Annotated in this window: 43 protein-coding genes and 1 pseudogene (1 of these 44 running past the window's edge); 33 read left to right on the forward strand and 11 right to left on the reverse strand. The window is 30.5% G+C overall.

Going from position 1 to position 57671, the window contains the following annotated elements:
• Window positions 1-172 precede the first annotated feature (172 nt).
• From glpK to AQ1689_RS05580, 14 genes are all read left to right on the forward strand, one after another.
• Window positions 173-1654 (forward strand): glycerol kinase GlpK, encoded by a 1482-nt coding sequence (gene glpK / locus AQ1689_RS05515; protein WP_101955445.1) that lies wholly within the window; start codon window positions 173-175, stop codon window positions 1652-1654.
• 532 nt (window positions 1655-2186) lie between these two features.
• Window positions 2187-4553: a TonB-dependent receptor gene (locus tag AQ1689_RS05520; RefSeq protein ID WP_101914406.1), complete on the forward strand. Its 2367-nt coding sequence runs from the start codon at window positions 2187-2189 to the stop codon at window positions 4551-4553.
• A 30-nt stretch (window positions 4554-4583) separates the two neighbouring features.
• A complete protein-coding gene (locus AQ1689_RS05525; protein WP_101955446.1) occupies window positions 4584-5792 on the forward strand; it encodes a DUF4374 domain-containing protein in 1209 nt (402 codons plus the stop codon).
• A gap of 234 nt (window positions 5793-6026) precedes the next feature.
• Window positions 6027-7187 (forward strand): homogentisate 1,2-dioxygenase, encoded by a 1161-nt coding sequence (locus AQ1689_RS05530; protein ID WP_101955447.1) that lies wholly within the window; start codon window positions 6027-6029, stop codon window positions 7185-7187.
• Between the two features lie 233 nt (window positions 7188-7420).
• Window positions 7421-8584, forward strand: coding sequence for a 4-hydroxyphenylpyruvate dioxygenase (gene hppD, locus AQ1689_RS05535; RefSeq protein ID WP_101914408.1), 1164 nt, complete (start codon window positions 7421-7423; stop codon window positions 8582-8584).
• A 103-nt stretch (window positions 8585-8687) separates the two neighbouring features.
• Window positions 8688-9608, forward strand: coding sequence for a tryptophan 2,3-dioxygenase family protein (locus AQ1689_RS05540; protein ID WP_101955448.1), 921 nt, complete (start codon window positions 8688-8690; stop codon window positions 9606-9608).
• Window positions 9609-9728: 120 nt separating this feature from the next.
• Window positions 9729-10511 (forward strand): DUF3108 domain-containing protein, encoded by a 783-nt coding sequence (locus AQ1689_RS05545; protein ID WP_101955449.1) that lies wholly within the window; start codon window positions 9729-9731, stop codon window positions 10509-10511.
• A gap of 87 nt (window positions 10512-10598) precedes the next feature.
• Window positions 10599-11870: a peptidoglycan DD-metalloendopeptidase family protein gene (locus AQ1689_RS05550; RefSeq protein WP_101955450.1), complete on the forward strand. Its 1272-nt coding sequence runs from the start codon at window positions 10599-10601 to the stop codon at window positions 11868-11870.
• Between the two features lie 9 nt (window positions 11871-11879).
• Window positions 11880-13448: a glucose-6-phosphate isomerase gene (gene pgi, locus AQ1689_RS05555; RefSeq protein WP_101955451.1), complete on the forward strand. Its 1569-nt coding sequence runs from the start codon at window positions 11880-11882 to the stop codon at window positions 13446-13448.
• A gap of 136 nt (window positions 13449-13584) precedes the next feature.
• Complete coding sequence (locus AQ1689_RS05560) at window positions 13585-16086, forward strand: TonB-dependent receptor (protein ID WP_101955452.1); 2502 nt, start codon at window positions 13585-13587, stop codon at window positions 16084-16086.
• 11 nt (window positions 16087-16097) lie between these two features.
• Entirely contained in the window at window positions 16098-17195 is a 1098-nt protein-coding gene (locus tag AQ1689_RS05565; protein WP_101955453.1) for a hypothetical protein, read from the forward strand.
• 113 nt (window positions 17196-17308) lie between these two features.
• A complete protein-coding gene (locus AQ1689_RS05570) occupies window positions 17309-17731 on the forward strand; it encodes a hypothetical protein (RefSeq protein ID WP_101955481.1) in 423 nt (140 codons plus the stop codon).
• Window positions 17732-17816: 85 nt separating this feature from the next.
• Entirely contained in the window at window positions 17817-18548 is a 732-nt protein-coding gene (locus AQ1689_RS05575; RefSeq protein ID WP_101955454.1) for a lysophospholipid acyltransferase family protein, read from the forward strand.
• Window positions 18549-18584: 36 nt separating this feature from the next.
• Window positions 18585-19565 (forward strand): acyl-ACP desaturase, encoded by a 981-nt coding sequence (locus AQ1689_RS05580; protein ID WP_101955455.1) that lies wholly within the window; start codon window positions 18585-18587, stop codon window positions 19563-19565.
• 66 nt (window positions 19566-19631) lie between these two features.
• Here AQ1689_RS05580 and AQ1689_RS05585 read toward each other — a convergent pair whose 3' ends face one another.
• On the reverse strand, window positions 19632-20438 hold the full coding sequence (locus tag AQ1689_RS05585) for a nitrilase family protein (protein ID WP_101955456.1): 807 nt from the start codon (window positions 20436-20438) through the stop codon (window positions 19632-19634).
• Window positions 20439-20514: 76 nt separating this feature from the next.
• Between AQ1689_RS05585 and AQ1689_RS05590 the strand changes: the two genes are divergently transcribed.
• Complete coding sequence (locus AQ1689_RS05590; RefSeq protein ID WP_101955457.1) at window positions 20515-23280, forward strand: PD-(D/E)XK nuclease family protein; 2766 nt, start codon at window positions 20515-20517, stop codon at window positions 23278-23280.
• Between the two features lie 12 nt (window positions 23281-23292).
• On the opposite strand, the gene AQ1689_RS05595 is transcribed toward AQ1689_RS05590, so the two are convergent.
• Entirely contained in the window at window positions 23293-23715 is a 423-nt protein-coding gene (locus tag AQ1689_RS05595) for a molybdenum cofactor biosynthesis protein MoaE (protein WP_101955458.1), read from the reverse strand.
• Window positions 23716-23831: 116 nt separating this feature from the next.
• Here AQ1689_RS05595 and AQ1689_RS05600 point away from each other — a divergent pair, with 116 nt between their 5' ends.
• From AQ1689_RS05600 to AQ1689_RS05610, 3 genes are read left to right on the forward strand one after another with little or no spacing between them, the layout of a single operon-like run.
• A complete protein-coding gene (locus AQ1689_RS05600; protein WP_101955459.1) occupies window positions 23832-25019 on the forward strand; it encodes a phosphoglycerate kinase in 1188 nt (395 codons plus the stop codon).
• 10 nt (window positions 25020-25029) lie between these two features.
• Window positions 25030-25455 carry a hypothetical protein gene (locus tag AQ1689_RS05605; protein ID WP_101955460.1) on the forward strand — a complete coding sequence of 142 codons (426 nt, stop codon included), beginning with the start codon at window positions 25030-25032 and terminating at the stop codon, window positions 25453-25455.
• A 12-nt stretch (window positions 25456-25467) separates the two neighbouring features.
• Window positions 25468-26508, forward strand: a complete 1041-nt coding sequence (locus AQ1689_RS05610) for an NADP(H)-dependent aldo-keto reductase (protein ID WP_101955461.1) — start codon at window positions 25468-25470, stop codon at window positions 26506-26508.
• A gap of 68 nt (window positions 26509-26576) precedes the next feature.
• Here AQ1689_RS05610 and AQ1689_RS05615 read toward each other — a convergent pair whose 3' ends face one another.
• Complete coding sequence (locus AQ1689_RS05615; protein WP_101955462.1) at window positions 26577-26819, reverse strand: hypothetical protein; 243 nt, start codon at window positions 26817-26819, stop codon at window positions 26577-26579.
• A 116-nt stretch (window positions 26820-26935) separates the two neighbouring features.
• On the opposite strand from AQ1689_RS05615, the gene AQ1689_RS05620 reads away from it, so the two are divergent.
• Window positions 26936-29143 (forward strand): DUF5723 family protein, encoded by a 2208-nt coding sequence (locus tag AQ1689_RS05620; protein WP_101955463.1) that lies wholly within the window; start codon window positions 26936-26938, stop codon window positions 29141-29143.
• A gap of 75 nt (window positions 29144-29218) precedes the next feature.
• Here the strand turns inward: AQ1689_RS05620 and AQ1689_RS05625 are convergent, their stop codons facing one another.
• The gene (locus tag AQ1689_RS05625) at window positions 29219-29524 is read right to left on the reverse strand and encodes a DUF6370 family protein (RefSeq protein WP_101955464.1); all 306 of its coding nucleotides are present in this window, start codon (window positions 29522-29524) and stop codon (window positions 29219-29221) included.
• Between the two features lie 23 nt (window positions 29525-29547).
• The gene (gene trpS / locus AQ1689_RS05630; RefSeq protein WP_101955465.1) at window positions 29548-30516 is read right to left on the reverse strand and encodes a tryptophan--tRNA ligase; all 969 of its coding nucleotides are present in this window, start codon (window positions 30514-30516) and stop codon (window positions 29548-29550) included.
• A gap of 115 nt (window positions 30517-30631) precedes the next feature.
• On the opposite strand from trpS, the gene AQ1689_RS05635 reads away from it, so the two are divergent.
• Together AQ1689_RS05635 and trhA are read left to right on the forward strand one after the other, a co-directional pair.
• Entirely contained in the window at window positions 30632-31417 is a 786-nt protein-coding gene (locus AQ1689_RS05635) for a lysophospholipid acyltransferase family protein (protein ID WP_101955482.1), read from the forward strand.
• Window positions 31395-32036 carry a PAQR family membrane homeostasis protein TrhA gene (trhA, locus tag AQ1689_RS05640; protein ID WP_101955466.1) on the forward strand — a complete coding sequence of 214 codons (642 nt, stop codon included), beginning with the start codon at window positions 31395-31397 and terminating at the stop codon, window positions 32034-32036. Before AQ1689_RS05635 ends, trhA begins: the two co-directional genes overlap by 23 nt.
• A 2-nt stretch (window positions 32037-32038) precedes the next feature.
• Here trhA and AQ1689_RS05645 read toward each other — a convergent pair whose 3' ends face one another.
• Window positions 32039-32509 carry a CYTH domain-containing protein gene (locus AQ1689_RS05645; protein WP_101955467.1) on the reverse strand — a complete coding sequence of 157 codons (471 nt, stop codon included), beginning with the start codon at window positions 32507-32509 and terminating at the stop codon, window positions 32039-32041.
• A 618-nt stretch (window positions 32510-33127) separates the two neighbouring features.
• Here AQ1689_RS05645 and AQ1689_RS05650 point away from each other — a divergent pair.
• From AQ1689_RS05650 to AQ1689_RS05685, 8 genes and pseudogenes are all read left to right on the forward strand, one after another.
• Window positions 33128-33301: a hypothetical protein gene (locus tag AQ1689_RS05650; RefSeq protein WP_159459637.1), complete on the forward strand. Its 174-nt coding sequence runs from the start codon at window positions 33128-33130 to the stop codon at window positions 33299-33301.
• 9 nt (window positions 33302-33310) lie between these two features.
• Window positions 33311-33502 (forward strand): hypothetical protein, encoded by a 192-nt coding sequence (locus AQ1689_RS05655; RefSeq protein WP_101914428.1) that lies wholly within the window; start codon window positions 33311-33313, stop codon window positions 33500-33502.
• A gap of 54 nt (window positions 33503-33556) precedes the next feature.
• On the forward strand, window positions 33557-34300 hold the full coding sequence (locus AQ1689_RS05660; protein WP_101914429.1) for a GLPGLI family protein: 744 nt from the start codon (window positions 33557-33559) through the stop codon (window positions 34298-34300).
• Between the two features lie 36 nt (window positions 34301-34336).
• Window positions 34337-35074 carry a GLPGLI family protein gene (locus tag AQ1689_RS05665; RefSeq protein WP_180947541.1) on the forward strand — a complete coding sequence of 246 codons (738 nt, stop codon included), beginning with the start codon at window positions 34337-34339 and terminating at the stop codon, window positions 35072-35074.
• A gap of 341 nt (window positions 35075-35415) precedes the next feature.
• Window positions 35416-36006 (forward strand): annotated as a pseudogene (locus tag AQ1689_RS05670) (GLPGLI family protein); the annotation flags it as partial.
• A gap of 397 nt (window positions 36007-36403) precedes the next feature.
• Window positions 36404-36601, forward strand: a complete 198-nt coding sequence (locus AQ1689_RS05675) for a hypothetical protein (protein WP_101955470.1) — start codon at window positions 36404-36406, stop codon at window positions 36599-36601.
• An 81-nt stretch (window positions 36602-36682) separates the two neighbouring features.
• Window positions 36683-37420: a GLPGLI family protein gene (locus AQ1689_RS05680; RefSeq protein WP_101955471.1), complete on the forward strand. Its 738-nt coding sequence runs from the start codon at window positions 36683-36685 to the stop codon at window positions 37418-37420.
• Between the two features lie 63 nt (window positions 37421-37483).
• Window positions 37484-40150 (forward strand): carboxypeptidase-like regulatory domain-containing protein, encoded by a 2667-nt coding sequence (locus tag AQ1689_RS05685; RefSeq protein ID WP_101955472.1) that lies wholly within the window; start codon window positions 37484-37486, stop codon window positions 40148-40150.
• Window positions 40151-40162: 12 nt separating this feature from the next.
• On the opposite strand, the gene AQ1689_RS05690 is transcribed toward AQ1689_RS05685, so the two are convergent.
• The 5 genes from AQ1689_RS05690 to AQ1689_RS05710 form a co-directional block, all read right to left on the reverse strand.
• Window positions 40163-40405 (reverse strand): MoaD/ThiS family protein, encoded by a 243-nt coding sequence (locus AQ1689_RS05690; protein WP_101955473.1) that lies wholly within the window; start codon window positions 40403-40405, stop codon window positions 40163-40165.
• 56 nt (window positions 40406-40461) lie between these two features.
• Window positions 40462-42927, reverse strand: a complete 2466-nt coding sequence (locus tag AQ1689_RS05695) for a DUF5686 family protein (RefSeq protein ID WP_101955483.1) — start codon at window positions 42925-42927, stop codon at window positions 40462-40464.
• A 99-nt stretch (window positions 42928-43026) separates the two neighbouring features.
• A complete protein-coding gene (locus tag AQ1689_RS05700) occupies window positions 43027-45711 on the reverse strand; it encodes an AsmA-like C-terminal region-containing protein (RefSeq protein WP_101955474.1) in 2685 nt (894 codons plus the stop codon).
• A 168-nt stretch (window positions 45712-45879) separates the two neighbouring features.
• Entirely contained in the window at window positions 45880-46491 is a 612-nt protein-coding gene (locus tag AQ1689_RS05705; protein WP_101955475.1) for a PAS domain-containing protein, read from the reverse strand.
• A gap of 157 nt (window positions 46492-46648) precedes the next feature.
• Window positions 46649-47287, reverse strand: a complete 639-nt coding sequence (locus AQ1689_RS05710; RefSeq protein ID WP_101914438.1) for a PAS domain-containing protein — start codon at window positions 47285-47287, stop codon at window positions 46649-46651.
• Window positions 47288-47427: 140 nt separating this feature from the next.
• On the opposite strand from AQ1689_RS05710, the gene AQ1689_RS05715 reads away from it, so the two are divergent.
• The 4 genes in view from AQ1689_RS05715 to gcvH are tightly spaced (at most 53 nt apart) and all read left to right on the forward strand, a layout consistent with a single transcriptional unit that may run on beyond the window.
• Window positions 47428-49710, forward strand: coding sequence for an NADP-dependent malic enzyme (locus tag AQ1689_RS05715; protein WP_101914439.1), 2283 nt, complete (start codon window positions 47428-47430; stop codon window positions 49708-49710).
• 53 nt (window positions 49711-49763) lie between these two features.
• Window positions 49764-50345 carry a Holliday junction branch migration protein RuvA gene (gene ruvA / locus AQ1689_RS05720; RefSeq protein ID WP_101914440.1) on the forward strand — a complete coding sequence of 194 codons (582 nt, stop codon included), beginning with the start codon at window positions 49764-49766 and terminating at the stop codon, window positions 50343-50345.
• Window positions 50346-50351: 6 nt separating this feature from the next.
• Entirely contained in the window at window positions 50352-57494 is a 7143-nt protein-coding gene (gene sov, locus AQ1689_RS05725; protein ID WP_232122596.1) for a T9SS outer membrane translocon Sov/SprA, read from the forward strand.
• Window positions 57495-57518: 24 nt separating this feature from the next.
• A protein-coding gene (gene gcvH / locus AQ1689_RS05730; RefSeq protein WP_101914442.1) for a glycine cleavage system protein GcvH crosses the window boundary here: on the forward strand, window positions 57519-57671 show its beginning. Its footprint extends 228 nt past the window's final position; the window shows 153 of its 381 coding nt (coding positions 1-153); it begins with the start codon at window positions 57519-57521; its stop codon lies beyond the right edge, outside the window.

Consider the following 57671-nt stretch of genomic DNA (forward strand, 5'->3'; position numbering starts at 1 on the left):
CTGTCGAAACTATGAATTATTAATGGAATCTTCCGAAAATATAACCAAATTATCCGCCATAAAACTTTTATTGAATAAAATTTAAACAGGCTCTTATTAAAATTTATCTTTTTTTTTAATAGCCAAACTTTAAATTGTAGATTGCTATTTCATTTTATTATACAAATTTTAAATGGCTAAATATATTGTTGCCTTAGATCAAGGAACTACCAGTTCTCGTTCGGTAATTATTAACGAAAACGGGGCTATTGTAGCAATGGATCAGCAAGATTTTGAGCAAATTTTTCCACAATCGGGCAGGGTAGAGCACGATGCTCAACAAATTTTAAAAACACAACTTTCTACCTTAAAAAAAGCGATTAAAAAAGCAGGAATTCATCCATCAGAAATAATGGGTATTGGTATTGCAAACCAACGAGAAACTACCGTAGTTTGGAATAAAAATACAGGGAAACCTATTTACAATGCTATTATTTGGCAAGACAAACGAACAGCGGATATTTGTGAAAAATTAAAAGAAAAAGGACTAGAAAACCATGTACGTAAAACGACAGGTTTGGTTATTGATAGTTATTTTTCGGCAACAAAAATACATTGGATTTTAAACAATGTTCAAGGAGCAAAGCTAGCTGCCGAAAAAGGTGATTTATTATTTGGAACTATTGACACTTGGTTACTTTTTAATTTAACCAAGGGGAAGGTGCACGCCACCGATTACAGCAATGCATCTCGCACGATGTTGTTTGATATTAAAAATTTATGTTGGGATAAAAAACTATTAGCAGCCCTTGATATTCCGATGTCAATGTTACCAGAGGTAAAACCGTCTTCTCATCATTTTGGCGATTATGAATTAGATGGCTATAAAATTCCGATAGCAGGAATTGCAGGCGATCAGCAAGCAGCACTTTTTGGGCAGGCTTGTTTTACAAAAGGCGCTGCAAAAAACACCTACGGAACGGGTTGTTTTATGCTAATCAATACAGGCGAAAACCTTGAATATTCTAAAAATGGACTACTAACTACAATTGCTTGGGGAATTGACAATAAAATATATTACGCCCTTGAAGGAAGTGTTTTTGTGGCAGGATCGGCAATTCAATGGTTGCGAGACGGTTTAAAAATAATTGAAACCGCTGCCGAAAGTGAAATTTATGCAAAAAGTATTACTGATGAAAATCCTGTTTATGTAGTTCCTGCTTTTGCTGGTTTGGGCGCTCCTTATTGGGATATGTATGCCCGTTGCGCTGTGTTTGGTTTAACGCATAGTACAGGTAAAAACCATTTGATAAAAGCAACCTTAGATTCCCTTGCCTACCAAACAAAAGATATTTTAGCGGTAATGCAAAAAGATAGTCAGGTTACATTAACATCATTAAAAGTAGATGGTGGCGCAAGTGCAAATAATTATTTAATGCAGTTTCAAGCGGATATTTTAAACGTAAAAGTTGAACGCCCCGAAATTATTGAAACCACTATTATGGGCGCTGCATATTTAGCAGGTATTTGTGTTGGTTTATGGAAACAGGAAGATATTTTAAGAAGACGAAAAACTTCTGAAACTTTTCAGCCTACTTTTAGTTTAGAAAAGCGTAGCAAATTATATTCAAAATGGCAAAAAGCAGTAGCACGCACCAAAGATTGGATTGATTGAAAACGCCCTATCAATATTAGCAAACTCTATTTCCTGTTTTCCCGAGATTAAACTTTTTTAGATAAAATTTAAACAGGTTTTTATAAATAAAAAATTGACAAGAATTTTAATATAGTTAGAGCCTGTTTAAAAATTAAATAAATTGTCAGTTCGAATGATTTTTTTTCTTCAAATTCCTTTTAGTCATTAAAATCACTCGAATTGACAAGAATCATCAAAAAAAAAGAGACTAAATATGGCTAATCAGGATGCGAACCTAAATTAAATTCAGGTTGACGGATGCGATTTCTTATTTTTCTTTTATATTTTTTTTCAGATGAAACTTAAATAGGCTCTTAAATATTTATTTTTTTTAGATAAAAAGGAGTATTACGATGGTCTAATCAGTTTTTTATTATGAATTTATAACTTAAAATGGCATTTTTATATCGGAATCACTTTTATTAAAAAACGAAGAAACAATAGTTACTAAGAAGAATATTAATTTACTTTTATATTTATATTTATTAAATCTAAATAAAGTAAATTTAACATGAAGTATGTAATAATAATTCTAATCTATTTTTTACAAATAATAACATTAAATGCACAAAACAATAAAATATCAGGTTGTGTATATAATGAATTTAATGAGCAATTAATAAATGCGCATGTAACGCTTTTAGATCAAAATAAAACCATTATTACAAATACCAAAGGGTGTTTTGAATTTTCTGAACCTACTTCAAAAAATTACACCTTAAAAATACAATATATAGGGTATAAAACTTTTTATAAAAAAATTACGAGTTCTTCTAAAAAAACAATGCTATCTTTTTATTTAAAAGAAGATAACAATACTTTAAGTGAAATAATAATTCAAGGAAAATCAAAAGCAGAAAAAATAAGAGATAAAGCTTATTCGGTAAATGTTATAGAAACTCTAGCTTTTAAAAATACTGCAACAAATATTAGTCAGGTTTTAAATAAAGTACCTGGTATTGTTATTAGAGAAGAAGGTGGTTTAGGTTCAGATTTTAACCTGTCTTTAAACGGGCTTTCAGGAAAACAGATAAAAACATTTATTGACGGTATCCCGATGAGTTATTTCGGGAAATCATTAACTTTAAATAATTTTCCGTCTAACACTATAGAATCTATCGAAATATATAAAGGAGTTGTTCCTATTTATTTATCTTCGGATGCTTTGGGAGGCGCTATTAATATTATTACAAAAAAAGGCGTAAATAATTATGTAGATGCTTCTTATTCTTTAGGCTCATTTAACACACATAAAGCAGCTTTTAATACTCAGTATTACGATAAAAATAGCGGGTTTACAGCGCGATTAAAATCATTTTATAATTATTCAGATAACGATTATACAATAGATATAATTGTACCAGGTAAAGGAGGTAAAATAACGGATGAAACGACTAATGTAAAAAGGTTTCATAATGCCTATACTTCAAAAATGGTGCAATTAGAAGCAGGGATTACCAATAAAAAATATGCCGATGAATTATTAGTTGGTATTTTATTTTCTGATAATTATAAAGAAATACAACACGCAAGGTTTCCTCTGAAAATAATCAATCCTTTTGGAGAAGTTTTTGAAAAAAATAAGAGTCGAATCAGTACTTTAAAATATGCCAAAAAAGGTGTTTTCAAAAATCTAGATATTCGTTCTTTTTTAGCTCTTGTAGATAACGAACGCAGATATGAAGATAAAAGTAATCACAGGTATTTTTGGAATAGTGAAATTGAATACGATGACCATTTATCCACAGGAGAGCAAAGCAGTAGAAAAACCGAATTAACCTTATCGCAAGAAAATATATTATTAAATTTTAATTTACAATATCAGCTTCCAAAAGCGCAAATTATTGCGGTAAATTTTTCTTCGGATAATTTTAAAATGGAAGGAAAAGATCCTTTACATCCTAGAAACAATACCCAATTTGGTGAACCAAGTACGGTTGATAAAAAAGTAGTAGGATTGTCTTATTCATTTAATCTTCTTGATAAAAAATTAAAAGGAATTGCCTTCGGAAAAAAATATAATTACAGTATCAATTCTTTAACGACTAATTATTCAGGAACCACAAAAGAAAAGAAAAATATTTTATCTAATTACACAGGGTATGGAGGCGCATTAACTTATTTATTTACAAAAAATACACAAATAAAAACTTCTTTTGAAACTGCCATTCGTTTTCCTGAAAACTCAGAAATTTTAGGAAATGGAATGGCAATTTTAACCAATATTGATTTAAAACCAGAAACTAGTACAAATATTAATCTTGGCTTTAGAACAAATCAATATTTAAGTGATAGACATAAAATTCATTTTGAAACCAATACTTTTTTAAGAAGCTCTAAAAACTTTATTTATTTGCGTCCAGAGTTGGTTTTTCAAGTAAACGATAATTTAGAAAAAGTACTAACAAAAGGTATAGAAGGATCGCTTGAATATACCTTTAATGATGCCTATAGTATTGGGGTAAACACTACTTTTTTAGATATTAGAGATAAAAGTAAATATGTAAAAAATAGCACACAACCTAATCCATATTTAAATGCTAGAATACCCAACGTACCTTATTTATTTGGAAATATAAAACTAAACTATAACACCAAAAAATTATTTAGAAAGGATGATCTATTTTCTATAAGCTCTTTTCAAAATTATGTACATGGCTATTCGTTATATTTTGCTAAAATCGGAAACAGAGATAGAAAATTAATTAAAAACCAATTTACACAAAATATTGAAGCCATTTATTCTATTCAAAATGGAACATATAATATTTCATTTGCAGCTAATAATATTTTTAACGCAAAAGTAACTGACAATTACAATCTTCAAAAACCAGGGCGAAATTTCAGTTTAAAACTAAGATACTACTTATCAAAATAAATATATAAATCAAACTAAACTAAATAAATCATGAAACAATCAATTTTATCAATAGGATTATTATTTGCAATGAGTTTTTTTATCTCTTGTAATGATGATTCGCCAATACAACCAAATAGTACTTCAAACTTAGCAGTTGCTGTTGAAACGACGGGAGAATCTCCTACGGATGTAGTTTTAGGTGTCGATAATTTTATAAATTCTGAAATATCACCAATAGGAAAAGGTATTCAACAAGATGGAAAAAGAAGTTACTATTTTTTAAATGAAACACTTATCAGTTCAGGATATAAAGCTACAAACTGTATCGGTTATAATATTCAAAATGGAGAACTTACTAAAAAAGGAGAATTTGCTTTCCCGGTATCTTTTGATTTATTAGGAAAAGGAGATGATAAAACCATGATTGCGGTAGAAAGCCCGAGAGCTGGTTTTGAAAATAAAACAATTTTTTTAGTAGATACCGATAACATGGTTATCACTAAAAAAACACCTACAAAAATAGATGAAAGAAAAGGTGAAGGTTTAATGTCTTGGCCTACAGGTACTGCTGTAAAAGGAGGTAAGTTATTTTTATCATATTATTTAACTAGTTCTGATGGAAAATGGAAAACCCCAAATTCTAATGAAGCAAGAATTGCGATATATAGTTATCCTGAGTTAAAATTTGAAAAATTGATAAAAGACACTAGAGGTTCTGATATTGGTTTTTATGGAAATTATAACGGATTGGTAAAAGATGAAAATAATAATATTTATACAGCATCTACTTCTTCTTTAGCTTGTGGATTTGACCCTGCTCCAACAAATAAATCAGCAATTTTAAGAATTAAAAGTGGCGCTACCGATTTTGATAAAGAGTATTATTTTGATTTTGAAAAAGCATCAGGAGGTAAAAAAATTAACTTTTTACATTATGTAGGAAACAACAAAGCTGTTGTAAGAATGATTACGGACGATTCTACAAAATGGAGTGCATTTGCTCCTACATCAAAAAAACCTAATTGTAAAATTGCCGTGGTAGATTTAGCAGCTAAAACAGTAACAGAAGTTACAGATATTCCATTACACGGAGGGCAGTGGGCTACTCCTGCATTAAATAGCAATGGAAAAGTATATATGAATATAAGTGATAATAATGGTGCTTATATTTATGAAATTGATGTAAATACAGCAACGGCTAAAAAAAGCCAAAAAGTTGAGGCTGCTGTTGTAAAAGGAATTTTTGACTTAAACTAATTCATCTTTTATATAATTTTTTAATCCGTCTTAAAACGCCCTATTTTAAGACGGATTTTTGTGTTTACATAGTTTTTATAAATACTGTATATTTGTAAAAAGCATCTTAAAAACACAAAAAATGTATGTAGACCTGCTATCCTATTTAAAATATCTGATAAAGCGTAATCCTGAATAAAATTAATAGCGCACTGTAATTATTACAATAATCTATTCATTTAAAACATTAAAATTATGCCATTTTATCATAAACTAGGGAACATACCGCCCAAGCGCCACACCCAATTTCGCAAAGAAGACGGAAGCTTATATTACGAACAATTATTTGGAACAATAGGATTTGATGGAATGTCAACAAATTCTTACCACGAATTTAGACCAACTATGGTCAAAGAAATTCGCAGGCAATATTCGGTAAAGCCAAAAATCGCCAAAGCAAATAATATTCAATCGTATCGTTTTAGAGGGTTTCAGGTAGCCCCCGAAAATGATTATCTAGAAAGTAGAAAAATCGTTTTAACAAATTCAGATTGTAATATTATTTTAGCAGCACCAAAGCAATCAACAACAGACTATTTCTATAAAAATTCTGATGCCGATGAGGTAATTTTCATCCATAAAGGAACAGGAAAGTTACGTACCATGCTAGGGAATATCAACTTTAAATATGGCGATTATTTAGTAATTCCAAGAGGTATTATCTACAAGCTAGATTTTGATGATCAAAATAACAGACTTTTTATTGTCGAATCTTATTCGCCAGTTTATACACCGAAAAGATACCGAAATCATTTTGGGCAATTATTAGAACACGCCCCTTTTTGCGAGCGAGACATCCGCCGACCACAAGAATTAGAAACCCATAATGAACTTGGCGATTTTTTAATCAACGTAAAAAAACAAGGCGAAATTATTGAAATGATTTACGCCTCACATCCTTTTGATGTGGTTGGTTATGACGGTTATAATTTTCCGTATGCTTTTTCAATTCACGACTTTGAGCCTATCACTGGTCGAATTCATCAACCGCCACCAGTGCATCAAACCTTTGAAACCAATGCCTTTGTAATTTGCAGTTTCGTGCCTCGTTTGTACGATTATCATCCAAATGCAATTCCTGCCCCATATAATCATAGTAATATCGATTCTGATGAGGTTTTATACTACGTTGATGGCGATTTTATGAGCAGAAACGACATCGACCAAGGGCATATTTCATTACATCCCGCAGGAATTCCTCACGGACCACATCCAGGAGCCGCTGAAAGAAGTATTGGGCATACAAAAACCGAAGAATTAGCCGTTATGGTAGACACTTTTAAGCCCTTACAAGTAACTGAAGAAGCCATGAAAATTGCCGATGAAAATTATTATAAATCGTGGTTAGAACACTAAAATCAGATTTATAAAAATAATTATTAGAAGCTAATCCTGCTTTCACTACTCGCTTTTTTTTGAAAAAAAATCAAAAAAAGAGCTCAAACAAACCGTTCAATCAGGGCTAAACTCATCTACGAAGTTTAGTATTATTTTAATAATTTATCATTTATATAAAAAGATAATAATCTATTAAAAATAAAAGATTTCCTAGGTTTTTAAAACCTGTGAAGTCTATAAAAACATAAAGAATGAGTAAAAAAGAAGTAACATCAGTAAATTACGGTTTAGAAAAAATATTCGAAGGAGCACAAGATTTTTTACCACTTTTAGGAACCGATTATGTAGAATTTTATGTTGGAAATGCAAAACAAGCGGCACATTTTTATAAAACAGCTTTTGGTTTTCAGTCACATGCTTATAAAGGTTTAGAAACAGGCTCGAAAGACACAGTTAGTTATGTGTTAAAACAAGATAAAATTCGTTTGGTATTAACAAGCCCATTAAACAGTAAATCAGCAATTAACGACCATATTGTAAAACATGGCGATGGCGTAAAAATAGTCGCTTTATGGGTAGAAGATGCTCGAAAATCCTACGAAGAAACCATTAAAAGAGGTGCCAAATCATACCTAGAGCCAACCGTTGAAACAGATGAACATGGCGAGGTAATTCGTGCAGGTATTTACACTTATGGCGAAACAGTTCATATCTTTGTAGAGCGTAAGAATTATAAAGGTGTATTTTTGCCAGGGTTTACAGCGTGGAAATCCGATTATAATCCGCCAAGTGCAGGTTTAAAATATATCGACCATATGGTAGGAAACGTAGGTTGGAATCAAATGGACGTTTGGGTAAAATGGTACGAAGACGTTATGGGATTTGTTAATTTTTTATCTTTTGATGACAAGCAAATTCACACTGAATATTCGGCTTTAATGAGTAAAGTAATGAGTAACGGAAACGGTCGAATTAAATTCCCTATTAACGAGCCTGCAAAAGCGGCAAAACGTTCACAAATTGAAGAATATTTAGATTTTTACGAAGGTGAAGGCGTACAACATATTGCAGTTGCTACCGATGATATTATTAAAACAGTATCGCAATTAAAGGCAAATGGAATAGAATTTTTACCGCCACCACCACAGGCATATTACGACGGTATTCCTGAGCGTTTAGGCGAACACATGAGCATGATGAAAGAAGATATTTCTAAATTACAAGAATTATCAATTATGATTGATGCCGATGAAGAAGGTTATTTATTACAAATTTTTACAAAACCAGTAGAAGACCGTCCAACGTTATTTTTTGAAATCATCCAACGAATGGGTGCTAAAGGTTTTGGAGCAGGTAATTTTAAAGCCTTATTCGAATCCATAGAAAGAGAACAATCAAAAAGAGGAACCTTATAATTAGAATCTAATTATAATATAGATAAATCAAGAGCCATTATAATAAGTTAAACAGCTTATTTTAATGGTTCTTTTAATACTAATTTTTATATAAAATATAAAAATGAATAAAGAAGAAATTTTAAAAGCAATAGAAGAAAAGTCTAAAAAAATAGGTGTTCCGTTAGAAACCATGCTAGAAGGCTTGCTTCATAGCATTCCAATTACCTATTGGGACTATATTCAAACCGATGCTTTGTTAGGTTTACAAATTCCTAGAACAACCGAAAAAGATGAAATGGTTTTTATCATGTATCATCAAGTAAACGAGTTGTTGTTTAAAATGATTTTGTGGGAAATTGATCAAATTTCATTAGCTAAAGAAGTTGTTACTGCTCAGAAATTTTCAAAACACTTAATGCGTATTAGTCGCTATTTTGACATGCTATGCAATTCTTTTAGCGTAATGCAAGACGGAATGGATGTAGATCAGTATTTGAAATTTAGAAATACTTTAGCACCAGCAAGTGGGTATCAAAGTGCACAATATCGTAAAATTGAATTTGCATCTACAGAGCTAATTAATTTAATCGATGCACGTTTTAGAGATACGATTGATAGAGAATCGTCTTTAAAAAATGCCTTTGATCATTTATATTGGCAAGCGGCAGGGAAAGATTATAAAACAGGTAAAAAATCAACATTATTACGCTTGTTTGAAAAAAAATATATGGGTGATTTTATAGACTTTATGGAAGATTATAAAGAATGTAATTTATCTAAAAAATTTCAAGAATTACCTAAAGAAGCTCAAAATGACCCTGAATTAATAGCGGCGATGCGTCATTATGACCATACGGTAAATATAAAATGGGTGATGGCACATTATAATGCTGCAGGAAAATATTTAGGTGGTGGCGATAAAGATTTAGAAGCTACAGGCGGAAGTAATTGGCGTAAATACATGCACCCAAAATACCAACGAAGAATATTTTTCCCTTATTTATGGAGCGAAGAAGAATTAAAAAATTGGGGTATTTTTTAAAGATTTAATACTTTAAAAAATCATAAAATAAATAAAAAAAAGACTGTTCGGATTTTAAATTCAAACAGTCTTTTTTTTTGGAACAGTATTTGTCTAACTTTAGACATAAGTTTGAACATTATGAAAAACCATTTTTTAGTTATTTCCGTATTATTTTTTAGCCTATTTGCTTTTGGTCAACAAAAAAATGCACCGTTTAATGATGGTGAATTTCTTGCGTTTAAAATGAGTTATAGTGGTTTTTTTAAAGCAGGAACTGCTACTTTATCTTTAAAAGAAGAAGCGTTAAACGGGCAAAAAATATTTCACGCAACTGGCAAGGGTTGGACTACCGGTATGATTAAATGGTTTTTTGAGGTGAATGATGATTATCAATCTTATTTTGATAAAAAATCAGGAAAACCCTATGTTTTTAAAAGGAAAATAAACGAAGGAGGACATAAAAAACACAAACAAATAATCTTTAATCAGCAAGAAAACACGGCTAGTATTCATGATTTTCGAAACAAAAAAGATACACTAATTAGGGCTGTAAACGTGCAAGATATGATTTCTTCTTTTTATTTTTTAAGAAGTTACGACACTAAAAACATGAAAAAAGGAGAAGAGATAAAAATTGATATGTTTTTTGACAATCATACCTATCCTTTTAAATTGCGTTTTTTAGGAAATGAAACACTAACAACAAAGTTTGGAAAAGTAAAAACCCAAAAATTTAGACCCATCGTAAAAGCGGGGCGTGTATTTAAAGCGCAAGAAAGTGTTACCGTTTGGATAACCGCCGATAAAAATAAAATTCCTGTAAAAATAAAAGCCTCTTTAGCAGTGGGGTCACTTCGTGCCGAGCTTTCTGCTTATAAAGGATTAGCAAATCCATTCAAAACAGTTTTTGGTTCAAAATAATAAGTTGTTTACTTATTGTTAAAGTACAATAAGCAATAGTTTTTATTTGTATTTTTGCAGGTACACATAAATTTAAATTACTTTTTTTTGAAAAAATATATTCATTTACTACTTGCCTGCTGTTTGTTTTTCTCTTGTAAAACAGCTACTGAAAAAAAGGTAAAACTTCCTGTTGAAATAGTAAAACCAAAAGCTGTTTACGCTTATGGTTTTAATTTAGATAATTTTAAAATAGTTAACGACACCATAAAAAAAGGAGAGAGTTTTGGTGTTATTTTAGATCGTCATCATGTATTGTATCCTAAAATTAATAAAATAGCAACGACTATTAAAGATACTTTTGATGTTCGACGCATTCGTTCAGGTAAAAAATATACGGTTCTTACCTCAAAAGATTCTTTGCAAAAAGCCCGTGTTTTTATTTATAAACACAATAAAGTCGATGCTACAATCATCAATTTTAACGATTCAATAATATCAGCTTATCAGGTACATAAAAAAATTACAACCATAGAAAAACAGGTTTCAGGTAAAATTTCATCAAATTTATCGGTAACCATGGATAGTTTAGGCTTAAAAGCGAGTTTAACCAATACGGTTGCTGATATTTATGCTTGGACCCTTGATTTTTATAGCTTACAAAAAGGCGATAGTTTTAAATTAATTTATGATGAAAAATTTATTAATGATACTACTTTTGTTGGCTATGGAGCAGTAAAAGCAGCTGTTTTTAATCATAAAGGAGAAAACTTATATGCCTATAAATTTGTAGGTGATTCTATTTCTAAAACACCTGAATTTTATAACGAAAATGGAAATATGCTTCGTAGGGCATTTTTAAAATCGCCTATTAAATTTCAATATCGAATTTCATCACGCTATAATTTAAGAAGAAAAATTGCACTTTATGGAAGGGTACGCCCACATAAAGGAACTGATTTTGCTGCAAAATATGGTACCCCAATAATGACTACTGCAAGCGGAACTGTTATCGCATCTGCAAGGCGAGGTGGTAATGGAAATTATGTAAAAGTTCAGCATAATACTACCTACACAACACAGTATTTGCATATGAAAAAAAGAAATGTTAAGGTTGGCGATTATGTAAAACAAGGTGCTATTATTGGCTGGGTAGGGATGACAGGAAACACTAGTGGTCCTCATGTTTGTTATCGTTTTTGGAAAAATGGTAAACAAGTAGATCCTTTTCGTCAAAAACTTCCAACAGCCGAACCTTTAGATGCTAAAATTAAACCAAGATATTTTGAGTTTATAAAGCCCTTGAAAATAAAATTAGATGCTATAAGTTTAATTCAAAAAGATACCATTTATACTTCTTCTAACGAAAGAAAAAATTAGCGATATGTTATGCCTTTACAAAACATCAACCCAGTGCAAACTGATGCTTGGAAAAAATTAACAGCTCATTTTACCCAAGCAAAGCAGTATGAGTTAAAAGCTCTTTTTAAAAAAGATAAAAACAGAAAAGAACAGTTTTCTATTTCTTTAGATGACTTTAAGGTTGATTACTCAAAAAATCACATTACCCAAGAAACCATTGATTTATTAGTTTTATTAGCTGAACAAACAAAACTTAAAGACGCAATTTCTAAGTATTTTTCTGGTGATAAAATTAACGCAACAGAAGATAGAGCCGTATTACATACAGCTTTGAGAAGCAATTCAAGCACGCCTATTTTAGTCGATTCAGAAGATATAAAGCCTAAAATACAAGCCACATTAAGTAAAATGAAGGCTTTTAGTGATGCTGTAATTTCTGGAAAATGGAAGGGTTTTACTGGTAAACCAATTACCGATGTTGTTAATATAGGCGTAGGAGGTTCTGATTTAGGACCAAGCATGGTGGTAGAAGCGTTGCAATTTTACAGCAATACATTGAACTCACATTTTGTATCAAATGTAGACGGAGATCATGTATTTGAAGTATTAAAGAAGCTTGATCCTGAAACAACATTATTTGTAATAGTTTCTAAATCATTTATGACTGATGAAACCATTACAAATGCAAATACAATTAGAGATTGGTTTTTAAAATCGGCAGCAATTACCGATGTTTCTAGGCATTTTGTGGCAGTGTCGTCTAATGTTGAGCAAGCAATCGATTTTGGAATTAATCAAGAGAATATTTTTCCGATGTGGAACTGGGTTGGCGGTAGGTTTTCTTTATGGTCAGCTGTTGGTTTATCAATTAGTTTGTCTATCGGATATGATAATTTTAAAGAATTATTAAATGGTGCCGAACAGGTTGACGAACATTTTAAAACAACCGATTTTGATAAAAATATTCCTGTAATATTAGCCCTGATAAGTGTTTGGTATAATAATTTTTTTAAATCAGAAACCGAAGTTATTTTACCATATAGCCAGTACTTATGTAAATTACCTGCTTATTTACAGCAGGCAATTATGGAAAGTAACGGTAAAAGTGTTGACAGAAATGGTCAAGAAATTAACTATCAAACAAGTGGTGTTATTTGGGGAGGTACTGGTACTGATATTCAACATGCCTTTATGCAGTTATTACATCAAGGAACAAAATTAATACCTGCCGATTTTATTGGTTTTGAAGAACCTTTACACGGTTTAACAGCGCAACATAAAAAATTAATGGCTAATTACTATGCTCAAATGGATGCCTTGGCGTACGGTAAAACAAAACAAGAAATACATTTAGAATTAAAATTAGCAAATAAATTAGCGAAAATAAATCAATTATTACCTTACAAAACCTTTGAAGGTAACCGACCGAGTACTTCATTTCTCTTTAAAAAGTTAACACCAAAATCATTAGGAATGCTTATTGCAACCTACGAACATAAGATTTTTACACAAGGAGTGTTGTGGAATATATTTTCATATGATCAGTTTGGGGTTGAACTGGGTAAGGAATTGGCAAAAAAAATGCTAATTAATTAGTAAAAGTGTTATTTATAGACTTTTTATTTATTTTATTATTAGTTAACTCTTGTTAGAAAGCTTAACATTAAGTTAATATTGACAAAATGTAAAAGCAAGACCTTTGCAGCGCATTTAATAATAATTTAGATTAGAAATGAAGAAAATTAAAAATGTTTTACTAGTAGCGCTGTTCTTTGTAGCGGCAACAGTTTTAGGACAAATTCAACTTACCGGTAAGGTAGTTGACGAAATGGGAGAACCTCTTCCTGGAGCTGGTCTTATCGTTAAAGGAACTGCCAACGGAACAGCAACAGATTTTGATGGAAATTTTAAGCTAAGCGCTAAATCGAAGTCAGGAGTTGTAGTGGTATCTTTTATTGGATACGTTAATCAAAAAATAGCTTACACAGCTTCAAAAGGTAATTTAGGAACTATTAAATTAGCGCCTTCAAATGTTTTAAATGAAATTGTAATTACAGCAACATCTTTTGCTGTTGGTAGAAAAACACCAGTAGCGGTATCAACACTTAAAGCTGCTGATATTCAAGCAAAATTAGGAACACAAGAATTTCCTGAAGTTTTAAAATCTACTCCTGGAGTATATGTTACCAAAACCGGTGGAGGTTACGGAGATTCTCGAATTAATTTACGTGGTTTTGCTTCAGCAAATGTTGCGGTTATGATTAATGGAGTTCCTATTAATGATATGGAAAGCGGTAAAGTGCACTGGTCTAACTGGGCTGGTTTATCGGATGTAACTGCAGCAATGCAAGTTCAAAGAGGGTTAGGTGCTTCTAAAGTAGCTGTGCCTTCTATTGGTGGTACGATTAATATCATTACAAAATCTACTGATGTTAAAAAAGGAGGAAGTATTAATAGCTCAGTAGCGAATGATGGGTATCTTAAATACGGAATGACGCTTTCTACAGGTTTAACTGATAATGGTTTAGCAGTTACTGCTTCTTTAAACAAAATGTCAGGAGACGGATACGTAGACGGTACGCAATTTAAAGGATTTAATTATTTTTTAAATATCTCAAAACGTATAAACGCTAAACATAAAATATCTTTTACAGGTTTTGGTGCAAAACAAGAGCACGGGCAACGTTATAATAGAAAATCTATTAAATTTAATAGAAACACTGAACAAGGTGGAAGAAGATTTAATCCAGATTGGGGATATAGAAATGGAAAGATTGAGAATTCATCTTATAACTTTTATCACAAACCTCAGTTATCATTAAACCATGATTGGACTATTTCTGAGAAGGCATTTGTAACGACTGCTTTATATGCTTCTGTAGCTTCAGGAGGAGGTAGAAGAACTCAAGGAGATGCTCTTAGAACTAATCTTGATGATTACAGATTAGGTGGTGTTGATCAGCCTATCGGTTATGATAAAATTGTTCAAGAAAATATTGCAAATGGTGTAAATGGATCTTCTAATATTTTTACATCTTCAATGAACGATCATAAATGGTATGGAGTATTATCTACCTTAAAATATGATATTGATGAAGAATTTACTTTCTCGGGAGGTTTAGACGCAAGATATTATGTAGGTTCTCATTATTATGAAGTAAACGATTTATTAGGAGGTGACTATTGGTTAAACAATAACAAAGCCTTAAAAGTTGGTGATCGTTTTAGTAAAGATTACGATGGTTATGTAAAACGTAACGGAGTATTTACACAATTAGAATACTCTAATGGAGATTTATCAGCATTTTTCTCTTCTTCTGTATCAAATACAAACTACAGTAAAGAAGAAAATATGAATGCTTTAGGAATGTCTGATAATTATAATTTTATTGGTTTTGGTAATAAAGGTGGTGTTAATTATAATATAGATGAAAAGCATAACGTATTCGGAAACATCGGGTATTTATCAAATGCACCATTTATGAATGCCGTATTTACAAATCAAAGAAATAATGACTTCAACAAAGAAGCTGCTAACGAAAAAGTATTTAGTGCCGAATTAGGGTACGGTTTTAAATCGGAAATTTTTTCAGCGAATTTAAATGTTTATAGAACTTCTTGGTTAGACAAGTCGGTTACCAGCTCTATTGTAGACCGTATTACAGATGAACGTTTGTATGGTAACTTTACAGGTTTAGATGCTTTACACCAAGGTGTAGAATTTGACTTTGTTTATAAAGTAACAGATAAGTTAAAGTTAACAGGTATGGCATCTCTTGGAGATTGGACATGGCAAAGTGATGTAAAAGGAATCATTGAAAATGAATTAGGAACTCAGCGATATGAAAAAGAAATTAACGCAAAAGGGTTAAAAGTAAATGATGCAGCACAAACTACATATGCCGCAGGATTATCGTATGAGCCAATTAAAAAGACAAAGTTTTTTGTTGATTATAATTATGCAGGTGATATCTATTCTAAATTGAATATAAGCGAAAGTACAGACAGACAAGATTCTTGGAAAATGCCAAATTATCATTTATTTGATTTAGGTTTTAGACATGGATTTAAAATAGGAGACTTTAACGCTACTTTAAATGGTAAATTAAATAATATTTTGGATACAGAATATATTTCAGATGCTTTTGATGGATCAAATCATACAGCACAAGATGCTACGGTATATTACGGAGCAGGAAGAACATTTAGTTTAGGATTAAAAGTTAAATTTTAAAAAATAGAATCATGAAAAAAATATTTTTATTAGTAGCTGTTTTTGCAATGGTTTTTACTTCATGTGAACCATTAGAAGACATCAACGCAGAAATTGACGCACAAGAAAACGCTATTGTAGCAGATGTAGTATATACGCTTGAAGATGACGATTATACAAACAAAGTTACAAAAGGAGGGTTAGGTTTTAAATACGCTAATTTTAATTCAGAAGCAGATGCAAAAGCAGAATTACCTGCATTTTTAGCAAGTAAATACCCTGTATTTGGAAAAAAATCATCAGCAGCAGTAACCTTTAAAGTTTATAGCAAAAAAAATACTGAAAAAAGTTTAGAAAGCTATGAAGTAACAAAAGCAGATTATACTGAAGCAGGACAGAAATATGGTAACTTTAGTAAGTTTTCTCATATTACTGATTTTTTAAACGGTAAATATACAAACCCTGCAAACAGATTGTTAGTTTCTTTAACCTACAAATATTATTCAGGATCTGTTTCAACTCTTAACAACGGTTTCTTATTTAGCAATGGTGCTTGGGAATTAGTAACAGGTTTTTCAAAAGAAGAATACAAGCAAATGGGGGAGTCTCATCCTAATTTTTCTAGTAAAGATGAAGCGTATGCTAAAATTCCAGTATTTTTATTAGATAAATATAAATACGAGCCAAAAGAAGCAGGAACTGTTCAAGGATTTATGTACAACATGTATGTTGGTGGTGGTGTAACAGATAGTTTTGTTATTTATTTCATCTATGATGGAAACAACTGGGCTAAATATACCAATACTGTTGAACAAACAGTTAAGTTTGGGCATGACGGAACTAATTGGGTTCCTGATAATACTATCAAATATACTTTAACAGGAGCTGATTACGCTTTAATTGGTAATGACAAGTATAACAATTTTGATGTAAGAGCAGGTAAAGATGACGAAACAGAAGCTGTTCGTTTAGATAAAATTAATACAATTTTATTAAACAATTTCCCTACAGATCTTGAAGGTCAAAAATATATTGTTTCTTATTCAGTATATGACGGAGTTAATAAAGTTTTTACAATGAAACTTGTAAAACAAGGCGCTGTTTATGTTATTCAAAAAGAAGAAGCATAAAATAGTTTCATAAAATACAATTTAAAAACCACCTCAATCGAGGTGGTTTTTTTATGAGTAAAATTCACTAAATTTGCCAGCAACAAAACAAAAATTAACACAAACACATCATGATGAAAACATTACATTCTTATTGGGCATATATAGTGCTAGCGATATTAATTTATACCGTAGTAAATGCCATTATAGGATTCGTTAAGAAAAAAGAATTTACACACAACGAATTTCGTTTAGGCTTATTTACTTTAATTACCACGCATATTCAGTTATTAATAGGTTTGATATACTATTTTATGTCGCCATGGTTTAAGGCCTTAATATCAGATACAAAAGCAGTAATGGGAGATTCATCAGCTCGTTTGTTAGCGCTAGAGCATCCATTAATGATGATTATCGCTATTGTATTAATTACTGTAGGATGGTCAAAACATAAAAAACAAGTAAAAAGTGAAGACAAATTTAAAACCTTTGCCATCTTTTATGGGCTAGCATTAGTAGTAATACTATCAAGAATCCCTTGGAATAATTGGATGTAATAGTACTTAATTCGTTTTAATTGAAATATATAGTCCCACTTTCGTGGGATTTTTTATTTTTGTATTCTACTAAATTATAATACTAATGAAATTTATAAGTTATATTATCTCTTCAATATTTGCAGTAGTCTTCTTTTCGTTGCTACTAATTTTTCATCCAATACAATGGTTGGGCTTAAAGTTATTTGGGCAAAAAGGACATCAAAAGGTGGTGAATATTATGAATTGGTTTTTAATTAAATCATTATTAGTTTTAGGAATTCGTGTACTTGTCGAAAATGAGCAAGAACTGCCAGAAAATACCAGCTTAATATTTGTATCAAACCATCAAAGTACCTTTGACATATCGCCGATTATTTGGCATTTTAGAAAGAACAATCCAAAGTTTGTTTCTAAAAAAGAATTAGGAAAAGGCATCCCTAGTATTTCTTTTAATTTAAGACACGGAGGTGCAGCTTTAATCGATAGAAAAGACCCAAGACAAGCCCTAACCGAGCTGGCAAATTTTTCAAAAACTATTGGTAAAAATAACTGGTCTGCTGCTATTTTTCCTGAAGGAACACGAAGCGTAACAGGTGTGCCAAAATCATTTTCACCAAACGGTTTAAAAATGATTGCAAAATACAATCCCGAAGCTTACGTTGTTCCGTTAACAATCAATAATTCATGGAAAGTGTTTAAATATGGGAAATTTCCATTAGGCTTAGGAAGTCCTATCAAAATTAAAACACATGCGCCAATAAAAGTAAATAGTTTGCCTTTTAATGAGTTGATAAATAGTGTAGAAACTACCATTAAAGAAGCAATCGATTGCTAAAATAGAAACAAAACAAACAACTATAAAATATATATTATGTCAATACAAAACATCCGAAAGGAAGTAATGAAAACGCTCGAAAAGAACATTGATATTTTCGTAGATAAATTTTTAATCCCTGCTGAAAAAATTTGGCAACCAACCGATTTTTTACCAAACTCACAAAAAGATACTTTTATTAGTGAAGTAGAAGAAATCAGAGAATTATCGAAAGAATTAGACGATGATTTCTGGGTGGTTTTAGTAGGCGATACTATTACGGAAGAAGCATTGCCAACCTACGAATCGTGGTTGTTAGATTTAGACGGAATTACACAACACCCCGATAACGGCTGGGCAAAATGGATTCGTGCTTGGACAGCAGAAGAAAACCGTCATGGCGATGTGTTAAACAAATATTTATACCTTTCAGGACGTGTAAATATGCGTGAAGTAGAAATTACCACACAGCATTTAATTACCGATGGATTTGATATTGGAACCGCTAGTGACCCGTATAAAAACTTTGTTTATACAAGTTTTCAAGAATTAGCTACTTATATTTCACACTTGAATGTGGCAAAAATAGCAAAGAAACAAGGGCATAAATCGTTGGCTAAAATGTCTCGAATTATCGCTGGAGATGAAATGCGTCATCATTTGGCATATACTGAATTTATCAAGCAAATTTTTGCCATTGACCCTAGTGAAATGATGTTGGCTTTTCAACACATGATGAAGCATAAAATTGTAATGCCAGCCTATCATTTAAGACATTCTTTTGAAGCAAAAGGAAGTTTGTTTGATGATTTTTCAACAGTGGCCCAAAGAGTTGGCGTTTATACAGGTTTTGATTATGTAGATATTCTTAAAAAATTAAATATTGCTTGGGAAATTGATAAAATTACAGGTTTAACACCAGAAGCTGAAAAAGCCCGTGATTATTTAATGAAATTACCAGACAGAATGTATCGAATTACAGAACGAATGGTAATTCCTGATACAAAATTCAATTTTAAATGGATGATTCCAGCATAAAAAATAAATATTAAATAAAAAAAGCAATCTTAGGGTTGCTTTTTTTATTTAAAAATCTTGAAGAAATTAATTAAAAACAAACGCATCTTTATCATTTAAAAAACCAAATTTACTACGAATTTCAGCTTGTTTTTCTTTATCTAAAGTAATTAATAATGAAACTTCTTCTCCGTTATTATTTTTATCCATGCAATTCCCAAGTGTATCATAACTAACAGAATTTCCGTTATATTGATGCCCGTTAGCATCCGTTCCAACTCTATTTACACCAATGGTATAACTCATGTTTTCAATAGCACGAGCTTTTAATAAAGTATCCCAAGCGTCAATTCTTGAACTTGGCCAACTTGCTACATATAGTAATACATCGTAATTTTTGGTGTTTCTTGCCCATGCGGGAAAACGTAAATCATAACAAATTAAAAGGCAAATTTTCCAATCTTTATAATTAACGATACTTTTTTTAGTACCAGCGGTAAATATTTTTTGTTCGCCAGCAAGTGTGAATAAGTGTTTTTTATCATAAAAATCTATTTTACCTGAAGGATGCACAAACAATAATCTGTTATAATAAAGTTCTTTTTCTTCGGAATTAAAGGCTTTTTCTTTGATAATAATACTTCCTGTAATCGCACATTTTTTTTCTTTGGATAATCTTTTCATCCAATTTACAGTATCACCATTCATAGTTTCTGCTAATAAATGTGCTTTCATGTTAAAGCCTGTGGTAAACATTTCGGGTAAAATAATTAAATCGACATCCGAAGAAAGTTTGTTTATTTTTTCTTCAAAAAGCTTTCTGTTTTCCGTAGGATTTTCCCAAACAATGTCAGATTGTACAAGTACTGTTTTAAGTTTATTATGCGTATTCATTATTCAAAAAATGACCTGGTTATTCTTATCAAAAATAAGATAAAATTTGTACTTTGGGTTGATTAAAAAAAAAGCTATGAATTCGTTTATTTCTGAAACTTTAGAGGCCATTTTAGAAACCACTAAATCATTTGAAGATGTTGTATTTATTCTTCCATCTCAAAGAGCAGGAGTGTTTGTAAAGCAAACATTTAAAGATAAAATTTTTGCAGGTTTTTTGCCTGAAGTTCTTAATATTGGAGATCTTGTTGAAGATATTTCTGAAATTACAAAAGTAGATTCTGTACAATTATTATTTCATTTTTATACGATTTATAAAGAAGCAGAAGAAAAACCAGATTCGTTTGATATATTTTCTACTTGGGCTTTTACGGTTTTAACAGATTTTAATGAAATTGACCAGCATTTAATTGATCCGACTAAAATTTTCGTGTATTTACGAGATATTCATCGCTTAGAAAAATGGTCGGTAAAAGGAGAATTTAAAGAAACAGAATTGATAAAAGATCATTTTTCTTTTATAGAAAGATTAGAGAAATTTTATACTGTTTTTTATAAATTTTTATTGGAAAATGAAATAGGGTATCAAGGTGTTTTATATCGTGAAGCAACGAAGAAAGTAGCTGGTTTTTTAGAGAAAAATCAACATAAAAAATATTTTTTCATCGGATTTAATGCCTTAAATACGGCAGAAGAATTTTTATTTCAAGCTTTTTTATCCGAAGGAAATACCAAGGTATATTGGGATGTAGATAAATCATTTTATCAAACAAATCATCAGGCGGGTAGTTTTCTTAGAAAGTATAAGAAAAACTGGAAATATTACGAAAAAAGTACAGGAAATAAGCTTGAAACCATTAAAAATTACTTTGCTGAAACCAAGAATATTCAAGTAATTGGTGCTTCAAAAAATATTACACAAATAAAACATGCGGGTGAAATTTTAGCAAAATTACCAAATCATAATAATACCGCCTTGGTTTTGGCTGATGAAACGTTATTGCCGATTACCTTAAATTCATTGCCAGAAAGTGTGAAGGCGATCAATATTACTATGGGATATCCGTTAAAAGATATTCCTACAACAACTTTAATTTTTGCTATTTTTCAGTTGTTTAATAATCAAGAAAAATTACAAAAACAAACCGAGAATTTATTTTATCATAAAGATGTTGTTCGTTTTGTAAAAGATGCGGCTATATATAAAATATTGCAAATTAATGAACTTGAAAATGTTGCAGAGATTATTTCCGCAGCTATTGTTACAGAAAATAACACCTTTATAAGTCGCGCTAAAATCAATGATTTTTTAGCACCTTTAGATGATGAAATCAAACAAATTATTGGGCTTGTTTTTTCGAAGTTTTCAACGATATCAGAATTTTTATCTAGAATATTACAGTTGATTAATGTTTTAAAAGATAGGGCAAACGATTTAGAAAAAGAATATTTATTCCGTTTTTATACGGCTTTTACGCAATTACAAAACTTACATAACGAGTTTAATTATGTACAAGATTTAAAAACGTTACATCAGTTTTTTAAACAATTAATTCAATCGGAAAGTTTATCATTTCAAGGAGAACCACTTCAAGGATTACAATTAATGGGAGTTTTAGAAACTCGAATGTTAGACTTTGAAAATGTAATTATTACCTCGGTAAATGAGGGCGTATTGCCTGCAAGTAGTCAGCAAAATACTTTTATTCCTTTTGATGTAAAAATTGAATTTGGTTTGCCTACTTACAAAGAAAAAGATGCACTTTTTTCGTATCACTTTTTCAGATTATTACAACGCGCTAAAAATATTTTTATCCTATATAATACAGAACATGATGTTTTTGGAAGTGGTGAAAAAAGTCGTTTTGTAACACAATTAGAAATGATGCGCGATGATATTACTGAAAAAACAATCAGCCCTAAATTAGTAACATCGCCTGTAAAATTAAAAGAAATTAAAAAAGATGTAAAGGCTTTAGAAAGTTTGCGAGAACTTGCTAAAAAAGGAATATCTCCATCGGCTTTAACCAATTATTTATACAATCCGATGGCGTTTTATAAGCAGAAAATTTTAAAGATAAATGAGTTTGAAAATGTTGAAGAAACCGTTGCTTCAAATACGATGGGTAATGTAGTTCATGATGTTTTAGATGCTTTGTACACCCCGTATATTGGTGCGTTTTTATCGGTTGCCGATATTGATAAAATGAAAGTTAAAACAAAAAAATTAGTGATTTATTACTTTTCGAAACATTTTAAGAATGGAAATATTTCGACAGGAAAAAATAGGTTGATTTTTGAAGTAGCAAATCGTTTTGTTGAAAATTTTTTATCCAAAGAAAAAGAACTGTTAAAGGATGAGAATAATCGCTTAAAAATTATAGGAGTAGAAGATTTTTTAGCTACTGAAATTATGGTTGAAGGAATTGATTTTCCTATAAAAATACACGGAAAAGTAGATAGAATAGACGAGTTAAATGGCGTTATTCGAATTATAGATTATAAAACAGGAATGGTAGATGCAGCTAAACTGAAAGCTACTGATTATACCAATATTCGAGATTTAAAACATCATAAAGCAATTCAAGTAATGTTGTATGCTTTTTTATATACTAAAACCAATAATTTTGATTTTTCAAAAAATTTAGAAGCAGGAATTATCTCTTTTAAAAACTTAAATAGTGGGTTTTTGAAGATGAATTTTTCAGCTAAAAGAGGTGGAAATGATAACTTAATTACAGAAGAAAAATTAGCCGATTTTATGGATGAAATAAAAACGTTTTTAATCGAAATATATAACCCTGAAGTTGATTTTATTGAACCAGCAGATTTGCCTTATTAAAAGAAATATTTATTAAGGATGTGCATTTACCCAAACTTCCCCGTCTTCAAAATACTCTTTTTTCCAGATAGGAACGGTTTCTTTTAAAGTATCAATAGCAAATTGACAAGCTTCAAAAGCAGCGTTTCTGTGTGGAGAAGAAACGGTAATAATTACAGGAATATCTTTTATTTGTAACAAACCTTCGGCATGATGAATAGCAATTTTTTTGATGCTAAATTTAGCGAGTGCTAAATCGGCAATTTTCTGCATTTCTTTAATTGCCATTGGTTTATAGGTAGAAAAATCTAATTGAGTTACGTTTTTATTTTGTGTTGAATTCCGAACAGTTCCAACAAAAGCAGCAATGCCACCACAAGCGGAATCTTCTACAAAATTATAACATTCTTGTAAATTTAGTTTTTCAGCAGTTACTTTTACGCAGGTTGTATTCATATCAAAATAATAAACAATCACAAATATATCTATTTGAAAAGCTAAATAGTGCAAACGAATCAGATTTAAATAATTATTTTTGTAGATAACAAAAACGAACACACTTTAAAAAAAATATGAAAACATTAAACGATTTTAATTTCGAAAATAAAAAAGCCTTAATCCGTGTAGATTTTAACGTGCCTTTAAATGATACATTTGAAGTAACAGATGCTACCAGAATTCAAGCAGCAAAAGCAACCATTATTAAAGTTTTAGAAGATGGTGGAAGCTGTGTTTTAATGTCGCATTTAGGACGTCCTAAAGCTCAAGAAGAGGAATTTTCATTACGTCATATTGTAGCAGAAGTAACTAAAACGTTAGGTGTTCAAGTAAAATTTGTTAACGATTGTATCGGAGATAAAGTTGAAGAAGAAGTTGCTAATTTAAAAAATGGCGAAATTTTATTATTAGAAAATTTACGTTTTTATCCTGAAGAGAAAGCAGGAGATGTTGCCTTTGCTGAAAAATTAGCAAATTTGGGAGATATTTATGTAAATGATGCTTTTGGTACGGCACACAGAGCGCACGCTTCTACGGCTGTAATTGCGCAATTTTTTACTGATAACAAATGTTTTGGACATTTATTATCAACAGAAATAGAAAGTATTAATAAAGTTTTAAATGATGCAGAAAAACCTGTAACTGCTATTTTAGGAGGGGCAAAAGTATCGTCTAAAATTGGCGTTATTGAAAATATTATTGAAAAAGTAGATCATATTATTGTTGGTGGTGGTATGACTTTTACTTTTATAAAAGCTTTAGGCGGAAACATCGGAAATTCATTAGTTGAAGATGATAAATTAAGTTTAGCATTGGCTATTTTGAAATTAGCAAAAGAAAAAAATACAGAAATCCATTTACCTGTTGATGCTGTAATTGCTGATGCTTTTTCGAATGATGCAAACACGCAAATTGTGGATACTACCGAAATTCCTGAAGGATGGATGGGACTTGATTGTGGACCAAAAACTTCAGAAAATTTTGCAGCAGTAATCGCAAAATCTAAAACTATTTTATGGAACGGACCTTTAGGTGTTTTTGAATTAGAAAATTTTTCAAAAGGAACTATTGAATTAGGAAACGCTATTTCAAAAGCAACTGAAAATGGTGCTTTCTCTTTAGTTGGAGGAGGAGATTCTGTAGCCGCTGTAAAGCAGTTTGGTTTTGGTGATAAAGTAAGTTATGTTTCTACAGGTGGTGGAGCAATGTTAGAAATGTTAGAAGGAAAAACATTACCAGGAATTGAAGCTATTTTAAAGTAAAAATTAAAATATGAAATTTTTGAATCTAAAATATTTTCTTTTACTAGGGTTTATCTATTTTATGATGAGCTGTTCTAGTTTTAACCTTGGATATACCCATGGTAGAGCTATAAATAGTTTTATTTTGATAAATAAAAATGACAAATTTATTGGTAATAGAAGAATTAAATACCATTTAGGGCATCATGGAAAAACAGATTTATATAATTTTTTAAATAAACGAGAATATCCCGATTTTATTTATGAATTTGAGGATGATAAGAAAAGTCAAACTCTTGTTTTATTTTATCCAAAGATAGATTCAGCTTTTGTATTTAAGCCTTTTAATAGAAGATCTATCGGTTTAATTCTAAGAAAAAAAAGAGTAATAACACCATACGAAAGAGTAGTTTATAGTAAGTTAGTTAGAAGTAAATGTGGTCAATTATATAAATAATCTAAAATTAGTATGAAATACACAACACTAGCAAATACCGATACCAAAGTTTCTAAAATCTGTTTAGGAACCATGACTTGGGGAAATCAGAATACAGAAACTGATGGACACGAGCAAATGGATTATGCTTTATCACAAGGAGTAAATTTCTTTGATACAGCCGAATTATATTCCGTTCCTGCAACTCCTGAAACTTATGGAGCTACCGAGAAAATCATTGGTTCTTGGTTTAAAAAAATAGGAAATCGTGATAAAGTAGTGTTGGCAAGTAAAATTGCTGGTGGCGGAGATTATACCAAACATATTCGTACTGGCGGATTTACAAAACAAAATATTATTGATGCTGTTGAAGGAAGTTTAGGTCGTTTGCAAACCGATTATATAGATTTGTATCAATTACATTGGCCTTTTCGTGGCGTAAATTGTTTTGGTGTACGTGATTATCCGTATAAAACATCGGCAAAAGAAGCTGAAAATCATTTGGAAATTTTAGAAACTTTGAATGATTTAGTAAAACAAGGAAAGATAAAACACATTGGTTTATCAAATGAAACTCCTTGGGGAACAATGAAATATTTGCAAACCTCTGAGCAACATAATTTACCAAGAATGAGTACAATTCAAAATTCGTATTCGTTAATTCATAGAGGTTATGAAGTTGGAATGAGCGAAGTTTCAATGCGTGAAAACATCGGTTTATTGGCATATTCGCCATTAGCACAAGGTGTTTTATCAGGGAAATATTTAGAAGGAAATCTTCCTGAAGGCGCACGAGGAACATTATTTCCAAGGTTTATAGCACGTTATATGAATGAAGGTTCGTTAAAAGCAGTTTCAGAATATTTTAAAATTGCAGAGAAACATGGTTTAACACTTGCTGAATTATCGTTAGCATATATTAATCAATTACCTTTTGTAACCAGTACTATTATTGGCGCTACTAAAATGGATCAGCTAAAAGAAAATATCAATTCTATAAATATTGATTTATCCGAAGAAATTTTAAACGAAATTGAAGCTGTTCATGCTTTAATTCCAAATCCTGCACCGTAATAAATTGCAGATTTTAATAGAGTTTAAGAGATAAGAAAATCCGAAGTAATTAATACTTCGGATTTTTTTTATGGGAATAATTTTAAAAACTCTTCTTGACTAACTGTATCAGTTCTATCGGCTTGTTGCATTAGAAGTAATAGCGATAAATCTTCTTTTTGTGTAGTTGTTAAATTATTTAATTGTTCATTTTTTTCAATAAATAATTTTACTGCTTTTCCCATTAAAGCTTCTACACTTAATCCTTCGATAGTAGCGACTATTTTTAGTTTTGCAAGGGTTTCATCATTGATTTCTATCAATTTTTTCATAATCTGACTTTTTCATCAATTAAAATAGACTCTAAATAATCAGTTTATGATAAGAGTTCTATTGAGTAAGTAGTTGAATGAAATATAATGTATATTTTTGTTTCAAAAATAATAATATGAAGAAAATAGGACTGTTCGGATTTCTTTTATGTACTAGTTTGCTTGTTAAAGCACAATCGTATGTTGGCTTTCATTCTGATAATTATAATGGAGTGCATGGTGTAATTTTTAATCCTGCAAATATTGTAGATTCTCGTTTTAAAACCGATGTAAATATAGTGTCGGCAAGTGCGCTTTTAAGTAATGATTATTTCGGGCTTAATCTAAATAAAATAGATAGCAATACTTTTGATGAAAACACTTTTGATAACGACAGAAATACCTTAAAAACACCAACAGACAATAATAATTTGTTTGCAAATGTAGATGTTATGGGACCTTCGTTTATGTTTAATATCAACAAAAATAATTCGATTGCTGTTTTTACTAGAGCTCGATCGGTTGCAAATATATCTGAAATAAATGGAACTCTTTTTGATGAATTAAGTAATGATTTTGATGATAAAAAAGACTTTAATATTAATGAAGGAGACTTCAGTGGAAGCGTTCATGCTTGGGCAGAAGTTGGTGTTTCTTACGCAAGAGTAATCTTTAATAATCAAGAGCACTTTTTAAAAGGAGGTTTGTCGTTAAAGTATCTTCAAGGGATAGGGTTTTACACAGCTCAAGGTAATGATGTTAATTTTGATTATGATGTAGATGGAACTGCTTTACCAAATGGTCAAACTACAGGATCTATTGATTCAGATGGAGCATTATCGTATTCAAGAAGTAGTAATTTAATAGACGATTCATCTGATTCAAACGATTTTGAACTTATTGATGGGGCTACGAGTTTTGGTGCTGATTTTGGTTTTGTATATGAATGGCGTCCTGACCATAAAGACTATAAAGTAAGTAATAAAAGCGGGAAATCATTTGACTTTAAAAATAAGAATAAATACAAATTAAAAGCGTCATTATCGGTAACTGATATCGGAGGAATTTCTTATAAAGGATCAGAAAAAAACAGTTATAATTTATCAGGGCTTAATATCAATGAAGATACCTTTAATAGTTATGATGATTTAGAAGATACTTTACAGAACATTTATACCGAAACTAAAACGACAGAAGATGTTCGTATTTCACTTCCAACGGCTTTACATATGGCGGTTGATTATAATATTAACAACCTATTTTATGTAAATTTAAACTACGATGCAGGTTTAAGAAAAGTAGCAGAAAACACCAATAATATTGCAAGCAGTATTACTTTAACGCCACGATTTGAATCAAAATGGTTTAGTTTTTATTCTCCTATCGGAATTAATAAACACAGTAATTTTTCATGGGGAGCAGGGCTTCGTGCAGGACCTTTATTTGTAGGATCAGGATCTGTTTTATCAAATTTAATTTCAAAAGAATCGAAGTCTGCAGATGTATATGTTGGTTTAAAAATTCCTATTTATCAAGGGAAATTAAAAGATAAAGACAAGGATGGTATTTTTGATAAATTAGATATGTGCCCTAAGCAAGCAGGACCTCTTGAAAACGATGGTTGCCCTTGGAAAGATACCGACGGTGATACTGTTTTAGATAAAGATGATGCTTGCCCAGAAGTAGCAGGAGTCATTGAAAACAAGGGTTGCCCATGGAAAGATACCGATGGCGATACTATTTTAGATAAAGATGATACTTGCCCAGAATTAGCAGGAACGCCTGAAAATAATGGTTGCCCTGATACTGATAAAGATGGAATTTCTGACGATAAAGACGCTTGTAAAGACCTTGTCGGACCTCTAGAAAACAACGGTTGTCCTTGGAGCGATACTGATAAAGATGGCGTTGCCGATAAGGATGATAAATGCCCAACTGTAGCAGGATTGTTAGAAAAGCAAGGATGCCCTGAGGTAGTAATTACCAAAGCAGCAAAAGCGAAATTAGATGAATTTGCAAGAGCAATTTATTTTAACTCGGGTAAATCAACTTTTAAGCCAGGTGTTGCATCAAAATTAGATTTAATGGCTAAAATTATGCAAGAATATGCTACGGCAAAATTTAATATTGAAGGACATACAGACAGTGCAGGATCGGCAGTAACGAATCAGCGTTTTTCTGATAAAAGAGCCAAAGCAGTTTTAGATTATTTAGTAAAAACAGCAGGAATTAAAGCGGATAGGTTAACTTCTGTAGGCTATGGTGAAAATAACCCAATTTCAACCAATAAAACAAGAGCAGGAAGAGCAGAAAACAGGCGTGTAGAAATAAAATTAGTAAAATAATTAGAACATTTTACTTTATAAAAAAAGCCTTGAAGAAATTCAAGGCTTTTTTAGTTTGTAAGATTAAATTTAAAACTACTTCACTATTTTAATAGCGCTTGCTTTAAACCGATTATTTTCAAGTTTTCCAGTAACCGATACCTTTCTGATAACGTTACATAAACCAATATTTTTATCGTGAGCATCACCAAAATCATCAATTTTAGCACCGTCAACAAAATACGCTTTATCGTCAATTTTTATGGCTAAATCACAGCCTTTTTGACTATCAATTCCAAACTGACATTGTCCGCAAGAAGCTTCTGTAATAAAGGTTTTTTCAGCAGAATTTGAACAAGAATCTATTATTGCGAATAAAAATATAAAAAGTAATTTTTTCATGTTATTTTAAAATTTTCAGCAAATTAATATCCTATTTTTTTACGAACTCTTTGTAAAACATCAGTAGCTACAACACGGGCTTTTTCGGCACCAATTGCTAAGGCTTTATCTATTTCATTTCTGTTTTCCATGTAATACGCATATTTTGTACGAACTTCAGCAAACTCTTCAATAATTAACTCGTATAATGCTTGTTTTGCATGACCGTAACCATAATTCCCACCTTCATAATTAGCACGCATTTCTGCAATTTGAGCATCGGAAGCTAATAATTTATAAATAGCAAAAACATTGTCGGTATCAGGGTTTTTAACCTCTTCAAGGGCTTTGCTATCGGTTTGAATTCCCATTATTTGCTTGCGTAATTTTTTATCCGCTAAGAAAATATTGATAAAATTATTTCTTGATTTACTCATTTTTTCACCATCTGTTCCTGGAACTAATTTGGTGTTTTCGTTGGTTTTTCCTTGAGGTAAAACTAAGGTTTCACCAACTGTATTGTTAACTCTACTCGCTACATCACGAGCCATTTCTAAATGTTGTAATTGGTCTTTTCCTACGGGAACAATCTCGGCATCATATAATAAAATATCGGCAGCCATTAACATTGGGTAGCTAAATAAACCACTATTTACATCGGCTAAACGGTCAGATTTATCTTTAAAACCATGCGCCAATGTTAAACGTTGATACGGAAAATAACAACTCAAATACCATGATAATTCGGTTACTTGAGGAATATCACTTTGTCGATAAAAAACAGTTTTATTAATGTCAATTCCGCAGGCAAGCCAAGTAGCTGCTACACTATACGTGTTTTCTCTTAATTCGTTTCCGTCTTTAATTTGGGTTAACGAGTGCATGTCTGCAATAAAAATATACGATTCATTTTTAGCATCATTTGCCATTTCAATGGCTGGTAAAATGGCACCTAATAAGTTCCCTAAGTGTGGAGTTCCTGTACTTTGTACTCCTGTTAAAATTCTTGACATATGGCTGTTTTGAAAAAATTATCTAGCAATCTTTAGCGACTGCTAATACGACTTGTATAGTAGCAAAAATAAGCTTAAAATTGTTCAAACAAAAGAAATTACTACATTCGCATTTATGAAATACATACTTTTTCCTTTTCGATTAATTTGGCGAGTTTGGTTTTACTTATTAATGATTATTTCGGTGCTTGTAATAGCGCCTTTTGTATTGGTGCTTTTATCCGAAGAAAAATATTACAGTTCTTTTTGGAAACTAATGCGAGCTTGGTCATTTTTTTTAATTTATGCTATGGGTTTTAGGCTTGAATTTGAAAGACAAGAAAAGCTTAATCCTGAAAAAAGTTACATATTTATAGCAAATCACACCTCATTATTAGACCCGTGGATAATGATTGCCTCTAGTAAAAATCCAATTTTATTTGTAGGAAAAAAAGAGTTGTCAAAAGTGCCTTTATTTGGTTTTTTTTACAAAAAAGCGGTAATTATGGTTGACAGAAGCGACCCTAATAGTAGAAGAAAAGTTTATGCCAGAATTAAAAAACGATTAGATAGCGGCTTGAGTATTGCCATTTATCCTGAAGGATTAGTGCCAACCGAAGAGGTAGTTTTAGCGCCTTTTATGAATGGTGCATTTAATTTAGCAATACAATATGAAATGCCAATTGTACCACAAGTATATTTTGATGCAAAACGCTTGTTTTCTTGGGATATTTTTAAAGGACACCCTGGTATTTTTAGAGTAAAACAACTTCCTTTTATACAGGTAGAAGGCTTAGTGATAAAAGATAGAAAAGTTTTAAATCAGCAAGCTTTTGATTTGTTAGAGAATGAATTATTAAATGATAAAAAGTATATGAAAGATACTAATTTAGCAAATAATGAGCGAAAAATTAAATCATAATTATAGCAATATCGAAGAAAAATTAAACGTTTTAACCCATGGTTTTGGCTTGTTATTGGCGACAATAGCCTTGCCTTTTTTAATTTTAAAATCAGTTTTTTACCAAGGATTTTGGCAAATTGCTAGTTTTAGTATTTTTGGTTTTAGTTTAATTATTTTATATGCTGCTTCTACTTTTTACCATGCCGCTAAAAACGCTAAAATCCGCCGAAGGCTTAATATTTTTGACCATGCGGCAATTTATGTATTAATAGCAGGAAGTTATACGCCTTTTTGCTTGGTGGTATTGCCCGAAAAAACAGGTTGGTATTTATTCATTTTTGTATGGTTATTTGCTTTGATAGGCGTTATTTTAAAGCTGTTTTTTACAGGGAAATTCGATAAACTATCAACCGCTTTATATTTGATAATGGGCTGGCAGGTTATCTTTTTAATAAATCCATTAATGGAAAATTTACCCTATAATGGGTTATTTTATTTAATTGTAGGTGGTGTTTTTTATACGATTGGCGCTGTTTTATATTCGATTAAAAAAGTGCCGTATAATCATGCTATTTTTCATGTTTTTGTGCTTTTAGGAAGCTTTAGTCATTTTTGGGCAATTTATAAATATGTGTAATTTTACCACTTACAAAAGGGTAGTTTGCTTAAATTAGAATTGTAATATTTTACAATTCCTGTAACTTCTTTTCCTAGCCAAGTTGGTTTTTCAAAGAGTTCATTTTCTTCGGATAATTCTATTTCAGCGACCACTAAACCTTTATTATCGCCTAGAAAATCATCAACTTCATACGTGTGGTTATTGGCTTTTACTAAATAGCGATATTTTTCAATAATTCCTTCTTCGCATAAATTAAATAAATCTTTTGCTTCTTGCAAAGGAATCTCTTTTTCCCATTCATAACGAGTTGTTCCGCTTTTATTTGATGCACCTTTGATGGTTAAAAAACCGCTATCATCTTTTATTCGAACTCGTACAACGCGTTCTTTTTGAGAGTTTAAAAAGCCTTGTTTTATATAGCTTTTTTTGTAAGCAACTTGCTTATAAGCATCCGAAGTTACTAAGAATTTACGTTCTATTTCAAAGGTCATAATTTTTTTTGAGGATTGGTAATCGTTTGTAAATAAATCAAAGATAGTGTAGCGAAACAGATATTCCAATTCAAGTTAAACAGGTTTATCACTTATAAATTTATTATTCGGTGTAACGTGTTTCTTATCAAAAGTAAAATACTTGTGAATACTCCGTGTGTTGGTTTATAATGATTCACGTGTAATTAACATTTAATTAACATTTGTGTTTTCTTATTTTCAATTAGGGTTAATCCTAAAAACGTTAACATTTATTTAACTTTTTAATTATATGATTTAAAGGTATTTGTGTTTTTGAGAGGTGTTTTTTAACATTTAATCCCATTAATCTCATGAATTTATAATTAGGGTTAACCCTAATCCAATTAGGGTTAACCCTTAAAACGTTAACATTTTTTAAATAAAAAAAATTTAGTTTTACAACAGTATTAAAGAAGTAATTATTTTTTAATACTTGCTAGCTAGTAAAAAGAAGAAGGATGTTTATAAATTGCGCGCATTTTTCTTTTTAATTTTTTTGATGTAATACCCTTGTTTTTAAAATAACAGGAGTAAAAATTAATGAATAAACTTAAAATTTAAAAAATGAAAAAAGTAATTTTAGTACTAGCAATTACAATGCTCTCTACATACACTCTAAGAGCAGAAGAAACAGTAGATGACTGTTTTGATACGGCAATAGAAAGCTTAGAATTAGCAGAAGAAAAATACGGTATGATGTCTGATGGTAGTGCTACGGATTATTTAAACTCGGCATATAGTAACTGCGTAACGTGGATGGAAACAAATTAATCTTTTAATATGAAATATATTTTAATAAGTTTGACTTTATCACTATCTATTTTTAATGATAAAGTTCAGGGAGAAGATTGTCTTGATTTTGCAATTGATGCACTTGAAAGGGCTGAAGATTTTAGAGGTTCTTTAATGAATGATTTAGAGGGGACAGAGCTTATGAATCAGGCTTATGCTCAATGTAAAGGGCAAAGTTAAAACTTTTATAGACCTCTTTTTTAAGAAAGAGGTCTAGTTATAATAATAATAATAATGAAAAACACCATTTTTTTAGTAATTTCTTTATTGGTAATAACTGTATGTAATGCTCAAAAAGTGATTGGTAAAATAATATATAATGCAACTGTTGAACCAACAAAAGAGTATAAAGAAAAATATAAAAGCAAAAATTCAAGTCATGATAGGTTATTTAAAGCGATAGAAAAACAAGGGGAAAATTTTAACTTAGAACTTGTTTTTTCTAATAAAAATGCTGTTTACCAGTTGATTGAGCCAATGCTTAGAGATTCTAAAGAGCAATATATTTTTAATATGGCTAAAGCAATATATAAAACCGGGCATAAGTTTTATAATTCATCTGAAAAAAAAACAATTACAAAGGAGGTTGATTTTTTAGAAGAAAAATATTTAATAGAAACTAAATATACTTTTTCAAATTGGAAAATGCTAAACAAGCAAGAAAAAATTGGAAAATATAATTGTTATTTAGCAGAGAGAGATTTTGAATATCAAACTAGAAAAGGAAAAACCAAAATTAAACAGTTAGTTTGGTATACCCCAGAAATTCCACTTCCTTTTGGTCCTTCTGAATTTGTAGGGTTTCCGGGATTAGTACTAAAAGTTCAGTCAGGTACAATTATATATAAAGCAAAAGTCATTAAATTAAATCCTAAAGAAAAAATTAAGTTAGATGTTTTTAAAGGAGGGAAAATAATTTCTGAAAAAGAATTTTCACAAATAACAAAAAAGGCTAGAGAGTATTTAATGAAGGGCTAGCAATGGTATTTGCTTAAGCTTTTATATCTGATGAAAATGAATTTATTATTTAAATTTTTAATTATCTTTTTGATGTTTTGTGAAGGAATAAATTCACAAAATACTTTTAAAGCAAAATATAAAGTTAACATAGCTCATAAAATTAAACAAGCAGAAGTTAGTGATAGGATAAAAAATGAAAGACATAGAATGTTTTTATTGAACTCAAGAAAAAAATTTAATAAAATGGTTAAATCTGTTGAGAAATTTCACTATAACCTTGAGTTTAATAAAATAAAATCTATATTTTATCTTTCTAAATCATTAGAAACAACAGATAGAGATTTATATTTTTTTAAAAAAGCAACAAATTTTTATGGAGAATATCATTCTTTAAAAGGAGTAATGACTAACAGTGTGAATGCTTATGGTGAAGATTTTTTAGTAAAGAGACCTAATTACATTTGGAGTATTAGTTCTACATCTAAAAGAATAGGAAAATATCTATGTTATAAAGCTACAACAACAGAACAAATACATACTTCGAAAGGGGTTTTTAAGAAAAAAATAATAGCATGGTTTGCTCCAGAAATTCCATTTAATTATGGTCCAAGAGATTATATTGGCCTACCAGGTTTAATCATTGAATTGCAAGATGGAAAAAGAACATATCTTCTTCAAGAACTAAAGAGTATCATAAAAATTAAAACAGAGAATAAAAAAGGGCAAAAAATAACATTAACTGAATTTAATTTAATAGGAAAAAAAATCAATGAAAAAAGACATAAAATATGATTAAAAATTATTGTTTTCTTATTTCAAATTAGGGTTAACCCTTAAAACGTAATCATTTTTTAGTACCTGCTGCTAGTAAAAAGAAGAAGGATGTTTATAAATTGCGCGCATTTTTCTTTTTAATTTTTTTGATGTAATATCCTTGTTTTTAAAATACCAAGGGTTAAAAATTAATGAATAAACTTAAAATTTAAAAAACGAAAATAAAAGCATTATTAATTTTTGTTGTTTTTACAATAACAGTAAAAAGTCAAATAATAAAACAAGGTATTGTTACTTATAAAAAAAGTATTGAAAGAAAAATACCAACATAAAAAGATAAAAAAGCTTCAAATTTCAATAAATTTGAAAGAGTAAAAAAATCAATTGATAAACTACTTAAAAATATAGAATTTGAGCTTAAATTTAATGTAAAAGAAAGTTTTTTTGCGGTTATTCCTTCTTTGGCTTTGGAGGAAAGTCGATGGGGTAAATTAGCTTTGGCAGGTTATGGAAATAATAAGTTTTACAATGCTAAAAATGAAAGATTATCAGAGGAAAATATTTTCGGTGAAGATTTTTTAATCAGTAATGAGCAGTTGAATTGGCAACTAAAAAATGAAACAAAAAAAATAGGAGATTATCTGTGTTATAAAGCAATAGCAATAGAGAAAAAAATGTATAGAGGTAAAATGAAAGAGTATCCTGTCATCGCTTGGTATTGCCCTGAAATAAGTAGTTTTTTTGGTCCTATTGGTGTTGCTGGTTTGCCTGGTTTAATTTTAGAAGTTAATAAAGGGAACACAAAATATATGGCTACTAAAATTAATTTAAATCCTAAAAAAAATATAAAGATTACAAAATTAACAAAAGGTAAAAAAATAACTCGTAAAAAATTGGGAGAAATGATAAGTGAGGCTATGGGTAATTTTAAGAAAAATAAAGGATATTAAAAACCTGATTTTAAGTGTTTTAATATCGATGTGTTTTATTTTTTAACATTTATTTAACTTTTAGGTTCGTGTATTTGTCAATGCATTAACTATCAATCATTTATGTGATATTTATCAGTTGTTTATCAGTTGTTTATCAGTTGTTTATCAGTTGTTTGTCAGTTATTTATCAGTTTAAATAAACTGCGTATTAAAATATTAACATTTTTTAAATAAAAAAGTTTTAGTTTTATAAACGTATTAAAGAAGTGATCATTTTTTAGTACCTGCTAGCTAGTAAAAAGAAGAAGGATGTTTATAAATTGCGCGCATTTTTCTTTTTAATTTTTTTGATGTAATACCCTTGTTTTTAAAATAACAGGAGTAAAAATTAATGAATAAACTTAAAATTTAAAAAATGAAAAAAGTAATTTTAGTAGTAGCAATGGTATTTGCTACAGGTAGTTTTGTAAATGCGAATGACAGTAAAAATGAAATAAAAAAACAAGAAATAATTGAGAATGTGCCTTGCTATACGGTGTACACGGTTTGTGATAGAGCTAGTGGTGATAGTTATAATAAATTTGACTCATGTATGCAGAATAATGATTGTTAATAAAAATTAAATAACTTTAAATGTCTTTAGTATTTTCTATCTTTTTAGTTAATACTAAAGACATTTTTTAATAAATCTAATATGTTAGAAAAAAGAATATTAATTTTATTTTGTTTGATGCTATCTTTAGGATGTTTTGCTCAAAAAAAATCAGGAATTGTCAAGTATAAAGCAGAAGTTAATAAAAAATATGTAGATAGTTTTTTGGTAGCTTTGAAAAAGGATAAAAAAACAGCTATGCATATAAAACAGGGAGTTATACAAATGTTTAGAAATTCTACGCCTGACGAGTTTATATTAAGTTTTAAAAATGAAGAATCGTATTATCATCATATCCCTAAATTAAAAAATGAAGTAGGTTTTAGTATGGGAAGTAGAGCAGGAACAATGCCGTATTATACCAATAATAAAACCAATGCTATTATTGAAATAAGTCGAGCTTTGGGGGCTACTTCACATAAGCCACTTGACTGGAAGGTTAATAATAAAACAAAAATGATTGGTAAATATAAATGTTATCAAGCTACAACTACTGAAAGACTTTATAGCCGAAAAGGTTTTTATTACAGTAAACAAGCTATAGCTTGGTTTGCACCTAGTATTCCTCTAAATTTTGGACCAATGCATTATAAAGGATTGCCAGGGTTAATTTTAGCACTAAATACAGATGAATTTACAATGAATGCGGTAGAAATTAATTTGAATCCTTTAAAAGAGGTTAAAATAAAAAGACTTTCTAAAAAAACTAAAATAAAAACACAAGAAGAAGCCCATGGTTTAATTGATGAACTTGAAAAAGAACGAAAAAAAGGGTATTAAAAAGCTGGTTTATTGCAATTTGTTATTAAGACTATTTTAATGATTTATAAGATAAAATAATATATGTTAGAAAAAAAAATGCTGTTTATCTTATTGATTATCGCTAGTGCTTTAAATGCTCAAACCATTGTTTTTAAAGGTGTTGTAAAAGATAGTTTACAAAATCCGTTGTCTTATACCAATATTATCGCAAAGCCTAAAGACGTTCGTAAAAACATCAGTTTTGCGATTACTGATCAGCAAGGACGGTATCGTTTGGAGCTTACCAAAAATAAAAAATATACCATTGATATCAGTTATTTAGGCTATCAAAAAAAAACCTTTGAAATAACACCAACAGAAAATACGCTTAAAAACTTTATTTTAAAAGAGGCTAAAAATCAGCTAGACGAAGTTGTTATTGAACTCCCAGTAATTACAAAACAAGACACAATTATTTACAATACCGATAAATTTGTAAACGGTAGCGAGCGTAAACTTCAAAATATACTTAAAAAATTACCAGGTGTTGAAGTCGATAAAAATGGCGGGGTTACTGTTCAAGGAAAAAAAGTAACCAAATTATTAGTTGATGGAAAAGCTTTTTTTGGTGGCGCAACAAAGTTAGGTGTTCAAAATATCCCTGCCGATGCAGTGGCTAAAGTTGAAGTTATCGATAATTATAATGAAGTATCATTTTTAAAAGGATTAACCGATTCTGATGAAATGGCAATGAATATTCAGCTTAAAGAAGATAAAAAACGCTTTGTTTTTGGTGATGTTGAAGCGGGGTCGGGTGTTGGTTATGAATCTTCTTATAAAGCCAATGCCAATTTATTTTATTACTCGCCTAAAACCAATGTGAATTTTATAGGAAATTTAAACGATATCGGTGAAAAAACCTTCACTTTTAAAGATTATATGAGTTTTCAAGGAGGTGTAAATGCTGTTTTTAGCGGTAATTTTAATTGGAAAGGTGGCGATTTCTCGCAATTTATAGAAAACAAAGATATTTTAAAAAGTACACAACGTTTTACGGCTTTAAACATCACAAAAACCGTTGCCGATAAATTTGATGTTTCAGGATATGCTCTTTTTTCTGATAATAATACTACGAGTTTTACAGAAGAACATCATCAATATACTACTTTTTTAGAAGATAAAAAAAATGAAAATACGTCAAATAATATTTTAGGAATCGGGAATTTAAGTATTGAATATACACCAAATTTTGAAGAACGATGGACGCTAAGAACACAGGTTAAAAAATCAGGTGTACATAATAACAATGCTATTTCTTCATCAATAAACAATGCTATAAATAACATAGAAACAACCAAAGAAAATGATGTTTGGTATGTAAATCAAAATATAGAATGGCATAAAAACCAATCGCAAAATCATACTTTTTCATCCGTAGTAAATTATACTTTTGATAAAAATAATCCAACTACTTTTTGGAATGCTTCAAAAGCATTTTTAACGCGAATTAAACCCATTATTCAACCTTTAAATAGTAATCAGGATTTACTGAAAATTCAGCAATTAAACGAAACTGAAAAGCATTATTTACACAGTGTTTTTAAAGATTTTTGGGTGTTAAATAGAAATCATCATATTTATACGACTATTGGAAATACACATCAACAAGAAAAATTTAGCAACCATAATTTTCAAATATTAGATGATACTACAATTAACAATTTTTCAACAGGAGGTTTTAACAATAATACAGTTTTAAAGCATAACGATTTTTTTGCAGGAATCCATTATAAATTTAGAACAGGGATATTTACCTTTAAACAAGGTGGGTATTTACATAATTATAAGTGGAAAGTAAGTCAAGAAAATATTTTTGAAAAAAATAAATGGATTTTATTACCCGATTTTTTAATGAAAATCGCCTTTAATAAATCGAGAAAAGTAGAATTAAATTATAATTTAAAAACCAATTTTTCGGACGCCTCTAAACTCGCTAATCGATTTTATTTACAATCTTATAATTCGGTATTTAAAGGAAATTCAACTTTAGAAAATGAATTATTTCATTCGGCACGTATACGATATAGCCGTTTTAGTATGTATCGAGGTTTAATGTTACATGCCAGTGCTAATTATACTAAAAAAATTAAAGGTTTTAATAATTTGGTTAATTTCGATGGAATAAACAGGTTTATATCGCCTGAAATTTTAAACAATCCGAATCAAAATTGGCGCGCTAGAGCATCGCTTAAAAAGCGTATTAAAAAAATAAGATATAAGCTTGTAGGAAGTTATAATAGTTCAATTTTTACTCAGAAAATAAATACTACTTTGGCAACTAATAAAAGCGATAATTATTCTTTTGATGTCGGTTTTAAAACCTTATTTGATAAATTCCCAACCTTAAAAATGGGCTTTAAAAAGAGTATCGGAAATTATACTTCCAATAATTTCAAGGCTAAATTTACGACCAACGAACCTTATATAAACATCGATTATGATTTTTTAAACGGTTTCATTTTCAATGCTGATTATACGCATTATAATTATCAAAATAAAGCACAAAAAGCTTATAATAATTACGAAGTTGCCAATGCTGTATTATCGTATCAAAAACAAGATAGCCCTTGGTTATTTAAGCTGACCACTCAGAACTTATTTGACACCACATTTAAGCAAAGCAATCGTTTTTCTGATTATCTAATTACTGATGCTAAAACCTATATGATGCCAAGAGTTGTATTGTTCAGTATCGGCTATAAATTGTAAAAAAATATAGGTTTATCCGCCACTAACAGGAGGAATAATGGCAATAACATCATTTTTTTTGATAAGAGTTTCTTGCTTGGCATAACTTTCGTTAATCGCCACGGCGTATGCGCTAATTTTCGCTAACTTCGGATATTGTTCTGTAAGCAATTCTTTAAAATGACTTACAGAACAATTTTCAGGAAGTGTAAGCTCTAAAGAAGCATTTCCTATTAAATCGGTAGCAATACCAAAAAGTAATACGGTTGTTTTCATATTAGTATTTGAGAATTTTTCGCTTATAACCTCTATAAGCAGATTAAAAGTCTAATTTACAATTTAATTCCGAAAACTATTCTGTTTTCAGATTTTCCGTTAAAATTAGACTTAGCAAAATCGACACGTAAAAAACGCCATTTACCAAAACCGATGTTATCCAAACCAACAGCAAATTCAGAATAAGGTTTGTTTTCAGCTGTAAATAATCCTTTTGCACCAGTAACTAAATGGAAATTTAATTTATTAATTAATGGAATTTTACTTAGTAAAGCTCCTTTAAAATTATATTCTCCATGTAGTTCTCCATATTTATCATTAGTACTTAATTGATAATAAGGTAGCGTATAAAAGTTATCTAAATAATTATCTTTTGGAGCAATTAATAAGCGATTTCCATTAAAATGAACATAATCTATAAACGGAATATCTTTTTTCTTAAAAAATATGCCTCCTTTAGCTTTGTATTTAAATTCCCCCCAATTACTTAAATTCATTTTTTGAGTTAATTGAGAATAGAATATATCAGAATTTAACGTAGTATTTCCTGAACCAAAATTTTTGTTATATCCGACAAATAAAGTAGGATATTTATTAGTTCCTATATTATATTTTCCATCAGGATATGACATATATTTTTGTTCGAAATTAATAGTTGCACCTAACTTAAATGACCACATATGATGCGGTGTAAATGAACTTGTAAAATTTGTAGGTTCTTGTGGGTTGTTAGCTGTATAATTAACATCATTTTTAGTAAACATAACATAATCGGTTGTGTTAAATAAAGGTTTTCTATCTGCGTATTCTAAGGAAGAATAAAAACGAATACCATTATTTATTTCTTCTGAAAAAGCAATTTTAGTAAATGTTTTCTCATAAATTTTAAGATAATTTCTTTCAAATAAAACCGAACTTATAGTATTCCAAAATTTAGAAATAGGTTTTTTAGCATTAAATTGCGAAGTAGTAATACCTCCCGAAGCAGTTAAAATAGGTTTATTTGTATTGTTCCATCTGTAAAAAAAGTTTGCTGTTGGTCTTAATTTTTTATCAGAAAAACCATAATTTATTTTTGTACCAATATTAAATCGTTCTCCTTTTTTGTTGACTGTTTTAGAATATTTAATTCCAATAGATGAATTCCATCCTTGTACCGTGTTAAAGTTTAAATCTTCAATAGGAGAAGAAATATCGATATTCCATTTATCATAGGTATTATCATAAGAATATCCTGAAATAATATTTATAAGATTAAATTTATTATGTTTTGTATCTGTAGAATCTAAATATTTTTTAGATTTTCGAATAGTTTTAATGCTGTCTTTTAATTTGTAATCTGCATTTTCTTCGGATGTTAAACTTACTGGACGAATTTTATTCCAGTATAAACTATCTTTTTCGGTGGCATTTTCAGCAAAAGATAAAACTTCATTACCAAATGATTTTTTAGTGAAATTAGGAGCAAAATTATAATTTGAATATGCTGCTGAAAAGCGTCCGTTAAAATTAAAACCAAAAATACCAGCTTTAAAATCGATTGTTTGTGTAACAGGAATCCAAACGTTGTTTTTTAGCGAATAATTATAGTTTTGTTTGATGTGTAAAGTATCAATCATAGGTGTATTTGCTTGTGCACCTGTAACGAAAACATCAGTTCCGTAAATAGCCCAATCATCTTCTGATATATAAATAAATCCGCTAAAAACACGATCGTTTTTTCTCTTCGGAAGTAATTTTATTTTACTGATTAATTTTTCGTTTTTATCATAAAAACTTCCAGTTAATTGATACTTATAATAACTAAAAGCTTCGTTAGCAATTGGCGAAATCATTTGAGCATCTGCTAAATTAAAAGAGTTTTTATAAAAGTTAAAATCAACTTCTTCAGCTTGATTAAAACTAATTCCGTTATTACTTCCCGAAACTTTAGAAGCAATAATATGTTCTTTAAAATTTGTTGGTTTTTTCTGATATGAAATTTTAGAAATGGTTTCTGAAAGATATACAATTCCACTTCTTGTAGAATCTAAACCACCGCCCATATCATCAATTTTATTACCTAGAAATTTTTTGGGAAGGTTTTTTACTTTAAATAATCCACGAGAATAAAAATCGGCAGTATATTGAGAAAATTTAGCGGTATTTTTCTTTTTAGAAGCAATTACATTTCGAATAATTTTATTTGCAGGATTTTCTTCGGATGAAATTAATACTTCATCTAAAGTAACTTTTTCTTCAGAAATTATAGTGTTTAAAATAAAAGGAAACTTGGTAATAGTAATATTTTTTGTTATTGTTTTGTATCCTAAAAGTTGAAAAATAAGTGTGTATTTTCCTTTTTTATTTACTGATAATTCATAATCACCATTATTATTTGTGGTAGTTCCTGTAATTGTATTTTCTAAATAAATACTAACAAAAGATAAAGGTTGATTATTTGTATTGATAACTTTTCCTTTAATTTGAGCAATAGCGATATTAGTAAATACTATAAATAACAGTATAATTAATCTTTTCATGTTTTTTACTACAAACATAAAAAAAACAGGTTTCAACGAACTGTTAAAACCTGTTAAATGTTTTATTTAGAGTATTTAAGGTCTAGGGTTAATGTTTTGTTATTTCTTCTTTTTCCCAAATAATCCGCCTAAAACATCAGTTACTTTTTTAACTGTTTCGGTTTTAGTACTGCTTGTTTTTTTGGTTGTAGTGGTATCTGTTTTTTTATTTCCTAATAAATTACCAAGCTTACTCCCTAGTTTATCGCCAAGTTTACTGCCGATTTTAGTATTGATTTTATCGATTGTTTTGTTTACCGTTTTATTTTCAGAAACTTTACTTACAGCTGTGTTAATTAAGTTTTGTTTTTGCTGATTAATTAAATTTTTACTGAAGTTTTTTACAGAAGATGATACATCTGTTTTTACCGATGGATTTGTCATGTTTCCTGTAATATTCGCGGTAATTGGCACCATTGTATTTTTGCTTTCAGGGCTTAGTTTAGACAATAAACCTTGAACTTCGCTTCCTAAATACTTAGCAGGTACATCTAAAGTTATATTGTAATTCATGCTCTGATCAAAGCTATGGCTTCCGCCTATATTCATAGCGATGTCTTTATATTTTAATTTAAAAGGCTTCACATTTACTTTTCCTTTATCAAAAGAAAGCTGTGTTTTTATGTCTGATAAATCTAATTTACTAATATCGATAAAAGAAAGATTATTATTTAATAAACTTAAAGCTTTACTGTTTTTAGGTTCAATTTTAGTACTTAATAATTCTGCCAAAGCTTTTCCTGAAACCGATGCTAAATTAGGGGTAAAATCGTTGTTTAAATTCCCCGTTAAATTAATATCAGAATTTAATTTACCGCTTAATGCTGTTGCAATTGGGCTAATCGATTTTAATAAGTCTAAACCGTTAAAAGATTGCGCAATATCAAACGATTTCATGCCTAAATTCATATTGAAAACAGGTGTTTTAGGCTTGGTATTTACTTCACCGTTAAAAGAAATTTGTCCTTTAAACATATTGGCATTTACATTTTGTAAAATTGCTTTTTCATCTTTTATTAATAAAGTTCCGTGTACATTTTTTAAGGTTAAATTGTCATAATAAACTGTTTTTGCATCGGCTAAAATTTTACAATCTAAAAATGCAGGGATTTTTAAAGCGGTGGTATGTTGTTCTTTTTGAGTAGTGTTTTCTTCTTCTTTATCAGAATTCTCAACACTTTCTTGCATAAAATCACTAATATGAAAAGCGGTCGATTTTACATTAAAAGTTCCTTGTAAATTTTTATCAGCAAGTAAAAAACCGATTAAATTTTCAATGTTTCCTGTGGCGTTTATATCACTTTTTCCTGTGCTTGCATTAAAAGTGTTTAAGGTAATTGTTGTAGGGGTAAAATTTACTTTTGCTTTTTTAATGTTAATCGGGTTGGCAATATCTTCGGATGAATATACAAAGTTGTTTAACTCGATATTTCCATCGTTTTTTATACGATTTACTAGGTTTTTTTCAATTGCTTTTACATCAAAATTAGTGTGTAAATCGGCTTTTAAAATCCCTTGTAATTTAGTGTCTAAATCAACAGGATATGCCTTGTTAATATTTGCTAAATTTAAAGTTCCTTTTAACTTGGCGTCAATTTTAGGATTGCTTAGTATGTTTGAAACAGTTCCGCTTCCCGAAAAAATATCTTCATCTATTTTAAATGATAAACCATTAATAGCTACCATTGTTTTTTCAATGTTTCCTGTAGTATTTTTTAATTGGGCATCCATATTAATATTGCGAACGCTTTTAGGTAAATCAGGGTATTTAAAAGAAGCATTTGATGCTTTTAAAGCAATATCTAACAGCGGTATTTTAGTATCTGTAATCAAACCTTTTACAGTACCGGCAACACTAAAATTACCAGCTGTTTTTACGTTTTTAATACTTTTTGTATAGGCTTGAGGAATTAATCCTAAGAAATTTTTAAAATCAGATGAAGGTGTTTTAAAACTAAGATCAATTTCTTGATTAGTGTCGTTTATTTGAACGTAACCATCAAAGATTAAAGGTAAATTATTAAGTTTCGCTTCATTTTTTAAAAATGAAAACTTACTATTAACCAAGTCCATAGCTAAGGTAGCATCTAAGGTTATTTTTTGATTTTTAGCATACGAAGCACCGTCCATTTCAAAAGAAACTAATGTTGATGTACTCGTGTTTAATTCTGAATTAGTTTGAGAAAAATCGCCATTTCCACTATGATTAAAATCGGTTAATTGAAGTTTTAATTTACCTTTTTTATCATGATATTTTATCAAGGCATTATTAATGGCATACGAATTAATAGAAAGTCCAAAATTAGATGGATTTTCATCGGTGTTTTCAATTTTTACATCCGAAGGTTTTGCAATATCGTAATTGGCAACCCCTTTTTCGTTGACCAAAACATTAACGTTTGCATCATCAATAGAAAAAGATTGAATATTAAGTTGTTCGGATGTTTTTTTGAATAACTCAGTAAGTTTTAATTCTAAGTTAATTTTTTTTGCAAATAATAAGGTGTCTCCTTCAAAAGGTTTTTTGTTGATAATTGAAACATCAGAAAGTTGCACAGAGGCATTTGGAAAATCTCTAAATAGACTTAGGTTCGAGTTTGAAAAATCTAACTGAGCGGTAATGTTGTTATTAACCGTTTTTTTAACCAGTGTAATAATTTTATCCTGAAATAAAAACGGTGTTAAAATAAGTAACATTAATAATGCAACAAATATGGTTAGCAGTATTTTATATATTTTTTTCATGGATAAAAAATTTAGACTATCGATTATTATAAGTTACAAAGTTCCGAAATTATTTGTTAAGAAAAAGATAATAAATAGCTCTAAAAATAAGTTTTTTCGAGTTGTTTTTAACAATAAAAGCCACCTAAATTCATAAACTTAGGTGGCTTTTATATTTTGAAAAATTAATTAGTTTTTAGAAAAAAACCAACTTAACCCTTTTTTAGGTTTTGCTGCTTCTTCGGCGGCTACTTTTTCATTTTTCATAGATTCATCAGTAAATAAATCAACTACAAATTCATCGTAGCTTTTACCAATTTCTTCTTTTAAATACGCATCAAAATATAACTTACTAGCAGCTTCTCCTTTTACTTTTTCTATCTCTAGAAGTGTTTTGTAAAGCGGTGCTATTTTTTCGACAACACTATTTGGCAATGCTTTTCTACGACCAGTGTAACCAACTACATTTCCTTTTTCATCTTTGTCAATGGTAAAATCGGTAATTACCCAGTAATATCTACCTGTTCTGGTAAGGTTTTTAACAATGGCATGAAAATTCTTTTTTCCTTTTAAATTTTCCCATAATACTTTAAAAATAACTTTAGGCATATCAGGATGCCTAATAATATTATGAGGCTCACCAATTAGTTCAATTTTATTGTATTCAGAAGTTGCTTCAAAAGCATCGTTCATATATAAAATAGTACCAGAAGCATCGGTTTTACTAATTATGGTTTGTGTTTTATCCCATTTTATTTCTTCATTAAGAATTTGCTGTGGGCGAAGGGGGTTTTTTGTCATGGTTTTTTATCTTTAACATTATTGCTAAATTAGAACTTTTACTTAACACGGCAATGTTAAATTAATTATTTGTATAACACAGAAAAACCGCTTATGTTTTAAATAAGCAGTTTGTTTTATTTCAGTAATCTCGTTATGAGTGCGTTAGGTTGTTTACTTAGATGAAATCACCAAAGAAAAACCAATTTAAACCCTTTTTAAGTTTGCTTTCGTGTTCAGGCTCTATTTCTTTTATTTCTGCTATTTTTTTAAGTTTTTGTTCATTTAAAGATTCCTCCTTAAATAAATCGACTACAAATTCATCATAGCTTTTACCCACTTCTTCTTCTAGGTAAGCGTTAAAATATAATTCACTTGCTTTTTCACCTTTAAGTTTTTCAATATCTAACAATATTTTATATAAAGGTTCAATTTTTTTAACAACGCTAGAGGGTACCGATTTTCTTCGAGCAGTGTATCCTGTAATATTTCCAGCATCATCTTTATCGATAGTAAAATCAGTAATAACCCAGTAATACCTACCTGTTTTTGTTAAATTTTTTACAATTGCATGGTAATTTTTCCCTTGTTTTAACGCATCCCAAAGTGCTTTAAAAGCAACTTTTGGCATATCTGGGTGTCTAATAACATTATGAGGCTCACCAATTAATTCAATAGCGCTGTATTCACAGGCATCCGTAAAAACACTATTTGCATAAAGAATTGTTCCGGCAGTATCTGTTTTACTTACAATTGTTTGGCTTTTATTCCATTTAACTTCTTCATCAATGAGGTGTTTTAGAGGAGGTGTTTCCATATTTTGTAGTTTAATTTATATAATATATACAAATTTAAGAAGAAAATTATTTCTATAGAGATTCTTTTACTAATATTTTAAACTTTAAACTAAATAACAAAAATGTATATTTGTGAGTTCAAACAAACAAGAACGAACCTATGAGTGATTCTAGAAAAAGGCGTGAAGCTTTGTTATACCACGCCAAGCCAAAACCAGGGAAAATAGCAGTAGTACCTACTAAAAAATATGCAACACAGCACGATTTAGCATTAGCATATTCACCTGGGGTTGCAGAACCTTGTTTAGAAATAGCAAAAGATAAAAACAATGTTTATAAATACACTGCTAAAGGAAATTTAGTAGCGGTTATATCTAACGGAACAGCAGTGCTAGGGCTAGGAGATATAGGTCCTGAAGCCTCTAAGCCAGTAATGGAAGGAAAAGGATTGTTGTTTAAAATTTTTGCAGATATTGATGTTTTTGATATTGAAGTAGACGCTACCGATGTAGATAAATTTGTAGAAACAGTAAAAGCAATAGCTCCTACTTTTGGAGGGATTAATTTAGAAGATATTAAAGCACCTGAAGCTTTTGAAATAGAACGAAGATTAATTGAAGAATTAGACATTCCGGTAATGCACGATGACCAGCATGGAACAGCTATTATATCTGCGGCAGCATTAAAAAATGCCATTGAAATTATAGAAAAAGACCTTGCTACAGTTAAAATTGTGGTAAACGGAGCAGGAGCAGCAGCAATTTCATGTACTCGTTTATACTTAGCGCTAGGAGCTAAAAGAGAAAACATCGTAATGTGCGACAGTAAAGGAGTTATCAGAAAAGATAGAGATAATTTAACCTCACAAAAAGCCGAATTTGCAACCGATAAAGACTTAAATACTTTAGAAGAAGCAATGCACAATGCCGATGTTTTTATTGGTTTATCAAAAGGAAATGTGGTAACACCAGCAATGTTATTAGCAATGGCAAAAGATCCTATTGTTTTTGCAATGGCTAACCCTGATCCTGAAATTGAATACCAAACAGCTGTTGATACTCGTGATGATATTATTATGGCAACCGGAAGGTCAGACCATCCTAACCAAGTAAATAATGTACTAGGATTTCCGTTTATTTTTAGAGGTGCTTTAGATGTTAGAGCCACTAAAATTAATGAAGAAATGAAAATGGCAGCCGTACATGCTTTAGCCGATTTAGCTAAAAAATCAGTGCCAGAGCAGGTAAATATTGTGTACGATGAAGTGAGTCTTTCATTTGGGCGTGAATACATTATTCCAAAACCATTTGATCCTCGATTAATTTATGAAATTCCACCAGCAATTGCAAAAGCAGCTATGGAATCGGGCGTTGCTCAAGAACCAATTACCGATTGGAAAGCCTACCGTGAACAATTAATGGACAGGTCGGGTAATGGAAATAAAGAAATCAGATTATTACACAACAGGGCAAAGAAAAATCCTAAACGTGTTGTTTTTGCTGAAGCAGATCATATAGATGTATTAAAAGCTGCACAACGTGTTTCTGATGAAAAAATAGCAATTCCTATTTTATTAGGTAGAAAAGAAGTTATTTTAGAATTAAAAGAAGAACTAGGTTTTGATGCCGAAGTTGTTATTATTGATCCTAAAACAGATGAAGAATCAGCTCGAAGAAATAGATATGCTGAGTTTTTCTGGAAAACAAGACAGCGTAAAGGAATTACTTTCTTAGAGGCACAAAAATGGATGCGTGAGCGTAATTATTTTGCAGCAATGATGGTAAATACCGGCGAAGCAGATGCTTTAATTACAGGATATTCTAGGTCATACGCATCGGTTGTAAAACCAATGTTAGAATTAATCGAAAAAGACAAAGGTGTTACTAGGGTTGCGGCAACAAATATGATGCTAACCAAGCAAGGACCTATATTTTTAGCCGATACAACCATTAATATTAATCCAACGGCAAAAGATTTAGCTAAAATAACACAGTTAACCTCTGTATTGGCAAAAATGTTTGGAATGACCCCGCATATTGCTATGTTAGGTTTTTCAAATTTTGGATCATCAAAATCAGAAAGTTCTGTAAAAATTAGAGAAGCCGTTGCTTACATACATCGAAATCATCCAAATGTAATTGTTGATGGAGAATTACAAGCCGATTTTGCTTTAAACCCAGAATTATTAGCTAAAGAATTTCCTTTTTCTAAATTAAACGGAAAAAGAGCCAATATTTTAATCTTTCCTAATTTAGAATCAGCAAATATTACTTATAAATTAATGAAAGAGGCGGAGGGTGTAGAATCTATCGGACCTATTTTATTAGGAATGAGCAAGCCTGTACATATTTTACAACTAGGTGCAAGTGTTGATGAAATGGTTAATATGGCAGCAGTTGCCGTTGTAGATGCTCAAAATAAAGAGCGAGTGGCTAAGGTATAATACTTTAATATTAAAATATTTACCTATATTTATAGGTGGTAAAATGTACTTAAATGATTACACAAATAAAAGGAAAATTAGTAGAGAAAAGTCCTACACATGCCGTTATTGACTGCAATGGTGTAGGCTATTTATTACATATTTCTTTACATACATATTCAAATTTACCTGCGGATGAAAACGTGTTATTATACACACATTTAGCTATCCGCGAAGATGCGCACACTTTATATGGTTTTTTTAATAAAGTAGAACGAGAAATTTTTAGATTACTAACCTCTGTCTCTGGTGTAGGACCAAGTATTGCCCGAACCATGTTGTCGTCAATGACATCCGAAGAAATACAACAGGCTATTGCTTCGGAAAACGTAAAAGCAATTCAATCTGTAAAAGGAATCGGAATTAAAACAGCGCAACGTGTTATTGTTGATTTAAAAGATAAAATTGTAAAGATTTTTGATTTAGATGAAGTTTCAATTGTACAAAACAATACAAGTAAAGAAGAAGCGTTATCAGCTTTAGAGGTCTTAGGCTTTTTACGCAAGCAAGCAGAAAAAGTTATTGGAAATATACTAAAAGAAACACCTGATGCAAGTGTTGAAACACTTATAAGACAGGCGTTGAAAAATTTATAAAACGGGTTGAAAAAAAAAGTCATCAATATATTCTTAACAACACTTGCTTTATTGGTAAGTGTTGTTTCGTTTTCGCAAAATACAGGAAGTACGACCAATAATATTGTTAAAAAAGATACGCTTATACCTTTAAAGTATCGTTTTAGCAATACTCAAAAAGGGGCGCTTTTTTTAAACAATCCAACAGAAAAAATTGTGCGCTATGACAAGGCAATCAATAAATTTGTGATGGTAGAAAAAATTGGTGATTATACTATTGGTACGCCCATTTTTATGACGCCTAATGAATATAAAAAGTATCGCTTAAAAAACGATATTAAAGCATATTTTCAAGAAAAAGTAGCCGCAACAAACCCAAAGAATAAGGGGGGTAAAAAAGCTCGAAAAAATTTACTGCCAAAATATTATGTAAACTCAAAGTTTTTTGAGTCTATTTTTGGAGGAAATACCGTAGATGTTAAGCCAACAGGACAGGTAAATATTAAGTTGGGTGGGGTTTATCAGAAAAATGAAAACCCGCAAATATCTATTGAAAACCAAAGTAATTTCACCTTTGATTTTGATCAGCAATTAAGTGTTGGTTTACAGGCAAAAATAGGGGAACGCCTAAAGGTAACCGCAAATTACGATACCCAATCTACCTTTGATTTTCAAAATATCATCAAGTTAGAATATACCCCAACTCAAGATGACATTATTAGAAATATCGAAGCGGGAAATGTTAGCATGCCTATTAAAAACTCGTTAATAAACGGTGCGCAAACATTGTTTGGAGTAAAAACCGAACTACAATTTGGTAAAACACATATAACTGCCGCTTTTTCGCAGCAAAACTCACAATCTAAAACCGTAGTAGCCGAAGGAGGCGCTACGATTGAACCTTTTGAATTACGTGCTTCTGATTATGACAATGACCGTCACTTCTTTTTAGGGCATTATTTTAGAGAAAATTATAAAGAAGCCTTAGTTAATTATCCGCTAGTAAACAGCCCGATAAACATTACAAGGGTTGAGGTTTGGGTAACAAATACTTCTCAAAACGTAACCGATTACCGAAGTATTGTAGGACTTGCCGATTTAGGAGAGTCGAATACCAAGAGTTTAGTAAACACTGAAGTTAAAAAATTAAACGGTAGTCCTGTAACTGCAAATGGTTTTAATATTCCTGATAATAAGGTAAATAAATTAGCAAATTTATTAACAGAATCTGGAGAAATTAGAGATGTAGCTACCATAGATGCCGCTATAAAAAGCGAAGGAATTAAAGCAAAACAAGGCTATAATTATTCGTATTTACAAAATGCTCGAAAGCTACAACCCAATGAATTTAGAGTACACAATCAACTAGGATTTATCTCTTTAAACAGACGTTTAAATGATGGTGAAGTTTTAGCGGTTGCCTACGAATATACTGTTGTTGGAGCTTCAAATGGCGAAACAGTTTTCAAAGTAGGAGAGTTTTCAAACGATGGCGTAGTTGCGCCGTCTAACTTAGTGGTAAAATTACTGCGTAGTGAAATTTTAAACACCATTCGCCCTAATACAAGTGCGCCTGGTTTTTTAGGAGAAGCATTTCCTACCTGGCAATTAATGATGAAAAACGTGTATGCTTTAGGCGCTTTTCCATTACAACGTGAAGGTTTTCGTATTGAATTATTATATAGAGATGATCAAACAGGAACCCTACAAAATACTTTGCAAAATGCCGAGACCGATAAAAATGATGCCGATAAAGCAGTGCGAAAAAAACCATTACTACGAATATTCAATTTAGATAAATTAGACCAAAGTGAATATGCCGTACCCAAAGGAGATGGTTTTTTTGATTATGTAGATGGAATAACAGTAAATTCTGAAAGAGGATATGTTATTTTTCCAGAGCCAGAACCTTTTGGAAATGGTTTAAAAGATGCTTTGACCAATGCAAGCGATCAAAAGAAATACCTTTTTGAAGAACTGTATTTAACCACTAAAATTCAAGCAAAAAACGAATATCAAAATAAAGATAAATTCTTTTTAAAAGGATATTTTAAAGCTGCAACAAGCCGTGGAATATCGCTTGGCGGATTTAACATTCCTAGAGGTTCGGTTCGTGTTACCGCAGGCGGACGACAATTAGTAGAAGGAATTGATTATGTGGTAGATTATCAACTAGGGCGTGTACAAATTTTAGATGCAGGATTAGAAGCATCAGGGATTCCTATTAATGCGACTACCGAAAGTAATAATTTATTTAGTCAGCAACGAAAAACATTTATTGGAATTGATGTAGAACATCGTTTTTCAGAAAACTTTACCTTAGGAGGAACGTATTTGAATGTAAGCGAAAAACCAATAACACCAAAGGTAAATTTTGGAGGTGAACCAATTAACAACACTATGTTAGGGTTTAATTTAGCATATTCTTCTGAAGTGCCTTTTTTAACAAAATTAGCCAACAAATTACCCTTTGTAGAAACGGATGCGCCGTCAAATGTATCGGTTCGAGCCGATTTGGCATATTTAATTCCTGGTTCGCCAAGCGGAATTAATGTAGATGGAACGGCAACTTCTTATTTAGATGATTTTGAAGCGTCTCAAATTCCTATTAATTTAGGTTCGCCACAGCAATGGTTTTTGGCAAGTACGCCAGAATCACAACAATTAAATGGTGGTTCAGGCGATTTATCATACAATTATAATAGGGCAAAAATAGCGTGGTATAATGTAGATCAGCTTTTTTATGCAGGATCAAACAGACCAGGAAATATTGATGAAAATGAACTGTCAAGAAATGAAGTTCGTCAAATTCGTTACAACGAATTATTTCCAAATACAGATTTAGATATTACCCAACAAAACTTAGTAAGAACCTTAGATTTGGCGTATTATCCATCAGAAAGAGGTCCTTATAATTACAATGTAGGTCAAGAAACAGCAACAAAACGTTGGGCAGGAATTATGCGCCCGTTAACAACCAATAACTTTGAACAGTCAAATGTGGAGTATATTCAATTTTGGCTGATGGATCCGTATGAAAATTACTCGATTACTCAGGAGGAAGGTTTACCAGCAGGTGTAAATCCTCAAGATTTTAGCAATCAGGTAGGGAAGTTGTTTATCAATTTAGGAAATGTTTCTGAAGATATTTTAAAAGATGGACGAAAACAATATGAAAATGGTTTACCAGAAGATGGTGATAAAACCGATGGGCTTAATGTAAACGAAACCGCTTGGGGCAATATACCAATTAATCCATCGATTTTATATGCTTTTGATAATGATAACAACCATAGAAAAAATCAAGATATTGGTTTAGATGGATTGAATGATGCCGAAGAAACAGCTTTTCTTAAAAGAAAACATAATTTAACAGATCAGCAAATAGCAAGCTTTGGAAATGACCCTGCGGGTGATAATTTTCAATATTTTAGAGGAGGCGCAATAGAGGCGTTAAATCCGTCAATTTTATCACGATATAAAAACTTTAACGGTACACAAGGAAATTCGCCAACGGCAAGCCAATCGGGGGAGTCATATCCTACATCATCAACAGCATATCCTGATACTGAGGATATTAATAAGGATCAAACAATGAACCCTGTTAATAGTTATTTTGAATACGAAGTTTCATTAAATAAAGCCGATTTAATAAAAGGTCAAAATCATATTATTGATGTTAAAGAAGGGGTATCGGTTAGTTTATCAAACGGACAAAAAATAACGCCTAAATGGTATCAATTTAGAATACCTATTCGAAATATTACTGAAGATCAAAAAATAAATGGAATTTCTGATTTTAATAGTATTCGCTTTATCAGAATGTTTTTAACCGAATTTAAAATGCCTGTTGTTTTACGATTTGGTGAATTAGAATTGGTGCGTGGTGATTGGCGACGTTACACCAAAACATTCCCGGAAAATGGTGTTCCTGTTGCTTTAAAACCGAGCGAACTTAATAAGTTTGAAGTGGGTGTTGTTAGTATTGAGCAAAATCAGGAAAGATATCAATTGCCTCCAGGAATTCAACGAGAAGAATTACAGGGAACAAACAGAATTCAACGTCAAAATGAGCAATCGGTAACCTTAAAAGTAAGCGATTTACCTGCCGATCAGGTAAGGACAATTTATAAAAATATTAGTATTGATATGCGTAGGTATAAAAAACTACGAATGTTTTTACATGCCGAAACTCCTACGGGTAGCGGTACTCAAAGTGGCGATATGGTTGCTGTTATCCGCCTAGGTACAGATTTGAATGACAATTATTATGAAATTGAAAAACCGTTAAGTTTATCAACTTCTAATGCAACTTCTGAAGATGTTTGGTTGCCGGCAGAAAATAATTTAGAAATCCCTTTAAAAGAGCTTGCTAACTTAAAATTATTAAGACCTTTAGAGGCGAGTATTACCGAAATATTTTCATCATCAAAAGTAGCTGGTTTAAAAATATCAGTAAAAGGAAACCCAACATTGGCACAAATAAAAACGGTAATGTTAGGGGTAAAAAATACATCGAATTCAACCAAAACAGCTGAGGTTTGGTTTAATGAATTACGAGCAGTTGGTTTTGATAATAAAGGAGGATGGGCAACGGTTGTAAATGCCGATGCCAACCTTGCTGATGTAATGGATGTATCTTTAGCAGGTAGGATGTCAACCATTGGTTTTGGTAGTATTGAAGATAGAGTGCAACAACGAAGTATTGAGCAAACCAAGCAATATAGCGTTGCCACGAATGTTCAATTGGGTAAAATGATGCCTAAAAAATGGAACATTCAATTGCCGATGAGTTACAGTTATGGCGAAGAATTTAGAGATCCTAAATACGATCCTCAATTTCAGGATATTGAACTAAAAGCGGCGTTAGATAAAAACCCAAATAGTAAAAATGCGCAAGATTATACGCGTAGAAAAAGTATTAGCTTTATCAATGTTAAAAAGAATAAAAATCCTGAAAGTAAAAAAACGCCAAAGTTTTATGATGTAGAAAATGTATCGGTTTCTTATGCGCATAATGAAGAGTTGCATCGAGATTATAATATTGAAAAATTTGAAAACACCAATGTAATGGCAGGGGCGAGTTATAATTTTAACTTCAAGCCTTTTGTTATTGAACCGTTTAAAAAATCGACAGTATTTAAAAGTAAGTATTTAAAGTTGATAAAAGATTTAAATGTAAATCCTGTTCCTAAAACGATTGCGTTTAATTCTAAAATTAATAGAAGTTATAATACCCAACAATCACGAAATTTAATTGAAGGTTTAACTGCACAGCCCGAATTAATTCAACGTAGATTTTTATTTAATTGGGATTATACTGTTGGTTTTGATTTAACAAAATCATTGCAATTGAATTTTAATGCAACCAATAATTATATTTATGATAGTTTTGGAACGGAAGAAAATTTAGAAATCTACGATCAGTTTTTTACCGTTGGACGCCCTGATAATTATCATCAGAAATTAAATGCGACCTATAAATTACCGCTTAAAAAAATACCGTATTTGAATTTTGTAACTGCCGATTACGGCTACACTGCCGATTTTGATTGGAAAGCAGGTTCGCAGAGTGTTATTAATCAGAAAGATGAATTAACCGGCGAAATTACGACCATTGATTACCAAGATGTTGTTGGTAATATGATTCAGAATGCCAACACGCATAACTTAAATGCTACGATTGATTTTGGGCGTTTTTATAAAACCCTAAAGCTTGATAAATTATTATTAAAAGGAACTAAAAAGAGCCCTGTTAAAAAAGTAGGTTTAAAAAAGAATGCTTCTTTTGGGCGTAAAATATTGAAAGCTACCTATGATATTTTAACCTCAGTAAAAAGAGGTAAAATTAGTTATTCTCAAAATAATGGAACTTTATTACAGGGGTACAAACCTTCAGTTGGTTTTTTAGGAAGGAACAATTATGCTGGTGGTACTGCGCCATCTTTAGGATTTGTATTTGGTAGTCAAACAGCTATTTTAAATACGGCTATTGAAAACGGATGGTTGGTTACAAGAACAAGTCAAACAGATAAAAAACAACCGTATTACAGTAAGAATTACGGAAAAACAGCCTATAAAAAGTTAGATTATACAGTGTCTGTAAAACCTTTTAAAAATTTAACGATTGATTTAAGAGCAAATAAAATTCATACCAGTAATTTAAACCAACAGTTAGATGTAATTTCTGATGGAGCTGGTGGTTTTGAGCAAGACCCAAAAATTAAAGCCTTCGAAACAGGTAATTACAGTACGAGTCATTTTATGATGGGAACTATTTTTACAAACAATGATGCTTTATACGATACCTTTTTAGCAAACCGAGCAACAATTTCGGAACGCTTATCTGCTGCATCAAAATTACCAAACACGCCAGATGCAGGATATAAAATAACAGGGCAACAAGTAATGCTTCCTGCATTTGTAGCAGCATATTCAGGAATTAATGCCAGCAAGGTAAGTACCAATGTGTTTAAAAATATTCCAATTCCTAATTGGACATTGCGTTTTAATGGGTTAATGCAATATAAGTGGTTTAAAAAATCATTCTCATCATTTACCGTATCTCATGGGTATAAATCATCCTATACAATAGGAAATTACACCAATAATTTACAATATGATACATCGGTAGCAACAAATACAAATAATTCTGGTAATTATCAGTCAGAACTACTACTTTCGTCAGCAACTTTAATCGATGAGTTTTCTCCTTTGGTAAAAGTCGATTTTAGAATGAAAAATTCATTTTCATTTAAAGGAGAAATACGAAGAGATAGAAGCTTAACATTAAATTTTAATAACAACACTTTAACCGATGTTAAAGGAACAGAATATGTTGTTGGCTTTGGATATAAAATTAAAGATGTTAAATTTGTAACCAAATTTACTGGAAAAAAGCAAACCGTAAAAGGAGATATTAATTTAAGAGCAGATGTTTCTTTAAGAGATAATTTAACTTTAATACGAAGTGTTGATAAAGAGAATAGTCAAATAACAGGAGGAGAGAAATTATTAGGGTTAAAATTTATTGCCGATTATAATTTAAGTAGTAGTTTAACAGCGTCGTTTTATTACAACCATCAAACGTTTAAATACGCGGTGTCAACTACATTTCCAAGGCAGTCAATTAATGCGGGAATCAATATTATATATAATTTAGGAAATTAAAACAAACACAATAAAAATAGTACAATGAACATTCCATCAGAATTAAAGTTTACAAAAGACCACGAATGGGTTAAAATTGAACAAGGTGTAGCAACAATTGGTATTACCGATTTTGCACAAGGAGAATTAGGTGACATCGTTTATGTAGATGTTGATACTTTAGACGAAACTTTAGAT

This window comes from Tenacibaculum finnmarkense, assembly GCF_900239185.1.
Lineage (GTDB): Bacteria > Bacteroidota > Bacteroidia > Flavobacteriales > Flavobacteriaceae > Polaribacter > Polaribacter finnmarkensis.

Coding starts and splice junctions, on each gene's coding strand:
- glpK (WP_101955445.1), top strand. CDS start 173: ATGGCTAAATATATTGTTGCCTTAGATCAAGGAACTACCAGTTCTCGT.
- AQ1689_RS05520 (WP_101914406.1), top strand. CDS start 2,187: ATGAAGTATGTAATAATAATTCTAATCTATTTTTTACAAATAATAACA.
- AQ1689_RS05525 (WP_101955446.1), top strand. CDS start 4,584: ATGAAACAATCAATTTTATCAATAGGATTATTATTTGCAATGAGTTTT.
- AQ1689_RS05530 (WP_101955447.1), top strand. CDS start 6,027: ATGCCATTTTATCATAAACTAGGGAACATACCGCCCAAGCGCCACACC.
- hppD (WP_101914408.1), top strand. CDS start 7,421: ATGAGTAAAAAAGAAGTAACATCAGTAAATTACGGTTTAGAAAAAATA.
- AQ1689_RS05540 (WP_101955448.1), top strand. CDS start 8,688: ATGAATAAAGAAGAAATTTTAAAAGCAATAGAAGAAAAGTCTAAAAAA.
- AQ1689_RS05545 (WP_101955449.1), top strand. CDS start 9,729: ATGAAAAACCATTTTTTAGTTATTTCCGTATTATTTTTTAGCCTATTT.
- pgi (WP_101955451.1), top strand. CDS start 11,880: ATGCCTTTACAAAACATCAACCCAGTGCAAACTGATGCTTGGAAAAAA.
- AQ1689_RS05560 (WP_101955452.1), top strand. CDS start 13,585: ATGAAGAAAATTAAAAATGTTTTACTAGTAGCGCTGTTCTTTGTAGCG.
- AQ1689_RS05565 (WP_101955453.1), top strand. CDS start 16,098: ATGAAAAAAATATTTTTATTAGTAGCTGTTTTTGCAATGGTTTTTACT.
- AQ1689_RS05570 (WP_101955481.1), top strand. CDS start 17,309: ATGAAAACATTACATTCTTATTGGGCATATATAGTGCTAGCGATATTA.
- AQ1689_RS05575 (WP_101955454.1), top strand. CDS start 17,817: ATGAAATTTATAAGTTATATTATCTCTTCAATATTTGCAGTAGTCTTC.
- AQ1689_RS05580 (WP_101955455.1), top strand. CDS start 18,585: ATGTCAATACAAAACATCCGAAAGGAAGTAATGAAAACGCTCGAAAAG.
- AQ1689_RS05585 (WP_101955456.1), bottom strand. CDS start 20,438: ATGAATACGCATAATAAACTTAAAACAGTACTTGTACAATCTGACATT.
- AQ1689_RS05590 (WP_101955457.1), top strand. CDS start 20,515: ATGAATTCGTTTATTTCTGAAACTTTAGAGGCCATTTTAGAAACCACT.
- AQ1689_RS05595 (WP_101955458.1), bottom strand. CDS start 23,715: ATGAATACAACCTGCGTAAAAGTAACTGCTGAAAAACTAAATTTACAA.
- AQ1689_RS05600 (WP_101955459.1), top strand. CDS start 23,832: ATGAAAACATTAAACGATTTTAATTTCGAAAATAAAAAAGCCTTAATC.
- AQ1689_RS05605 (WP_101955460.1), top strand. CDS start 25,030: ATGAAATTTTTGAATCTAAAATATTTTCTTTTACTAGGGTTTATCTAT.
- AQ1689_RS05610 (WP_101955461.1), top strand. CDS start 25,468: ATGAAATACACAACACTAGCAAATACCGATACCAAAGTTTCTAAAATC.
- AQ1689_RS05615 (WP_101955462.1), bottom strand. CDS start 26,819: ATGAAAAAATTGATAGAAATCAATGATGAAACCCTTGCAAAACTAAAA.
- AQ1689_RS05620 (WP_101955463.1), top strand. CDS start 26,936: ATGAAGAAAATAGGACTGTTCGGATTTCTTTTATGTACTAGTTTGCTT.
- AQ1689_RS05625 (WP_101955464.1), bottom strand. CDS start 29,524: ATGAAAAAATTACTTTTTATATTTTTATTCGCAATAATAGATTCTTGT.
- trpS (WP_101955465.1), bottom strand. CDS start 30,516: ATGTCAAGAATTTTAACAGGAGTACAAAGTACAGGAACTCCACACTTA.
- AQ1689_RS05635 (WP_101955482.1), top strand. CDS start 30,632: ATGAAATACATACTTTTTCCTTTTCGATTAATTTGGCGAGTTTGGTTT.
- trhA (WP_101955466.1), top strand. CDS start 31,395: ATGAGCGAAAAATTAAATCATAATTATAGCAATATCGAAGAAAAATTA.
- AQ1689_RS05645 (WP_101955467.1), bottom strand. CDS start 32,509: ATGACCTTTGAAATAGAACGTAAATTCTTAGTAACTTCGGATGCTTAT.
- AQ1689_RS05650 (WP_159459637.1), top strand. CDS start 33,128: ATGCTCTCTACATACACTCTAAGAGCAGAAGAAACAGTAGATGACTGT.
- AQ1689_RS05655 (WP_101914428.1), top strand. CDS start 33,311: ATGAAATATATTTTAATAAGTTTGACTTTATCACTATCTATTTTTAAT.
- AQ1689_RS05660 (WP_101914429.1), top strand. CDS start 33,557: ATGAAAAACACCATTTTTTTAGTAATTTCTTTATTGGTAATAACTGTA.
- AQ1689_RS05665 (WP_180947541.1), top strand. CDS start 34,337: ATGAATTTATTATTTAAATTTTTAATTATCTTTTTGATGTTTTGTGAA.
- AQ1689_RS05675 (WP_101955470.1), top strand. CDS start 36,404: ATGAAAAAAGTAATTTTAGTAGTAGCAATGGTATTTGCTACAGGTAGT.
- AQ1689_RS05680 (WP_101955471.1), top strand. CDS start 36,683: ATGTTAGAAAAAAGAATATTAATTTTATTTTGTTTGATGCTATCTTTA.
- AQ1689_RS05685 (WP_101955472.1), top strand. CDS start 37,484: ATGTTAGAAAAAAAAATGCTGTTTATCTTATTGATTATCGCTAGTGCT.
- AQ1689_RS05690 (WP_101955473.1), bottom strand. CDS start 40,405: ATGAAAACAACCGTATTACTTTTTGGTATTGCTACCGATTTAATAGGA.
- AQ1689_RS05695 (WP_101955483.1), bottom strand. CDS start 42,927: ATGAAAAGATTAATTATACTGTTATTTATAGTATTTACTAATATCGCT.
- AQ1689_RS05700 (WP_101955474.1), bottom strand. CDS start 45,711: ATGAAAAAAATATATAAAATACTGCTAACCATATTTGTTGCATTATTA.
- AQ1689_RS05705 (WP_101955475.1), bottom strand. CDS start 46,491: ATGACAAAAAACCCCCTTCGCCCACAGCAAATTCTTAATGAAGAAATA.
- AQ1689_RS05710 (WP_101914438.1), bottom strand. CDS start 47,287: ATGGAAACACCTCCTCTAAAACACCTCATTGATGAAGAAGTTAAATGG.
- AQ1689_RS05715 (WP_101914439.1), top strand. CDS start 47,428: ATGAGTGATTCTAGAAAAAGGCGTGAAGCTTTGTTATACCACGCCAAG.
- ruvA (WP_101914440.1), top strand. CDS start 49,764: ATGATTACACAAATAAAAGGAAAATTAGTAGAGAAAAGTCCTACACAT.